Genomic DNA, 57,050 nt, shown 5'->3' with positions numbered 1-57,050 from the left:
TCGGTGGCTGGTTGGGGCGCCGGATCGTTGCGCGGCCCGAGGGGGCGGTGGTCCCGGTGTCCCGGTCCGTGCCGTGGTCCCGCCGGCCGGCTGCCGTGCTGTCACGCGGTGTCAGCCCCGGCCGACCACACCGCGAGCCCTGGGCAGGGCCTGCCGTTGCAGGCGCCGTGCCGTGTCGTACGCCGTGCGGTACTCGCCGTACAGGACGTCCGCGTAGTGGCGGTCGAGGCGCTTCGCGGTCGTCGCGAGTCCGCTCACGCGGCCGCACTCGGCCTCGTCCACGGCCGCCGCGACGTCCTCGGCCTGGGCGTCCCGGCCGGTGTCCTCCATACGGACGGCCCGCAACGCCGGCGGATTGTCGGCCACATGACCGCGCTGCCGCATGCAGGCGCGCCAGGTGGCGAGCGCGGAGCGGAACGCCGGATCCTCGGCGACCCGGCCGACCCGCAGGCCGGGCAGACCGTTCACCACCTGGATCGAGCCGTACCAGGCGCGCACGTCCCCGTAGAGGGTGCGCCACGACTGTGCGGCGCAGCCCTTCTCGCTGTGGCTGAGGGTGCCGCCCATCGGGGGCGTCGCCGTGAGCCGGTCGCCGCCCTCGCCCGGCCCGTAGAGCGCGTCGCCGTAGGCCTCGTACCGCGCCTTCGGAAGCGAGTCGAGGTACCGCTTTCCCTCGCTGTTCCGCCAGTTCCGTTCCAGACGGCGCTCGATGTCCCGGCCGTAGCCGTGGCGGGCCGCCCAGGCGGCGTCGTCGATCCCGTAGGGGAACTCCCGGTAGTCCGGTGCCGACAGCCGGGGGGTGGGCCAGTAGCGGAAGCCCCGTCCGGCCAGGCAGTCCCGGATCAGCAGCTGTTCCGCGCGGTGCAGGAGGTCCAGCTCCGCCGTCGTCGGCTTGCGGGGCGGCTCGTGCCCAGCCGCGGCCACCGTGCCCGCTTTCCCGGTGGGCGGCCGGGCGGCCGGGTCGTCGCCGGTCGCCGCGACGGCCGCCGTGAGCAGGCCCGCGCAGATCGCGGCGGCGAGCAGCCACCGCAGTCCCACCCCAAGACGCACGAGCGCTCCCTCCCTGTGGGGCCGTCCCCGTGATGCCGGTCCCGTGGTGCCGGTCCCGGTCCCCTGTCGCGCCGGTGCCGTCCCGCGTGGTGTCCGTGCGGTCAGTGACCCGACGTCACGAAAGCTAGCCGTGGGGCGGGACGGGAGAACATCCGGAACGTGCGGGAGTCCCTTCCGGGGCCGGATGGGGCACCGTGCCGACGAACAGTCATGTGACGGAAAGGGGTGGAGTTCCTTGCGGCTCCGACGAGCGAGAGGTGCGGGCCGGGCGCCCGCGATACTGGTCGTGCTCATGGCAATGATGACGGTTCTGGAGGCCCTGGCGTCGGTGGCCTCCGCCGTGCCGCGGGCGGCGGGCCCGACGTCCGCGGCGGCGCCGGCCGCTCGGCCCGACTTCAAACTGCCCTTCGCCTGCAACCAGACCTGGCAGTTGCAGACGTACCGGGGCCACACGCCCGAGGACAAGAAGCTCGACATGTACCGGGTCGGCGCGCCCACCCTCGGCTCCACCGTGGCCGCGTCCGCGGCCGGCACGGTCACCGAGTTCTTCCCGCCGGGCGGCCTGGAGATCAACCACGGCAACGGCTGGTTCACGGTCTATCTGCACATGGACCGCATCGACGTGCGCCTCGGCCAGCAGGTCGCGTCCGGGGCCGCGCTCGGGCGGCTGGGCCTGGTCGGTACGACCGCGGCGCACCTGCACTACGAGCAGCTCTACGACAGCAACGGCGACAACGACGGCGAGACCGACGAGATGGTCCACCCGGTGATCCAGGGAACCGAGTACCGGCTCTCACCGGACGGCCCCTTCCCCCAGGTGACCAGCACCAACGCCTGTGGGGGCGGTGAGCCCGCGAAGTACTGGGTGGACACCTTCGCCGACGCGACCGGCTACGCCGCCGTGGACTGCGTCGGCGACTCCAGGCCCGAGTGCGCACCCCAGGGCACGCTGTTGCGGGGCACCAACTACGTCTTCTGCAAGAAGCTGGGCGACGAGGTACGGGTCGGGACCGCCCACAACCACTGGTGGCTGCTCACCGATCTCGACGAGGTGGCGCCCGGCGGGAAGGGCCGTGCCTTTGTGTCGGCGTACTACCTCCAGCGCTGGGGCAACGACGAGGCGAAGGACAACAACGGTGTCGTGATCCGCACCTGCACCGATGCGGACGTCCCCCGCACCGCGTGAGGTGACACCGGCTCAGGAACACTCGGGCACGGCGGGACGGTCCCTGGTCCGCACGGCGGGCAGCCAGCCCGTCCCGCTCGGGTCCGCGTCCGGGAGACGGACGCGGAACCAGCGGGCGGAACCGGTGCCGGTCTCGTCGGTGACCAGCGTCCCGCGGGGGACGTGGCAGTCGACGGGCAGCACGTCGCCGTGCCACACCCGGGTCACCACCACGTTCTCGACGGTGTAGGGACGTGCGGGGTCCACGGCGAGGCCGAGGCTGCACAGCGGGAGGCGGTCCTCGGCCCGGTCGCGGCACAGCTTCTCGACGTTGAACACCGTGACCCAGCCGGCCGGTTCGGTCCCGTCCCGCTCCTCGGGGCCGTCCCGGCCGAGGGCCACCGTCCAGCCGGCGGCGGCCGCTCCGCACAGCGCGGCGGCCACGGCGACACCGAGGAGCGTCCTGCGCCGTCCGCCGGCCCTCGGGACCGGTGCCGACCGCATCCGGGCCAGCAGGCTCTCGGCGGTGTGGGCGGCGCGTTCGGCGTGCGTGGGGGCCAGGCAGTCGGCGGCCAGCTCGCGCCAGAGGGGCGGCACGGCGCTGTCCAGCCGCAGCGGCGCGCGCCCCGCGGCGTACTCCTGCACGGCCGCCGCACGCGCCGTCGGGGTGGCCCCCGGAAACGGGGAGACACCGCCGGTGAACACCTGGTGGATCATGATGCCGAGGGCCCAGACGTCGTTGCTCTGCCGCACCTGGACCCCCCGCTCGCCCAGCGGCGCCCGCCAGCGTTCGGGGGGAAGGTAGTCGGGGGTGCCGAGCGGCGGCATGTAGCCGTGGGTGCCGTGGGTGCCGTCCAGTTCCACGGCGAGACCGAAGTCGGAGAGCCGGACCGAACCGTCGGCCATGATCAGCACGTTGTCGGGCTTGAGGTCGCCGTGCACCCAGCCCAGTCCGTGCAGATGGGCCAGCCCCTCGCAGATCTCGGTCAGGAGCCGCGACCTCTCGGACTCCGGCGCCCCCGGCCCGTCCTGTTCGAGGAGCCGGCGCAGGCTGTGCTCCGCCCGCTCCATGACCAGGACGACGGCCCCGTCGAGGACGTCGTCTCCGGGTTCGCTGAGCACGACCGAGTCGAGCATCCGGATCAGCCGCGGATGGCGGGTCCGGCGCCCCAACTCGCTCTCGCGCCGGGCGCTGTCCGCGAGGGCGCGCGCCTGGCGCGGGGCCAGTCCGGCGGTGGGCAGGAACTTGAGCGCGACGGCTGACGGCCGGTCCGTCACCGGCCCCGGTCCCGACTCCCCGTCGTCGGGAGCCGCGGGCCGCCCCTCGTAGACGGTCCCCCAGCCCCCGCTGGCGATCCGTTCGCCGACCTCCCACTCCCCCACCCGGTAGCCGGGCGGGAGGTGGTCCGGTGGCCCGCTCACGGGGCGGCCGCCCTCGCCCGTACCCCTCCTGCCGTCCGGGGCGGCAGCAGCGCGAGGTGTTCCTCCCGGACCAGTCCGAAGCGGAGCGCGAGTCCGACGACCGCCTCGCGCTTGCCGTTGCGGCGGGCGCCCTGTCCGGGTTCCGCGGCGGCGGGGACGCTCAGCCGGAGTTTCTCCTCGGCGAGGTAGTCGATGTGGGAGCTGACCGCACGGGCGCTGAGTCCGCCGTACTCCGGATGGTTGCCGAGCCGTTCGACGACCTGGGGCGTGGTCGGCACGGCGACCGCCGACTCGTCGCGCAGCCGGGGCTCGCAGAGCGCGACCAGGACCAGGAAGTAGGCGGCGGTCTCGTCCAGGGAGTAGGCGGTGAGGGTCTGCGTCCCCCAACCGCCGCCCGCGTGCTGCACACGGTCCGGATCGAGGTACACGTGGTCCGGCGCGAACACCTGGAAGCTCACCGTCGACCCCCGGGTGGGCAGGACGACCCGGGCGAACTCGAAGGGAATGGGCGCCCCGGCCCGGCGCGGCGGGACCCGCAGGTACTCGCCCGCCCCTTCCGGGTTCTCCACCAGGTAGCTGTGGCCGGTGCTGAAGTTGCTCAACTGCCAGTGGTCCTCGGTCACCCGGATCTCTCCCGCCAGCCGGGAGACCGCCGGATCGCCGAGCCGCAGTTCGACCGGCGTACCGGGCGATCCGCGTCCGAAGCGGGCCACGCCGCCCGGCCCCAGCCGCAGGGTCACCGGCCCCGCACCGTGGTCCGGCCGGCCCGCGGCCGGGTCCGGGAGGTGGATCACGACTCCGCTCATCTCACTGTCCCCCCATCCTCGCCAGCGTCGTCCCATCGGCGCCGTACACGGTGAACGCCGGTGTCCCGCTGTGCATTTCGGTGACGTCCTCGCCCTGCTCCGAGGGGCTGCTGACCGCGTACGTCGTCACGAAGGCGGGCCGTCCGGCGGTGCGCACGATCGGCAGTTCGGTGGTCCGGCCGTGGTCCTCCATGGTGATCCGGGCGGCCGGTGTGCTCCCGGTGTACGCGAGGACGTGGACCACTCCCCCGTCGCGGGGGTACGCGCTCCGGGTCATCGGCACGCCCGGCTGGTAGACGTCCAACGGCCCCACGCAGGTGGGTTCCTCCTCGTCCGGTAAGGCGGTGCAGTACTCGTCGTCCCGCAACTCGTACCAGACGCCGAGCCCCGCTTCGATCCGCTGCCGCACCCGCACCACCCGAACGGGCGAGGTGGAGGAGGGTGCGGAGGCGGAGGGGCCCGCGGATCCGGGCGGGTCGAGGGACTGCACGGCGGGGGCCGCCCCGCTCCCGCCGTCGTCCTCGAGGGGTGTCCGGGCGAGGAAGAACGCCGCGGGGACGAGCACGGCCGCCGCCACCGCCATCCGCACCCGCCGCCGGCGTACGCGCCGGAGCGCCGCGCAGCGCCCCAGCACCTCCTCCCGTGGGAGCACGGTCACCGCACAGCGCTGCGCGGCCTCCTCGAGTTCCCTCCACAGTGCGGGGATCGGCGGCCGGGAGCCGTCGAGGTCCGCCTGCACGTCCGTCCTCTCGGCTCCGCGCCCCTCTCGCCGGTACGCCGGGAGACGCCTCCGGGGCGTAGACGGACAGTTCGGCACTCCTGCGGAGCTTCTTCAGGGCGCGGCTGGTCTGGCTCTTGACGTTGCCGACCGAACAGCCCAGCGCCTGTGCGGTCTCCTGCTCGCTGAGGCACTCCCAGTACCTCAGGACGACGACGGCCCGCTGCCGGGCCGGGAGGGCGGCGAGGGCGGCCAGCAGCACGGACCTGTTGTCGCTGGTGTCGTAGCTGTCGTCCCCCTCACCGGCGGGCGGCCGTTCGGGCAGCGTGGGCGTGAGCAGTTGCACCACCCGGCGCTTGCGCTGCCGGTTGGTGTTGTTGTTCACGAGCGCCCGGCGGACGTACTGATCGGGTACGTCGAGTCCGCGGATGTGGTTCCGGCGGAGGTAGACCTGGGCGAGCGTGGCCTGCACCAGGTCCTCGGCCTCGTGGTGGTCACCGCCGGTGAGCAGGTAGGCGGTGCGGAGCAGTCGTGGCCAGCGGGTGGCCGCGTAGGTCTCGAAGTCGGCGAGGTCGTCGGTCCCGGCCGCCCCCGCGTGCGTGTCGTGCGTGTCCTGCAAGGTCTCTTGCTTGGCGCTCTCGACGGTCCGGGCGTGGTCGGCGCCCCGTCCGAGATGAGCCCCCGGCATCCAGGGGCTGGTCGTTGCACACACCCCGTTTACCCCGTTCCTTCCCTTTCTCGCGCGCGAAGCCGGCGGAGCACGGATCGCTCCTCCTGGTAACACCCCTCCCTTCCGGCTCGAGTTGCACGCGGGGACGTTCCGGTTGCGACACGGCGTGAATCGGTCGGCGTACGATCCCATGGCGAGCGGCCTCCGGGACGAGACACAGGAGCACCGGAGGCGGGCGGATCACCGGAGGCACCGGAGGCGGGCGCATCGCGGACCGGGGCAGCGCCGCACGGGGCGCGCCGGGCGCATCGCGGCACAACAAAAAAGGGAAAGGAGGTCACCCACTCCTTTCCACTCTCAACGTATAGCGCACCGGGGGGCTTGCGGCAAGGCCCCCGTGGTGGCGCAGAATCTCCGGCCGAGGCCGGAATCAACGAAACGGGAGTCGCATGCGTGTGGTGTGGTCGACGTACGGGTCGCGCGGGGACGTCGAACCCCTGGCGGGACTCGCATCGGCGGTACGGGGAGCCGGCGCGCGGGTGCGGGTGTACGCGCCCCCGGACGAGGACTTCGCGCAGCGGCCGGCCGCTGTCGGCGTGCCGCTGACGCCGGCGCGGTTCCGCCGGGTCGCCGCCGTCGTGCACCACGGCGATGCCGGCACCACGACGACGGCCACCCGCGCCGGCACGCCGCAGGGGGTGGCTCGGACGGTGGACCAGCCGTACCGGGCCGGCCGGGTGGCCGAGCCGGGCATCGGCGTGGCACCCGACGGTCCGACGCCGGCCTTCACGTCCCCGTCCGCCGCGCTCACGACGGCCCCGGCCCCCGCGACCCGGGCACGGGCGGCGGCCGGCACGATCCGCACGGACGGAGCGGCGGTCGCCGCGCGGCTGACGTTCGACGGGATCAGCCGGGAACGGCCGCCCGGGCCCGCGTGAACCACGCGCGCACGCCGAGCAGGACTCGGCACACGACAACCGGCTCAGGTCTTCCGGCCGCCGGTCCGCACCCCTCGCCGCACCGCCTCGAACGCCGGCGGCCACACAACGGAGCCCATGCCTTGAACCCCTTGACCACCAGCGCGTTCGACCTTCCCGACCGCCTCTCGCCCAAGGCCGCCCCGGAGCTGATCGCCGGTGACGAGCGGCACTTCGCGGCGATCGCGGAGTGTCTCGCCCGGACGATCGCCGAGCTGACCGACCGTCTCGACGTCGCGCGCAGGGCGCCCGGCGGCATGGGCCAGGAGGCGATGGACCGGGACATCGAGATCCACCGGCTGACCGCCCGTCTGCGCACACTGCGGCGCTTCGGCCTCGACCTGTGCCTCGGGCACATGGTCGGCGCGCACGACACCGAACCCGTGTACGTCGGGCGCCTGGGCCTGACGGACGGCGAGGGCCGTCGGCTGCTGGTCGACTGGCGTTCCCCCGCGGCCGAGCCTTTCTTCGGCGCCACCCACGCCCGTCCGATGGGGCTGGCGAGCCGCCGCAGGTACCGCTGGAAGGACGGCCGGGTCGGCGACTACTGGGACGAGGTGTTCACCGCGGACGCCTTCGCCGGGCACCGCGCCTCGCTCGACGACCAGTCCGCCTTCATCGCCGGCCTGGGCGCCGACCGCTCGCCCCGGATGCGGGACGTGCTCGGCACCATCCAGGCCGACCAGGACGCGATCATCCGCGCCGGATCCCGCGGCACCCTCGTCGTCGACGGGGGTCCGGGCACCGGCAAGACCGTCGTCGCCCTGCACCGCTCGGCGTACCTGCTGCATGCGGACCCCCGCCTCGGTCACCGACGGGGAGGTGTGCTGTTCGTCGGTCCGCACCGGCCCTATCTCGCGTACGTCTCCGACGTCCTGCCCAGCCTCGGCGAGGAGGGCGTGCAGACCTGCGTCCTGCGGGACCTCGTCGCCGAGGGAGCCGGGGCGGCGGTCGAGAGCGACCCGGAGGTGGCCCGCCTGAAGTCGTCCGCGGACCTGGTGAAGGCGATCGAGAAGGCCGTCCGGTTCTACGAGGAGCCGCCCACCGAGGGGATGACGGTCACCACCCACTGGTCCGACATCCGCCTGAGCGCCGCCGACTGGGCGGTGGTGTTCGAGGCGGCCGAACCCGGAACGCCGCACAACGAGGCGCGCGGCCAGATCTGGGAGGAACTGCTCACCCTCCTGGTGGACCGGCACGAGGAGGACGCATCGGCGGACGACGGCGAGGTCTCGCCCGAGCTGCTGCGCAGGTCGCTGGCGCGCAACCGGGAGCTGCTGTCGGCCTTCAACCGGGCGTGGCCGCTGCTCGAGGCGGCGGACCTGGTCTCGGACCTGTGGTCGGTCCCCGCCTATCTGCGCATGTGCGCTCCCTGGCTCGGCCGCGACGAGGTCGAGAAGCTGCAACGCGCGGACGCCCGGGCCTGGACGGTGTCCGACCTTCCGCTCCTGGACGCGGCGCGGCAGCGACTGGGCGATCCGGAGGCGGCACGCCGCAGGCGTCGGCACGAGGCCGACGTCGCCGCCGAACGCGAGCGCATGAGCCAGGTCGTGGACGGCCTGATCGCGGTCGCGGACGACGAGTACGGCACGGGTCTGGTGACGATGCTGCGCGGTGCGGACTTCCATGACGCCCTGGTCGACGGGACCTCACCGGCCGACGCCGACCCGGACCGGCTCGCCGGCCCGTTCGCGCACATCGTCGTCGACGAGGCGCAGGAACTGACCGACGCGGAGTGGCAGATGCTGCTGCTGCGCTGTCCGTCGCGCAGCTTCACCGTCGTCGGGGACCGCGCCCAGGCCCGGCACGGGTTCACGGAGTCGTGGCGGGAGCGGCTGGAGCGGGTCGGGTTCGACCGGATCGACCTGGCCTCCCTGACCGTGAACTACCGGACGCCGGAGGAGATCATGGCGGCGGCCGAACCGGTGATCCGGGCCGTGCTCCCGGACGCCAACGTGCCGGCCTCCATCCGCACCGGCGGGATCCCGGTGGCGTACGGGTCCGCCGCGGACCTGGATTCCGTCCTCGAGACCTGGCTCGCCGCGCACGACGACGGGATCGCCTGCGTCATCGGCGCCCCCGCCTTCCGGACGACGTCCCGCGTCCGGTCGCTGACCCCGGAGCTGTCGAAGGGGCTGGAGTTCGACCTGGTCGTCCTCGTCGACCCGGAGAGGTTCGGCGAGGGCGTCGCGGGAGCGGTCGACCGCTACGTGGCGATGACCCGGGCCACCCAGCAGCTCGTCGTCCTCACCAGCCCCTGACACGGCCGGCGATCCGACGCCCCCCGCGATCCTCCCGCAGGCGGACCCGGTGCGCAGGTGCCGGGCCCGTGCCGAGCACCGAGTCCCGGGGGACCCCCCTGACGGGGTGCGCTGTGCACGGGGCGGCCTCCATGGGGCGGGCGTGCGGGCACGGGGCGGGCGGTGACCTCACGGCCGCCGCGAGCGCGGGCACGGTGGCGTGCGTGCAGGATGGGCGCCGTGCGGACACGGAAGGGCCGTCGGGGGACGCGGGGGCGGCCAGTCCGTGCACGCGGGGCGGCCGTCGGAGAACGCAAGGCGGCCGGCCAGGGGCGCAGGGGCCGGGGGCGCAGGGCGGCCGGGAGCGCACGCAGCCAGAGGCGCACGGCGGCCGGAGGCGCAGGGCGGCCGGAGGCGCACGGCGGCCGGAGGCGCACGGCGGCCGGAGGCGCACGGCGGCCGGAGGCACACGGCAGCCGGAGGCACACGGCAGCCGGAGGCGCAGGGCGCCGCCCGGCCGGGTGCTGGGGACTCAGGTCGATCCGGACTGCCGCCGGGCGTCGTCGGCGACCTGCCTGCCCGCGTCGCGTGCCTGCTCGGTCATCCGGCCGGCCTGGTCGCGCGCCTCGTCCTGAGTGGTGCGGGCGGCGTCCGCGGTGGTGTCCTTGACCTCCTGCGCCGCGCTCTGCGCGGCCTCCTTGGCCCCTTCCTTGAGGTTCTGTGCGGAATCGAGGGCGGCCTGCTTGACCGGCTCCAGCGCCTCGCCGCCGCGCTGCATCAGGTCGGAGGCCTTCTCCTGCTCCGCCTCGGACGCGGGCAGCATCGAGGACACCAGCATGCCGACGCCGAACGCGATCAGCCCCGCGGCCAGCGGACTGCCCTGGGTCTGACGCATCGCCTGGTCGGGCGCCTGGCGAATGGCCTCGCCCGCCTGGCCGGCGGCTTCGCGCGCCGTGTCGGCCGCCTGCTGGGTGCCCTCCTGAAGGGATCCGGCCGCCGACTGCGCGCTGGTCCTCACGTCGTGAGCGGCCTGTGAGGTGGACCCCATCACCCGCTCACGCATGCCGGAGACGGCACCGCGCATCTTCCGGGTGCGGCGGCGAGCCGCGCGTCGAGGGCTGGCCCGGTCCGCGAGCCGGTCGACGTCCGCCGACAGCCGGTCCCGGGTGAGGCCGATCTCGGCCCTCATCTGGTCGGGTGACGTGCCCATTGCGCATTCTCCTTCATCGTTTCGACGGTCCGTTCGGGCTTCGGCTCCACGGTGCGCATCCCCGCGCGACCCCGCTGGTAGAGCACGGCCGCGACGACGGCCCACACCGCGGTGACGATCAGTGCCGCCCAGCCTCCGTCCATCACGTTGGCCAGGCCGAGCACGGCCGCCAGCGACAGGAACAGCAGCACCATGTATCCGGCGAAGCCGGCTCCCCCGTACATGCCCGCGGCCTTGCCCGCCTTGCTCGCCTCCTGCCGGACCTCCGCCTTGGCCAGTTCGATCTCCTGACGGAGGAGGGTCTGCACGTCCGAGGCGATGACGGACAGCAGTTCGCCCACCGAACGGTCCTCGGCGCGCGACTCCACCGGGTGCGACCTGATCGAGGCCATCGCTCACACCTCCGGGAAGGGACGGCCCGGTGCGCCGCCCCGGCCGACGGCCGACGGGAAGGCGACGGCCTCCCGCTCGTCCGCCGCCACCTGTTCGGAGGCGGCCGGTATGCCGGGCTGCCCGGCCGGTGCGCCGTCCTGCCCGTGTCCGTCACCGGAGGAACGGTCGGCCTTCGCCGCCACCTTCACCAGTCGTCCGACGGTCAGCCCCGCCAGCAGGGCGCCGCCCAGGAACGCTCCGGGGCGACGGCGGGCGAAGTCCTGGACGTCGGACAGGACGCCCTCGACTCCCTGCCTCTCCAGGTAGTCGGCCGCCCGGTGCCCGCGGTCGGCCACCTGTCCCGCGAGGTTGCGGGCCGGGGAGTCGCCGCGGGCGTTCTCCGCCAGTCCGGCCAGGTCGTCCGCCCACTGGTGCAGCGTCCCGGCCGCCCGCTTGGTCTGCTCCTCGGCTTCGCCCATCGCGCGGCCGCGCAGGTCGTGGGCGACCGCGCCCGCCTGCTGCCGGACCTCGCCGGCCACCGCCTTGGCCTGGTCCGCGGCGGTGCCGGCCACCTGGCCGGCCGCCTGCTTGGCCTGGTCGGCCGTGGCCGACGCCTGTGTCCCGGCCGTGTCGCCGACCTGCTGCCATCTCTTCGTGTTGCCCTGTGCTGCCTCACTCATCGGCCGGTCCTCCTCGACAGACACATGTACCGATTTGTCCGTTTCACTCCGGGTGACTGCTTTGGCGGCTTCCATGCACGCAGGAGGGGAAAACTTCCCGTGACCGGATCCGTACGCCCGGTGGCGAGCCCTCTTGTCAGGCCGTCAGGTGCCGCTCGAGCCAGTCAGCGGCGGCACGGCGGAACAGGCGCCGGTTGTCGGCACGCTGGAAGTCGTGTCCCTCGTTGAGCAGCGTGAGCAGTTCGGCGGCCCGGCCGCGTTCGCGTGCCGCCCGGACGAACTGTTCCGACTCCCGCGGCGGCACGTTGGTGTCGTGCTCCCCGTGGACGGCGAGGACCGGGACGCGCAGCGCGTCGATGCGGCTCATGGGCGACAGGGAGCGCAGCAGGTCGCGATCGCGTTCCGGGTGGCCGTACTTGTGCGCCGCCGACTGGGCGATCCACGGTTCGGTGCCCTCGAAGAACGTCGCGAAGTCGGACATCCCGCAGACCGCCACCCCGGTGCGGAACAGCTCGGGATGCCAGACCAGGGAGGCGAAGGTGAGGTAGCCGCCGTAGGAGCGGCCCATGACGGCCAGCCGTGACGGGTCGGCCGGGCCGGCCACCACCGCGTGGGCCGCGCAGTCGGCCACGTCGTCGAGCGCGGCGAACCGACCCGCCCCCAGGTCGGCGTCGACGAACGAGCGTCCGTGGCCGGAGGAGCCGCGGACGTCGGGGGCGAACACGTCCAGCCCCCGCCCCAGGATCTCGTGGTAGAGCGGGCTGAGGACCGGGCGTTCCTGTTCCTCCGGTCCGCCGTGCAGATGGATCACACACGGCGCCGGCTCCCCCGGCCCCCTGCCGGGCGCGCGGTAGTACCAGCCGTGCAGCGGCTGCCCGTCCCGTGCGGTCAGGCTCAGCGGGACCGGGCGCACCGGCGGGCGGCCCGGGGGGACGGCGTCCTCGTCCCGGGACGACCACGGGGTACGGAGCAGGGACACGCCCTCGGGGAGCCACCACACGCCCGGGCGGCGCTGCGAGCCGGACAGCGCCAGGGCCAGTCGTCCGGTACCGGCGGGCACGATCCGGGTGACCACCTCGTGGGGCAGGGGGACGGGCCGCGGCGGTCCGGTGAGCGACCCGGCGTCCTCCGGCGGGAGGGTGTCGACGACCTCCAGTTCGCTGGCGCCCCGGACGTTCCACGCCAGGACGGCGGCCCGGCCGTCGAGGGAGAACCCCAGCAGTTCCAGGCCGCAGCCCTCCCGCTCGGCCGCGACGGACCAGCCGCGGGGCCGCCCCTCGGGGTCGAGGTCGGCGGCGAGCAGCGCGGCGAACTCCCGGTCGGCGTCGCTGCGCAGCCACAACACGTCCGCCCGGGGGGAGAACCTGCCGATCCACGGGTCGCCGTCGGCCACCCGCACGACATGGGTTGTGACGAGGTCGGTGGTGCGCACGACCACCGCCTCGCGCCGCCCGCGCGGTCCCCGGCGCAGCAGGGCCAGGCCGCCGTCGCGGCTGAGGTCGCACACGCGCAGCGTCGCGGCGTCCTTCTCGCCGGCGAGGAGAACCGGGGCGGTCAGGCCGTCGGGGTCGACCAGGTAGGCGGACAGCCCGTCGCCGAAGCCGGCCGTCGCGGCGGTCCCCCGGTCCCGGAGACCGTGGGCGGCGTCGGCGGTCGCGGCGGTCCCCCGGTCCCGGGGATCGTGGGCGGCGCCGGCGGTCGCGGAGTACGACACCTCGGCCCGGGTGCCGGTGAGCGGTGCCGCGCCGAGGAGCACGGCGTCGCCGTCCCGGCCCGACCAGCCGGCCGGCAGCCGCCCGACGTACCCGCCGGTCTCGGCCGGGAGGTCGGCCCCGCTGTCCGGGGACACGGGCGGGGCGGTCGGGACGGCGACGGTGACCGCCACGGCCGACCCGTCGTGCGCCCAGCAGCCCAGGTAGGCCGAGGTGTCCGGTTCGGCCCCGGCCAGGATGTGCCGGTCGGTGCCGTCGGGGCGTACGCACAGCACCCGGGTGTGCTCGCCGCCGCCCGGGGCGGTGGTGTAGGCGATCCAGCGGCCGTCGGGCGACCAGGACACCTCGCGGACGGGGTCCGGGTCCGCGTCGAGCAGGCGCGCCTCGCCTCCGCCGAGGGGCCCCGCCCACAGCTGGGGCACTCCGCCCCGGTCGCAGATGAAGGCCACCTGCGCTCCGGCGGGATCGGCCGAGGGGTACCAGCAGCCGTGGGCGATGAGCCGGGTCGCGGGGTCGCGGGGACCGGAGGCGTCCGGCAGCGGCACCCGGGCGGGGGCCGCGTAGGCCGTGGGCCGGTCGTGCCGGCCCGGCGGGGCCTCCCGGTCCGGTGGGGGCCGCGTCGGAGGCGCCTGGTCCGGCGGGGCCCCCTGGTCCGTCGGGGGCCGCTCCGGGCCGTACGTCGGGCGCGGCGCGGGGGGACGTCCGGCGAGGGCCGCGCGCGGGTCGGGCGCGGCCGGGCCGGACGGTGCGGGCAGGTCGGTCATATTCCGTGCGTCTGAAGCCATATCTCCAGCAGGGCCGCTTGCCACAGCGCGTTCGCGCCGCGCCGGGTGCGGTGTTCGTCGGGGGCCGCCAGGAGGTCGGCGAGGTAGGCGTCCTGGAAGAGGCCGCGCCGCCTCGCCTCGGGGGCTCGCAGTGCTTCCCGTACCCGGTCCAGGACGGGACCGGCCATGTGGGTGATCGCCGGTACCGGGAAGTAGCCCTTGGGACGGTCGACCACGGCGTGGGGCAGCAGTTTGCGGCCCGCCTCCTTGAGCACGCCCTTGCCGCCGTCGGCGAGCTTGAGGTCCGGCGGGCAGGCGGCCGCCAGTTCCACCAGCTCGTGGTCCAGGAAGGGCACGCGGGCCTCCAGGCCCCAGTCCATGGTCATGTTGTCGACCCGCTTGACCGGGTCGTCCACCAGCATGACGTGGGTGTCCAGTCGCAGGGCGGCGTCGAGCGCGGTCTCGGCGCCCGGCCGCGCCATGTGGTCGCGGACGAAGCGGCCGGAGACGTCGTCCTCGGGCAGCATGTGCGGTTGCAGCATGCCGGCGAGGTCGGCGTGCGGCCGGTCGAAGTAGGTGTCGGCGTACCGGTCGGCCGCCTCCGCACGGGCGGCCGCGGCCATGCGCGGGTACCAGTGGTAGCCGGCGAACACCTCGTCGGCTCCCTGTCCGCTCTGGACGACCTTCACCTCTTCGGCCACCTGCTCGGCCAGCAGGTGGAACGCGACGACGTCATGGCTGATCATCGGCTCGCTCATCGCCGCGACGGCTCCGTCCAACGCCGTCGACACCCGTTCGGAGGGAACCCTGAGCTGGTGGTGGTCGGTGGCGTACTCCCGGGCGACCAGGTCGGAGTAGGCGAACTCGTCCCCGCTGTCGCCGCCCTCCGCGTCGAAGCCCACGCTGAAGGTCGCCAGGTCCCGCTGCCCCTCGTCGGCCAGCAGCGCCACGATGAGGCTGGAGTCCAGACCGCCGGAGAGCAGCACGCCGACGGGCACGTCGGCGACCATCCGCCGGCGCACCGCGGTGCGCAGCGCCTCCAGCACGGCGTCACGCCACTCGCTCGGGCCCATGTCCGCGTACTCGGGGCGGCGTGTGTACGACGGCTGCCAGTAGTGGTGGTCGTGGTGGGTGCCGTCCGGTTCGACGACCCGCACGGTGGCCGGGGGAAGCTTGCGCACCCCGGTCAGGACGGTGCGGGGGGCCGCCACGGTCGCGTGCCAGCTGAGGTACTGGTGCACGGCGACCGGGTCGAGCGAGGTGTCGACGTCACCGGCCGCGAGCAGCGCCGGGAGCGACGAGGCGAACCGGAGCCGTCCGGGGGTCTGCGCCAGGTAGAGCGGCTTGATGCCGAGCCGGTCGCGGCCCAGCACCAGACGCCCGGTGCGGTGTTCGACGAGGGCGAAGGCGAACATGCCGTAGAAGTGGTCGACGCAGTGGACGCCCCACTGCCGGTACGCCTTGAGGATGACCTCGGTGTCGGAGGTCGAGGTGAAGCGGTGACCGAGGGCCCGCAGTTCCTCGCGGAGCTCCTGGTAGTTGTAGACGCAGCCGTTGAAGACACCGGTGATCCCCTCGCGGGCGTCGGTCATCGGCTGGGCCCCGGACTCGGACAGGTCGATGATCTTCAGCCGCCGGTGGGCCAGGGCCACCGCGCCCCGGGACCAGGTCCCCTCGCCGTCGGGTCCGCGGGCGGCGAGCCGGTCGCTCATCCGTTCCACGGCCGCGAGGTCGGGCCGTCCGCCGTCGAAGCGCATCTCCCCGCTCAGGCCGCACATCACGCACCACCTCCCCGGTGCACGGCAGCGGTCCGGGGAGGTCCGCCGCCGGCGGAGCTTCTCGTCGGAGCCTGGACGGGGCTGGTCGACATGGTGGTACGTCTCCTTCGGGAAAAGGGTGATTCAGGGGAACAGGAAGGGGGCCGGATGCCGCCCGGGCGGACCTGCCCACGGCGTCGGTCGCCTCAGCGGCCGGGGACCCTCGCCGGCCGGGTGCCGAGGGCGTCGTTCAGGCCCAGGTCCCCGCCCGTGGGAACGCCTCCGGTCGGGCCGGGGGCGGGACGGGGACGCCTGCCGCTGTCGCCGCGCGTCTCGGCGATGACCAGGTCGGTGCAGGCCAGCAGGTCCTCCTGCGCGGCCGTGCGGCGCATGCGATGGGCGGCGCTGCCGTCCGCCAGGGCCCGCTCGGTGAGCGCGCGGACGGTCTGCCAGTCGCCCTCGGCCTCCAGCGCCGGGCGCACCCGCTCCAGCAGGCGGCCGACGACCTGTGCCGCCGACGCCTCGTGGCGGGTGACCGGGTCGACCAGGGCGCCTTCGAGACCGGAGCGGGCGGCCCGCCAGGCGGCGGCGCGCAGCCATTCGTGCCGGCCCGAGCAGACGGGCGCCGCGGGGCCCTCCAGCCGTCGGCGGGCGTCGGTGACCAGGGCGCGGAAGAGTGCGGCGACGAGCACGACCGTCTCCGCGCGCGGGCAGGAGTCGCAGATGCGCAGTTCGAGGGTCTGCTGGTGCGCCGAGGGGCGGATGTCGTGGTAGATCATCCCCGCGTCGCTGATCACGCCCGAGTCGATGAGGTCCCGCACGGCCGCGTCGTACGCGGCGGCGTCGGGGAAGCACCCGACCGGCCCGGCGGTGGGCCAGCGCTGCCACACCATGGTCCGCCAGCTCGCGTAACCGGTGTCGGCGCCCAGCCAGAACGGCGAGCTGGCCGACAGGGCGAGGAGGGCGTGCAGCCACGGCGACACCTCGCACATGATCCGTACCGCGGTGTCGCGGTCGGGGACGTCCACGTGGACGTGGGCTCCGCAGATGAGCTGCTCGTCGGCGACCATGCGGTAGTCGTCGACCATGCGGCGGTAGCGGAGACCGCCGGTGGGGTGGATGGCCGCCGTGCGGGCCAGCGGCACCGTGCCCGCGGCCACGACGGCCAGTCCCTGTGCGGACGCGGCGGCGTCCAGCTGCCGACGGGTGCCGACAAGGTCGTGGTACAGGTCGTCCAGGGAGGCGTGCACGCCGCTGTTGGTCTCGACGGCTGCCTGTTGCAACTCGGTCGTGAAGGTTTTCGGGGGCAGGCCTTCCAGCACCGTGTCGGCACGCGGCACCAGCAGGCCGGTCTCCACCTCGACGAGGTGGAACTCCTCCTCCACTCCGATACGAACGGTCACGGCCACTCCTAGAGGGACGGGCGGACGCTTGGGTGCCCCGGTCCGAATCCGGCCCCGCCGGGGGGACGAGGCGACTGAACTGTCCACCTCGGAGTTCCCAGATGACCCGCGACTAAGCGTCGAACGCTCTTCAGAGGCCCGTACACCTCAGGTGAGCGTTGCGCCAGTCGAGCGGCGTCCCACCGGCTGCCTTCCGGGCATACGGGCAGGGCCCGCCCCGACGCGGATGGTGGGCGGGCCCTGTCCGCGCGTCGATTGTCGAGGCCGGCGACGCCGGCGGCCACGAGTGCGCGAGGGGTGCCGGCGGTGCTCCGCGCACACCCCGTGCGCACGGCGCGCACATCCTGCTCGCGGCGCGCACGGCCTGCTCGCGGCGCGCACGGCGTACGAGCGCGCCCGGCGATCCGGACGGCACGGACCACGACACCCGAACCGGGACCCACCCCTACGGGGAGGCTTGGGGCAGAGGCTCCCCGGCCGCCCTCGCCGGCCCGGCACCGGCCCGCAGGCCCCCCGCTCCCCCACGGGGACGCACGGCGGCGCGCGGGCGCCGTACAGGTGCCCCGGTGCGCGCGCGTGACGCCTGCCGCGGATGGGCAGGCGCCCTTCAGTGGGAACCGACGGCGAGCCGTGGGCCCCACGTGATCACCCGCCCGCCGCGACGACGATACTGACAGGCACCCGTCGTCCCCGCCCCTCACGAATGGACCCATGCTCACCTCCCCGACCGTCCCGCCCGCGGCCCCCTCCACCGTGTGGCTGGCGCGCGGCCGTCACACCGGGCCCGCCGCGCCGGACGTCCTGCGCAAGAACCTCCGGTCGCTCAAGGACGAGGCGACCCTCCAGGACTTCATGGAACTGCCCGACCCCGACACCGCCGAGGGCGGGCTGGTCTTCGAGGCGCGCTGGCAGGTGCCCGAGGACGTCACCGTGCGCGCCCGGCTGACGCTCGGACCCTGGTCGGGGCAGGGGCAGGAGTGGACGCTCGCCGCGGAGGCCGAGCGGCCCTGGGACTCCCGGTGGCCGTCGCCCGCCGCGATGTTCTGGCCCTGGGAGGCGGACGCCCCCTGGGGGCACGAGACCGTGACCGGGCTGCGCTACCTCGCCGTCAACCCGCTGCCCGCCGACGACAAGGAGGTGCGCCGCGCCCTGCGCAACGCCCTGCGCGACACCTGGACGATCCATGTCGTGGTGCACGAGGCGATGACGCCCGACGAGCGGGGCCGCCGGTCGCTGGTCCCGCTGCTGCCCGAGGGTCTGCACCACCGGGTGGTGGAGCTCCGGGCCGCTCCCCAGCAGCTGCGCACCGTCAACTGGGCGCTGCGCGAGGTCGGCGTGGAGCTGCCGCGCGGCGGCGCGCTGGTCCTGCCGGGCTCGCCGGCACCGGCCGCGTACGAGCCCGGGGAGTTCTCGGTGCGCAGTGTGTTCCTGGACGGCTCGCACCCCACGGAGCTGCTGGCGGCGGTGCGCCGGTTCGCGGCCCTGCCGAAGCCGCTGCCCGACGGCGGCGAGGCCGCGCTGACGGCGCTGCGCGAGGAGTGGCAGCTGTTGACCCTGGAGGAGGAGCTGGCCCGGGAGCGCCGGCTCGTGGCGATGTACCGCGAGGCGCTCGAGGCGATGACGCAGTCCCGGGACCTGTACCGGGAGGCCGCCGAGCAGGCCCACGAGGCGCTGGCCGCCTACCGGGAGGCGGCCGAGGCGGCCGGTGAGCGTCCGCAGCCGCCGGCCAGGCCGAGCGGCTCGCCGTTCCAGCAGCTGGGCCGCACCCTGGAACGGCTCAGGGAGTCCGCCAAGGCCCTGCGGCCGGCCCCCGCGACCCCGTCGTCCGCGCCCGGGTCCGCCTCGGCGGCGGACGCCGACGCGAGCCCGCGGGACCCCGCGGACGCCGTCACGTTCACACGGGACGCCGCGGGCGCCACCGACGCCGACGCCGACGCGCTCAGGCGGGAGGCCACCGACGCCGACACGCGGAAGGCGGGCGCCGCGGACGGCTCCGGGCCGCCCGGCGACTGAGCGACTGAGCGGCTGAGCGTCCCGGGCGACCTCAGCAGAACAGCGGCAGCCGGTCGGCGTCCGCCCCGAGCGCACGCCGTTCTCCGGCGGTGAGCGGCGTGCGGCCGGTGGCCGCCCGCGCGTAGTGCTCGTCGCTCCACTCCACGGGCACGGGCACGGGCCGGCCCAGCAGTCCGTCGAGGGTCTGCCGTACGGCGGCGAGGCCGGCGGGGGCGGGGCGGGCAGTTCCCGGACCGGGTCGAGGTGGTGCACGGCCGCCTCGACGGCGAGGGTGGCGACCAGGTCGCCGGCGGTCAGCACGTGCCCCTGCGTGGCGACCGGCCGGTCGAGGTCGGCTGCGGCCGCCGCGGTGACGGTGGCCGCGGCCCCTCGTTACACCCCAATGAGCCACACATACGGCCCGTTGCCCCGGAAGGCTCCGGCCCCACGGGTCGGCCTCCTCCCACCCACCGCCGCCGGGTGACCGACGACCGCCGCTCCGTCGCCTGCGCGTTCGGGATACCGCCCTTGGCCGCCCACTGACGGAGCTTGGCGACCTTGTCCCAGTCCTGCGAGCGTGCGGTAGGTCTCGCGCAGCGCGGCCACCTGCTGCGGCTCGTGCGCGGCGTGGGATGCGGTCATGCCGGCAGCTCAGGCAGCCGCGATCCTCCCGCGACGAGAGCCGCCCCGGAGGCGGAAGCCTCCCCTCCCAGGGACGACCGCCTCCAGGGTCGGAAGCCTCCTCGGGCACGGGAGTATCCCGGGGACGGGAGTATCCCGGGGACGGGTTCCCCGGTACAGGTGTCCCGGGGACGGGAGTATTCCGGGGCGGGAGGTGTCGTTCGGTGCGACCTGGATACGCGGTTGCCACGCCGGCACGGATCCTCCCGGAAGGGCTCGACGACATGGCTGACACGGGCAGCGAGCACGTCCACCGCTCCGAGACGACCCTGCGCGTCAACGGCAAGCCGCACACCCTCACCGTCGACCACCGGCGGGTGCTCCTGGACCTGCTGCGGGAGGACCTGGATCTCACCGGCGCCAAGAAGGGCTGCGACCACGGACAGTGCGGGGCCTGCACGGTCCTCGTCGACGGGCGGCGCCTCAACAGCTGTCTGCTGCTCGCGGTCGCCCTCGACGGCTGTGACGTCACCACCGTCGAGGGACTGTCCGGTGACGGCGAGGAGCCGCACCCCCTCCAGCGGGCGTTCATGGAGCACGACGCCTTCCAGTGCGGGTACTGCACACCGGGACAGATCTGCTCGGCGGTCGGGGCGATCGCCGAGGCGGAGGCGGGGCATCCCTCGCACGTCACCGACGCCCGCGCTCCGTCCGGGCCGGTGCCCCTGGACCGGGCGGAGATCCGGGAGCGGCTCAGCGGCAACCTCTGCCGGTGCGGCGCGTATCCCCGCATCGTCGACGCGGTCGAGGACGTGATCCGGTGAAGCCCTTCGCCTACGTACGGCCCGCGAGCCTCGCCGAGGCCGCCGACGCCTACGCCTGCCACCCGGGCGCCCGCTACCTGGGCGGCGGCACCAACCTGGTGGACCTGATGAAGCTGGGCGTCGAACAGCCGGCCGCCCTCATCGACGTCACCCGGCTCCCCCTGGACCGGATCGTCGAACTGCCGGACGGCACCCTGCGGGTCGGGGCCCTGGTGCGCAACAGCGACCTCGCCGCGCACCCGCTCGTGCGCGCGCGTCACCCGGTCCTGTCGCAGGCGGTCCTCGCGGGTGCCTCGGGCCAGTTGCGCAACGCCGCCACCACGGGCGGCAACCTGCTCCAGCGCACCCGCTGCCCCTACTTCCAGGACGTCTCCAAGCCCTGCAACAAACGCGAGCCGGGCAGCGGCTGCGGCGCCCTGGAGGGCGTCCACCGCGACCACGCGGTGCTCGGGCACTCCGCGCACTGCGTCGCCACCCACCCCTCCGACATGGCCGTGGCCCTGGCGGCGCTCGACGCGCAGGTCGAGCTGTACGGGCTCGCCGGGGTGCGCCGGGTGGCCGCCGCCGACTTCCACCGGCTGCCCGGCGACCGTCCGGAGCGCGACACCGTCGTCGAGCCCGGCGAGCTGGTCACCGGTGTGCTGCTGCCCGCCGGCACGGCCGGCCTGCCGTCGGCCTACCGCAAGGCCCGCGACCGGGCGTCGTACGCCTTCGCGCTGGCCTCCGTCGCCGCGGTGCTGGAGGTGACGGACGGTGTCGTCGCGCGGGCCGGGATCGCCTTCGGGGCGCTGGCGCACCGGCCGTGGCGGGCCCGGCGGGCCGAGGAGGCGCTGCGGGGAGCGGCGCCCACGGCGGCGGCGTTCGAGCACGCCGTCGACCTCGAACTGTCGGACGCCCGGCCGCTGCGCGACAACGCCTACAAGGTGCCCCTCGCCCGCAATCTCGCCGTCGACGTCCTGACGGGCCTCGCGCGGCACCGGGAGGTGTCATGACCGCCACCGCCGCGGGCACGCCTGCGGAGCGCCGGGAAGGCCGGGAGAAGGTCACCGGGACCGCCCGCTACGCCGCCGAGTTCCCCTCCCCGGAGCGGCTGTTCGCGCGGCCGGTGCCGGCGACCGTGGCGCGCGGCCGGGTCACCCGCGTCGACGCGACGGAGGCGCTCGCCCTGCCGGGGGTCGTCGCCGTGCTGACCCACGAGAACGCGCCCCGCCTCGCCGCACCGGACGATCCGACCCTGGCCGTCCTCCGGGGACCCGAGGTGCCGCACCGGGGCTGGTTCGTCGCGCTGGTGGTGGCCGACGGCCCGGAGACGGCCCGGGCCGGCGCCGCCGCCGTCCGCGTCGAGTACGCCGCGGAGCCGCACGACGTGACGCTGTCCGCCGGGCACCCGGAGGCGTACGTCCCCGCGGAGGCCAACGCCGGCCAGCCCGCCGTCCGGGAACAGGGCGACCCGGAAGGGGCGTTCGCCTCCGCGGCCGTCCGGGTCGACGTCGGCTACCGGGTTCCGCCGCTGCACAACCACCCCATGGAGCCGCACGCCAGCACCGCGCACTGGGACGGCGAACGGCTGACGGTGCACACCTCCAGCCAGGGCACCGCGGCCGTACGGGACGTGCTCGCCGCGATGTCCGGGCTGGACGAGGAGCGGATCACGGTGGTCGCCGAGCACGTCGGGGGCGGGTTCGGGTCCAAGGGCACACCCCGGCCGGACGTCGTGCTCGCGGTGCTGGCCGCCCGGCACACCGGCCGTCCGGTGACGGTCGTCCTGCCCCGCCGGGTGCTGCCCTCGATCGTCGGCCACCGGGCCCCCACGCTGCACCGGCTGCGGCTGGGCGCGGACGCCGACGGCCGGCTGACGTCCCTCGTCCACGAGGTCACCACGCACACCTCCCGGGTGAAGGAGTTCGTGGAGCAGGCGGCGACCCCGGGGCGCGTGATGTACGCCTGCCGCACCAGCCGCACGCTGCACCGGGTGGTGCCGCTCGACGTGCCCACGCCGTCCTGGATGCGCGCGCCCGGGGAGGCGCCGGGGATGTACGCCCTGGAGTCGGCCATGGACGAACTGGCCAGCGAACTGGGCCTGGACCCCGTCGAGCTGCGGATCCGCAACGAGCCGGAGACCGAGCCGGACAGCGGCCGGCCGTTCAGCAGCCGGCATCTCGTCGAGTGCCTGCGGGAGGGCGCCCGCCGGTTCGGCTGGGACGGCCGCGATCCTCGTCCCCGGTCGCACGCCGAAGGCCCGCTGCTGGTCGGGACGGGGGTGGCCGCCGCGACCTACCCGGTGCTGGTGTCGCCGTCGACGGCGGCGGCGCGCGCCCTGCCCGACGGGACCTTCCTCGTCGAGGTCAACGCGACCGACATCGGCACCGGTGCCCGTACGGTGCTCGCGCAGGTCGCGGCGGACGCGCTGGGCGTCCCGCCCGACCGGGTCCGGATCCGGGTGGGCAGCAGCGACCTGCCGTCGGCCCCGCTGGCCGGCGGCTCCTCCGGCACCGCCTCCTGGGGCTGGGCCGTCCACGAGGCCTGCGGGCGGCTCGCGGACCGCCTGACCGGCTTCCCCGGCCCGGTCCCCGCGGCGGGACTGGTCGCTCACGCCGACACGACCGGCACGGCGGACGCCGAGTCCCCCTACGCGCGGCACGCCTTCGGGGCGCACTTCGCGGAGGTGTCCGTGGACACCGTGACCGGAGAGGTGCGGGCACGACGGCTGATGGGGGTGTACGCGGCGGGCCGCATCCTCAACCCCCGCACCGCGCGCTCGCAGTTCGTCGGCGGCATGACGATGGGCCTGGGCATGGCGCTCACCGAGGGCAGCACCGTGGACCCCGCCTTCGGCGACTTCACCGAGTCCGACCTGGCGTCCTACCACGTGCCCTCGCACGCCGACGTACCGGACGTCGACGCCCACTGGATCGAGGAGGACGACCCCCATCTCAACCCGACGGGCGGCAAGGGGATCGGCGAGATCGGCATCGTCGGCACGGCGGCCGCCCTCGGCAACGCCGTGTTCCACGCGACCGGCGTCCGCCTGCGCGAGCTGCCCCTGACACCGGACCGGGTGCTGACGGCGTTGACGGGGGACGCACGGCGCGGGGACTGAGCCGTTCGGGTGCGGCACCCGTGTGACAACGGCGGCCCCCGGTGCCGTCGGAGGCGGCACGCGGGCGGCCGGTGCGATATTCGTCCCGCCGACGGGGAGTTCGGGAATCGAAAACGGGGAAATCGAGAACCGGGGGAACGACCGGACACCGCGCGACGGACCGCGCACAGGGAGGGCCCGTGGATGCGACCACCACGCTCGTGACCGTCGCGGCGGTACTGGCGGCGGCGCTGTTCGCCGTGGCCGCCTGGGTGCTGGTACGCCTGGTCCGGGCCCGCAGGGGTCTGCGGCAGGCGGGTCTTCCGACCGGGCCGCGCTGGGTGTTCTGGGGCGCTGTCGCGTACTTCGTCCTCCCGACCGACGTGATGCCCGACCCGGTCTACCTCGATGACATCGGTGTCCTGCTGCTCGCCCTGCGCTCCCTGCGCCGCGCTCCCGACCGCGCGGACAGTCTCAACTGATCACCTGAGAAGACGTTTTCACGTCGGTTTCACACCTGTTTCACTGTCGCACGAGGCCCATCGCCCCTGCTCAGCTCCCTGCGCCGCGTTCCACTCCCGTGATGATCACGGAGAGTAAGGAAACCAACCACCCGTTCGATCCGTATAAGTGACTGTAGGTCGCATCAAGCAGCGGGCCCGAGTGACGTCGCACAGCGGCACCGCTTGATCAAAGCAGTACCGACGAGGGAGAGACGATGCAACCGTTCGCGCTCAACTACGCACGCCCCGCGGCGGAGTTGGAGTTCGCCACTCCATACGCCTATGACCCCGGAATGCAGTTGAACGTGCTCTTCGACGGCCGGATCGCCGCCCGTGACCACGCCCTGTTGAGAGAGCTCGGTACGACGACCTCGACCGCGGGCTCCAAGACACACTTCGACGACTGAGCACGGGCCGAGGCAAGATGACCGTGCTCATCCTGACCTGCGAGGAGGACGTCACGGCGGACATGGTGGTCGTCCACCTGCACGCCGCCGGCGTCCCCGTCGTACGGCTCGACCCCGCCGACCTCACCGGCACCGTCGCTCTCTCCGGGGAGTACGTGCACGGTGCCTTCCGGGGCCATCTGTCGTCCGCCGGGCGGCTGGTGAGCCTCGACTCGCTGCGGTCCGTCTGGATCCGCCGGCCGGGCGTGGCGGCGGCCCGGGCGCCCGAACCGAACGCGTGGCTCACGGAGGAGGCCTCGCAGGCGCTGTACGGCATGCTCCGCGGCAGCGAGGCACGCTGGATGAACCACCCGGACGCCGCCCGGCGCGCCCGGCACAAGCCCTGGCAGTTGCGGCTCGCCCAGCGCAGCGGGCTGCCGGTGCCGGCGACGCTCATCACGACGTTCCCTCAGGCGGCGCGGGACTTCGCCGAGCGCTACCCGGACCTGGTGGTCAAGCCGGTGTCCGGGGCGCACCCCCAGGACCCGCCCCGGGCGGTGCCGACGACCCGGGTCCCGCCCGGCACCGACTTCACTGCCGTGGCCTACGGGCCCACCCTGCTCCAGCGCCGGGTGGCCAAGCGGGCCGACATACGGCTGACGGCGGTCGGCGACCGGCTGCTGGCCGCCCGCAAGGCGACCTCGCCGGACGGCGACCCCGACCTGGTGGACGTACGCTTCGCGCCCTCCACCGAGCCGTGGACCGCGGTCGAGGTGCCCCCGCGCCTCGCCGAGGCCGTGCGGACGTATCTGCGCGAGGCCGAACTGGCCTACGGGGCCTTCGACTTCGCGGAGGACGGCGACGGCACCTGGTGGTTCCTGGAGTGCAACCAGTCGGGCCAGTTCGGCTTCGTCGAGGTGGACACCGGCCAGCCGATCGCCCGCGCCATCGCGGAGTGGCTGGCCGGCCCCGCCGCGAACCGGCCGCCCCGGCCCGCCAACCGGTGCGGTTCGGCGGTGTCCTGAGGTCCCGGCAGGCGGGGCGGGCCGGTGCGCGGCGCCCGGCCCAGGGGCCGGGGAGGCGGACCCGGGGAAGCCGCGCACGGACTGCCAGGGACAACCCGTCCCCGTCCTTCTACGCGGCCGGGGCTCCGGCCGCTGCCGGGACCGCCGGAGCCGGCAGCGTCGGGACCGCGGGGCCCGGCGGGGCCGGGATCGCCGGCTGCGTGTGCCCTGCCGGGGGCCGCACCGCCGCCACCAGCAGGTCGTCGGCCGCGGCGATCGCTTCCCGGACGTCGGAGGTGCCCATGAGGACGCACAGCGTGTACGTGACGTCCTCCAACTCTCGAGCCGTCTGTGGCCTCGCGCTCTCCGCCTGAGCGATCTTCAGCGACGCGAACCGGGTCAGCAGCGTCCTGACGGCCTTCGGGTCCGGAACGATCACGGGCGCCCCTCTCTCTGCAGGTGTGTGCGCAGCGTGTGCCCGAACCCGGGCGTTTCATGCACGGACGAGGCACATCTCACCCACCGGGGGCACGGTTTTCGCCACACGGCGCAACGCCACGCCCGGACGGGGCTGAGAGCTCCGCTCAGGAGGGGACGCCCGGCTCGCGGCGTCCCCTCCTGAGCGGAGCTCTCAGGCCGCCTGTCCGCTGTGCGGGGCGGTGAAAGCGCCACCCCGACGCAGGAGTTCCCCGTGCGTCCCGCTCTCCGGGCTCCGGCCCTCCCCCTTCACCGCGATCCGGTCCGCGCCGCGCACGGTGGACAGCCGGTGCGCCGCCCCGAACGTGGCGCGCCCGCGCGGCAGCCGGGCCGGCGCCTGCCGCACGAGCGCCTCGGAGCGGGTGTCGAGCGCCGAGGTGGCGAAGCCCCGTCCGGGAACAGCACCCTCGGGTCCAGGACCAGCGCGGGGCGACGGCGAGCCGCTGCCCCTGGCCGATGGAGATCGGCGAACGCGTTCAGCGGCGCGGGCGCCGAGTGCGGGCCCGGGTCAGGAGCGGCTCGCCAGGTACTCCTCCACGCCCGGTGCCTGGTGTGCGCCCTCGACGCCCACCACGCCGCCGACCGCCTTCGCGTCCGGCTTCAGCACGTAGGTGGACAGCGCCGCCGGGCGGTCGACGTCGGAGAAGTCCTGCGGGCTGCCGAGGCCGGTGTCGACGTCCTTCTGCGAGCGGTGTGCCTTGACGACGTCCTCGCGGGCGAGACTTCCGGCCTCGCACGCCTCCTTCAGGTCGGCGCCCAGCAGCCGGGCCGCGTTGTAGCCGGACAGCGCCCCGGAGTCGACCTGGGAACCGGGGTACTTCTTCTCGTACTCCTTGACCATTCTCGTCACGCCCGGGATGTCCGAGCTGACGGCCGGTGCGGCGCTGACGACGTTCAGCAGGGCCGTCAGGGCGGGTGCGGCGGGGGTCCTCATCAGCTGCGGGGCGAAGCCGGGGGCGCTGCTGACGACGGGAACGCGCAGACCGCGGGAGGCGGCGACGCCGACCAGGGAGGCCGTCTGGGCGGGCCCGGCGCTGATCAGGACGGCCTTGACGCCCGCCTTGCGCAAGGCTGTGACCTGCGCCGACAGATCGGTGTCGGTCGCCTTGATCTTCTGGCCGACGATCTTCAGACCGGCCTTCTTCGCGGCCCAGGTGGAGCCCTCGAGCGCGTTGGCGCCGTAGTCGCCCTCGAAGTGGACGTGCCCGATGGTGTCGCCCTTCGCGATGCCCTTGGCGCGGGTGAGGAAGTCGACGGCCGCGATCATGTCGAGGTCGTAGGTGGTGCCGATGACCTGGACGGAGTCCCGGCCCAGCAGGGAGGCGGCCCAGGCCTGCGGGAAGGTCAGGAGGTGGTCGCGTTCGATGTCGTCGAGGAGCGCGGCGACCACCGGCGACCCGATGACCTGGGGCAGGGCGACCACGTCCGGCGAGATGTCGGCGTAGGCGGTGACGGCCTTCTGCACGTCGTAGCCGTGGTCCTTGACGACGATCTCGACCGTGCGGCCGCAGATGCCGCCCGCGGCGTTGGTCTCGTCGGCCCACATCTGCTGGGCCTGCACGATGCTCTTGCCGAGGGTGGCGTAGGGGCCGGTGAGGTCGGTGAGGGCGCCGAGCCTGATGGTCTTCTCGGTGACGCCCGGTCCGGTCCGGACCCCGTCGGCGCCCTCGGAGGTGCCGCCCCCGTCGGCCTTGGAGCTGCACCCGGTGGCCGCGAGCAACAGGGCGGTGAGGGCCGCGGCGAGGGCGGTGCCGGTGGTGCGGTGTCTTGGCTGGTGCGTGGCGTTCACGAAGTGGGCTCCTTGGCTCGGGTGGCGGGGGCGGGCGGCCGGCGGGTCGTGGGCTCGGGGTCCGCGGCAGGGTTGGGGCGACGGCGGGCGCGCAGGCGGCGGGCGAGGCCGTGCAGGCCGTCGGGGGCGTACAGCAGGACGAGGACGATGGCCGCGCCGTAGAGGTAGCGGGCCGCCTCGGTCGGGCCGACGGCGCCCTCGCCGCCGGTGCCGGGGGCGGCGACCAGGGGCAGGTGGTCGGCGTAACGGGTCATCAGCAGGGGCAGCGCGGTGACGAAGACGGCGCCCGCGGTGGCTCCGGCGACGGAGCCGAGGCCGCCGATGACGATCATGGCCAGGTAGTCGACGGAGAGGGGCAGGCCGAAGTAGTCGGGCACGACCCGGCGGAAGGACAGGGCGAGGAGGACTCCGGCGAGGCCGGCGTACATCGACGACACGACGAAGGCCGCCGAGCGGTAGCGGGCGACGTCCACGCCCATCACGGCCGCCGCGGTCTCGCTGTCGCGGACGGCGGCCAGGGCGCGTCCGGGGCGGCCGCGCAGCAGGCCTCTCGCGGTGAACCAGGTGAGGGCGAACAGGGCCAGGCCGAGGTACCACAGCCGTTCCTCCGCGCCGAACGGCACGCCGAGGACCACGAGTTCGGGGTCGTCGGCGGTGAAGCCGAAGCCGGCCAGGGTCAGCGGCGGCACGGAACGGCCGTTGAAGCCGCCGGTGACCGAGTCGGCGGTCAGCAGCACGTGGTGTCCGAGGAAGACCAGCGCGAGCGTGGCGACGCCCAGGTAGACGCCACGCACGCGCCCGGCGACGGGGCTGAACAGGCCGCCCGCGGCGCCGGCCAGCAGCACGGCGAGGACGGCGGCGAGCGTCGGCGGCAGCGCCGGGCCCGGTTCACCGGCCAGCCAGGTGTAGCCGTAGGCGCCCACGGCGAGGAAGAAGGCGTGGCCGAGGGAGAGTTGGCCGGCCGTGCTGGCGAGCAGGCCGAGGCCGACGGCGCCGATGGCGGCGGCCATCGAGAACAGGCCGATGCGCAGCCAGAAGGCGTCGAGGTAGAAGGGCATGGCGCACAGGAGGAGGACGGTCAGCAGGACTGCGGCCGTCCTGCGGGTGGACTCAGACACGGACCGCTCCCTTCGCGCCGAACAGTCCGGTGGGCCGCACCAGCAGCACGACGACCATCACGGCGTAGGGCGCGACGTCGCCGAACCCTTCGCCGAGGACGTGCAGTTCGGTCTGGTAGCCGGCGGCGAGCGCCTCGGTCAGGCCGATCAGCAGGCTGCCGGCGAGGGCGCCGGGCGGGGAGGCCATGCCGCCGAGGATCGCGGCGGGGAAGGCCTTGAGGGCGATCTGCCCGGTGGTGCGTTCCAGGCCGGGGGCCGGGAACGCGGCGAGGAACACGGCGGCGAGGGCGGCGAGGGCGCCGGCCAGGCACCAGGCGAGCATCCGCACCCGGCTCAGCCGTACGCCCATCAGGGCGGCCGCCTCGACGTCCTCGGCCGCCGCCCGCAGCGACAGGCCCCAGGGCGTCAACCGGAACAGGGCGAAGACGGCCGCGATGGCGACGGCGGAGACCACGATGGCGGCGAGCCTGCTGTCGGCGACGGTCACCGGTCCGAGGCCGGTCACCGCGTCGCCCCAGGGGTCGCCGAGGGTGAGCAGGTCGCCGCCGATGCGCCGGGCCAGGTCGGTGATCAGGACGATGTCGACGCCGATGGTGACGATGGTCTGCACGTGGGCGGCTCGGTGGTCCGGGTCGCCGCGTTGCAGCAGCAGCCGGTCCAGGGCGCCGGCGACGGCCGCGGTCGCCAGGACGGCCACCGCGAGGGCGCCGGCGAAACCGAGGTCGTCGTGGAGGACGGCGACGAGGTAGCCGCCGAGGAGCAGCAGGGAGCCGTGGGCGAAGTTGAGGACTCCGGAGGCCTTGAAGATGACGACGAAGCCGAGGGCGACCAGGGCGTAGACGGCGCCGAGGGCGAGGCCGTTGAGGAGGGTGTCGAGGAGGGTGGTCACGGGGTGTCCTCCCCGGTCGGTGCGGTCCCGTCGTCGGGGGTGTCGCCGCCGAGGTAGGCGCGGAGCACCTCGGGGTGGCGGCGGACCTCGTCGGGGGTGCCGTGGGCGAGCGGGCGGCCGAAGTCGAGGACGGTGACCTCGTCGGCGAGACGCATGACCATCCCCATGTCGTGCTCCACGAGCACCACGGACAGGCCGAGCCGGTCCCGGACCGTCCGCACGACCTCGGCGGTGCGGGCGCGTTCGGCGCCGTTCATGCCGGCGACGGGTTCGTCGAGCAGCAGGACCTGGGGCTCCAGGCAGAGGGCGCGGGCCAGCTCGACGCGTTTGCGGTCGCCGTAGGACAGCAGGGCCACCGGGGTGTCGAAGTGGTGGTCCAGGTCGGTGAGTTCGGCGATCTCGCGGGCCCGGTCGAGGTGCTCGCGTTGTTCGCGCACGGCCCTCGGCAGGCGCAGGGCGCTCGCGGCGAAGCCGGCGCGGCTCAGGGCGTGCCGGCCGAGCATCAGGTTGTCGGCGACCGTGCCCAGTGTGGTGACGATGTTCTGGAACGTGCGGGCCACGCCGAGGGCGGCGATGCGGTGCGGGGCGAGCCCGGTGAGTTCGGTGGCGCCGAGACGGACGTGTCCGGCGGCCGGTCGGCACAGGCCCGACAGGACGTTGAAGCAGGTGGACTTGCCGGCGCCGTTGGGTCCGATGAGCGCGTGCACCGATCCCGGGGCGACGGTGAACGACACCGCGTCCAGGGCGGTGAGGCCGGCGAAGCGGACGGTGACCTCGTCGACGGTCAGCTCCGCCGGTGCGGTGGGGCGGCCGTCGGTGCGGGCGCCCGTCGGGCGGGCGGTGGAGCGGATGTTCACGCGACCCCCTGGTCGCCGGCGGTCTCCTGGGCCGTCTCACCGAGGTAGAGACGGCGTACCGCGTCCGTCCGGGCGAGTTCGTCGGCCGGGCCGGACAGCCGGATCTCACCGACCTCCAGGACATGGGCGTGGTCGGCGAGGGACAGCGCCATGCCGGCGTTCTGCTCGACCAGCAGGACGGCCGTGCCCTGTCCGTTGATCTCGCGGATCACCTCGGCGATCCGGGACACCATGCGCGGGGCCAGACCGAGGGAGGGTTCGTCGAGCAGCAGCAGCCGCGGGGCGGCCATCAGGGCGCGGCCGATGGCGAGCATCTGCTGCTCGCCCCCGGACAGCAGGCCCGCGGCCTGGCGGCTGCGGTCGGCGAGCACGGGGAAGAGCCCGTAGACGCGGTCGCGGGCCTCCCGGACGAGGGCGGGGGCGCGCCGGCCCAGGCCGAGGCCGCCGCTGCGCAGGTTCTCCTCGACGGTGAGCCCGGCGAAGACCCGCCGTCCCTCGGGGACCTGGACGACGCCGGCCCGGACCGCCCTGACGGGGTCGCGTCCGTCGAGGAGGGTGTCGCCGTAGCGGACGCGGCCGGCGGTGACGGTGCCGCGGTGCAGGCGCAGGGTTCCCGACACGGCCCGCAGGAGCGTGGTCTTGCCGGCGCCGTTCGCGCCGAGCAGCGTCACCACCGCCCCGTGCGGGACGGTCAGGGACACCGAGCGCAGGGCCGACAGGGCCCGCCCGTACGTCACGTCGAGGTCCTCGACGTGCAGCGCGGGCGCGTCGGAGGGAGGTGCTTCGGGCATCGCGGCTCCTCGGGTCCGCACCACGGGGGCACGGCACTTCGGGGGAAGGGGAGCTCACGACAGCACGCCGCGCGAGCGGCGGTACAGCGATCACGACGGGCTCGCTGCGCGGGCCCAGCGGGCGGCGGGCGGGGTTGTGCGGGTGCCCAGGTGCGGGCGGGGGACGGGGTTGTGATGGTGCCCAGGTGCGGGCGGGGTCCGCGACAGCGGCGTCACGGGGCGGGTCGGTGCGGGGGTGTGTCATCAGACGGGCGCGCCGCCGGACTGGCGCCGCCAGACGGGCGCCGCCAGACGGGCGCCGCCGGACGGGCGCGTCGCCGTGGAGATGTCCTCGCGGCCAGCGGTCCGTGGTCGGGCCCTGCTCAGTGGAAACGCCCTCGCGGCCAGCGGTCCGTGGTCGGGCCCTGCTCAGTGGAAACGCCCTCGCGGCCAGCGGCCCGCGGTCGGGCCCTGCTCCGGCTGTGCCGCCCGACCCGGCGGGAGCGCGCGGGGACGACACGTGCCCTGCGAGCGGTGTGAGGGCGCGCGTCGCCCCGCGGGCACTTCGCCACGGGGCGGCGCCGCCACGCAGGCGCGTCACCACGGGGCACATCGCCACGCAGGCGCGCCGCCCCGCAGGCACCTCGCCACGCGGCGCGTCACCCACCCGGTACATCGCCACGCGGCGCGTCACCACCCGGTACTCGTCACGCGGCGCGGCACCACGCGGGCGCCTCCCCTCGGGGCACTTCGCCGCGCGGACGCGGAGCGGAGCCGCGCCGAGTGACCCGGGGGGCGGCTCCGCACACCAGAGGGGGTGACGCGGCGTCCCCCTGAGGGGGTTCAGGAATGCGCCCGTGTCGCCAGGGCGAGGGTGATCTCCACCACGTCGGCCGGACGGGACAGGGAGCGGCCGGTGAGCTGTTCGTAGCGGCGCAGGCGGTTGAGGACGGTGTTGCGGTGGCAGTACAGCCGTTCCCCCGCGCGCTGTGCGGAGCCGTCGCAGGCCAGCCAGGTGGCGAGCGTGTCCAGGAGCACGGCCGCGTCGGCAGGTTCCAGGGCGCGCAGGGGGCCGAGGACGCGCTCGGCGAGGGCGGCGCCGAGGTCGGGCGAGGCGACGACCAGGGCGGCGGGCAGGTGATCGGTGAGTCGGACCGTACCGCCGGCCGGCGGGCACATCCGCAGCGCGGTGTCGGCCAGCCGCCGCGCGTCGCCGACGGCGGCCAGCCCGGAGACGGCCGTGCTGACGCCCACGCGGGCGCCCGACGGGGGGCAGCGGGCCGGGTCGTCGGCCGCGCTGCCCGCCCCGCCGTCGGGGGCCGTGCCGCCCTCGCCGAGCAGCACGATGCCGTAGTCCACCTCCACCCCGGTGTGCCAGTGCACCCGTCCGCGGGCTTCCCGCCCGGCGGCGGCCCGTGCCGCTGCGGCCTCCGCCGGGGAGCCGCCGGCCACCGCGACGACCGCGTAGCGGCCCTGTTCGGGCAGGTCCAGTGCCTGGGCGGTCTCGGGCAGGTCGGCGATGCGGCTGGTGCCGTCCAGGAGGGCGGCGGCCAGCAGCCGCAGCCGGTTCTCGCGCCGCCAGGCCAGCTGCCGTTCGACCTGGCGGTAGGCGTCGGCGACGAGGGTGCAGTGCTCGTCGACGAAGTTCCACACGTCGGCGGCGACGTGCACGAGCAGGCGCACGTCCTCGGGCGCGGCCCGGGAGGTCTCCTCGACCAGCCCCTGCCAGACCAGGGATCCGCCGAGCCGGAACGCGTGCAGCAGCGCGTCCAGCGGCAAGCCCTGTTCGGCGCGGGTGGCGCCGATCTTCCAGGAGCAGCGCCGCGCCGCGTCCCGGTTGCCGCGCGGGTCGAGCAGCGAGGACACGCTGTGCCGGAGCGAGCGGTGCACCTCCTGCCAGGTGGCGGCCGGGTCGCTCTCCACGGCCGCGCGGTAGGCGGGTTCCTGGTCCTGGAGCGCGGCGACCAGCCGGTCGGTGAGGTCGGGCAGGTCGTCCAGCAGCACGCGCGCGGCGCGGTGCAGGACGTGCAGGGCGTCGGCGTCGGTCAGCGACCGCACGCGCCGCGGGCGTGGGCGCGGCCGTGGTGCCGTGGCGGCCGGTGCGGGGCGCAGCGCGGTTCGGGGCCGTGGGGCGTGGTGCATCGCGGTCCTCCCCCAGGGTCGGTGTCCCGGCGGCGCTCGCGCGGCGGGGCTCCCGGCGGCTCGGGGTCGGCCGTGGAGTCCGCGCGGTCCCCGCCGGCTGTCTCGTCCTGCCCCGAAGGATGACATACCGTCCGGTCGGTCCCTAGGGGTGTGCACCGGTCTTTTCCGCCTGCTCGACGAGTCGTGCCAGTTCGACACGGGAGCGCACGCCGAGCGTGGCGAAGACCTTCCGCAGGTGGTAGTCGACGGTGCGGGTGCTGACGGACAGGCTCAGGGCCACCTCCCGGTTGGTGGCGCCCTGGGCGACGCACCGCGCGATCCGCAGTTGCTGCGGGGTCAGGACGGACAGCGCCGACGTGCCCCGGGGACCGGACGGCGCCGGGTACCCCGAGGGTCCCGGCCGGCCCGGCAGCCCCGCCGCCCGGGCTCCCCCCGCCGACACCCCGTTCGCCCGCAGCTCGCTGCGCGCCTGGTCCGCCCAGGCGCGGGCCCCGCAGCGTTCGAAGCCCAGCAGCGCGGCCCCGAGCCGGTCGCGGGCCTCGCGCAGCCGGCGCCGGCGGCGCAGCCACTGGCCGTGCAGGAGTTCCGTGCGCGCCCGCTCGAAGTCGCCGCCCGCCCGGTCGTGCAGGTCGACCGCCCGCCGGTAGAGCGCGTCGGCCCGGTCCGGCGGGGCCAGCAGGGCCCGGCAGCGCAGCAGTTGGGCGGGGGCGTGCGGGTCGGCGCCGTGGGCGGCCCACCGGGCGAGGTCGGCGACGGCCGCGCGGGCACCGTCGGGACGGCCGGCGCGGACGGCGGCCTCCACGAAGCAGGGCACCGCGAGCATCCACACCGCGAAGTGCCCCCGGCGCGGACCCGGCCCCACCAGCGGTCCGAGCCGCTCGGCGGCCTCCCGCGGACGGCCGTGCGCCAGGTCGGCGCGGGCGGCCGCCCACTCCGCGAGGGTCGCGGCCTGGATCAGCCCGTGCCGGCGCGCGGTGCTCAGCGCGGCACTCACCTGTGCGGCGACCAGCTCGGGCTCCCCCTCGATCGACGCGGCGAGCGCCAGCACCGCGCGGTGGTGGGCGGCGGTGTTGCGCTGTCCCGCCCGGTACGCCGCGCGCAGCCCCTCCTCGGCGTGGGCCCGGGCGACGGCGTGCCGTCCGGCGCGCAGTTCGGCGTAGGCGAGGTACTCCCGGGCGCGCGGGACCGCCGCGGCGGCGCCGTGGGTGCGGGCGGCGGCCAGGGCGCGGGCACCGGTGCGGCGGGCGGCGTCGAGGTCGCCGAGCATCAGGGCGGCCGCGGCGGCGCGCAGGGCGTCCTCCGGGGCGTCGGCGCCCCCGGCGTGCTCGATCACCCGCCGCAGCGACCGTGCCGCCCGCGCCACCTCCCCCGTGAGCAGGGCGTGGACGCCGATCCGGTAGTCGTCCACCGTCTCCCGGTGTCCGGTCAGGTCCCCGCACCGGTCGAGCGCCCGCAGGCATCCGGCCACGTCCCCGGCCGACCAGGCCGCGTCGAAGGCGCCCAGTGCGGCGGCGCCCGCCGGCCCGGGGGCCCGGTCGGCCAGCAGGGAGGCGGCGAGCAGCAGGGAGGCCTGGGCCTCGTCGACGGGTCCGTCGTGCAGCACCACCGTCCCGCGCAGCAGTTCGGCGCGGCCGCGTACGTCGCCGGGTGCCGCGCCGCCGAGGGCCGCGTCCAGCAGCCGCCGGGCCCGGTGGGCGCGTCCGGCGAGGAGGGCCTGTTCGGCGGCGGCCGTGCGGTGCCGGGCGCGCTCCGCCACGTCGTCGGCGAGTTCGGCGGCCCGGGTGTAGGCCGCGCACCGCCGGGCCGGGCCGCCCGACCCCGTCGCGGCGCGGGCGAGTTCGGCCGCGAGGCCGGGCCCGGGGGCCGTCGTGGACCAGGAGCGGTGCAGCAGGGCGCGCGGGGCGCGGCCCTCGTCCTCCAGGGCCCGGGCCAGCGCGTGGTGGGCCGCCCGGCGCCGCCCGGCCGGTGCCCCGGCGTACACCGCCCTGCGCAGCAGGTCGCTGCGGACGCGGACCGTGCCGTCGGTGGAGGCGAGCAGATCGGGCAGCGGTTCGCCGGGCGGTACGGGTGCGCCGTCGCGGAGCAGCTCCACGGCCCGCAGGACGACGCCCCGGTCGGCCGGCGCGTCCTCGTCGTCCCGCACGGCGGCCGCCACCGTCAGCAGGACGTCGTGCTGTTCGGGGGTGAGCCCTGCGAGGTGTCCGCCCACCAGGTCCGTCAGGATTTCGCTGTCGGGCAGGGGCCGGGGCAGCGGCCGGCCGCCGCGCACCTGGGCGGGCGAGAGCCGCCGCACGAGGGCGAGCAGCAGCGCCGGGTTGCCCTCGGCCGCGTCGACCAGGTCGTCCCGGACGCCGCTGTCGACGGCCCCGTCGGTCACCTCGTCGAGCAGGTCGGCCGCCTCGGCCGGGGACAGCGGGTCCAGCCGGGTCACGGGCAGCCGGGCGAACTCCCGTGCGAGGGGGCGGTGTCCGGGGACGGTGAGCAGCAGGGTCACGTCCGCCGCCCCGGCGAGGTGGGCGGCGGCCCGGCCGAGCGCGGCGCGGGAGGCGGCGTCCCACCGGTGGGCGTCGTCGACGCACACCAGCAACGGCGTGCGGGCGGCGGCGGCCAGCACCGTGTCGAGCAGTCCGACTCGCAGGCCCGCCGCGGGGTCGCCGAGGGCGCGCAGCAGGGTGCGCAGACCGCCGTAGGGGACGGCGGACCCGGTCGCGCCGGCCCGCACGTGGGCGACGGGTCCGGCGGTGAAGGCGCGGGCGGCCCGCTCGAGGAACCGGGTGCGACCGCAGCCGGGTTCCCCGGTCACCACCCGCACCCCGGCACCGGCCCGGCCGGTGACCGGCCACGCCCCAGCACCGGCCCCGTCGGTCGTCGCCCACGCCCCGGCGCCCGCCCGGCCGGTCGCCGCCCGGGGCCGCGGGAGGCTCCGGCGGGGCGGTGGGGGGACGGGACGCGCGGTCGTCTGTCCGGTCATCTCCGCGACGGTACGCACGCGTGAGGAAAGGCGGAAGCCGTGCGTCCACGCCGCGGGGAACGCGGTTTCGGCCCGCCACCTGTGGGTTCACGGGTGACGGGCCGGGTGCGGCTTGTGCCGGTGCCCAAGGTGCGGCGGCTCGCGCCGGGCACCGGCACAACGGCCGGGCGGGTGGGGAGGCCGGGTCAGGAGGTGTGCGGGCAGTTGCCCCGGTACTCCTCGATGGTCAGGCTCGGCCGCGGCAGCGGGCACAGGAACTGCTCGTAGCGGGTGTCGTTGTCGATGAACCGCTTCAGCCAGGAGACGCTGTACTTCGCGATGGTCGTGTCCGAGGTGTTCGGGGTGAAGTGCGTGGCGCCGTTCAGTTCCAGGTAGGCGCGGTCCAGGGAGGACGGCAGGCCGGCGTAGAACGGTTCGGCGTGGCTGGACACGGGGGCGACGGTGTCGCCGTCGGCGCCGATGATCAGGGTGGGGGTGGCGATCTCGGGCCAGGTCTTGTCGAGGTTCCACGGCGTCAGCGGGATCGCGGCCTGGAGGGAGGGCCGGGTCTTCGCGGCCTCGAGGCTTCCGCCGCCGCCCATGGAGTGGCCCATGACGCCGAGCCGGGTGGCGTCCACGCGGGAGCGGACGGAGCTGGTCCGGGTGAGGTAGTCGAGGGCGGCGAGCAACTGGCGTCCGCGCGAGTCGGGTTGGTCCAGGGTGGTGATCGTGTCGATCGTGAAGACGACGAAGCCCTGGGAGGCGAGGCGCGGTCCCAGCCAGGAGATGGACGACTGGGTGCCGGTGAAGCCGGGCGACACGGCGACCGCTCCGAAGGTGCCGTCGGCGGTGCTGGTCGGGTAGTAGATCGTGCCGCCGCCGAAGCCCGTGACGGCCAGGGAGGAGACGCTGGTCTGCGAGACGGCGTAGGGGCCGCGTGCCGCCTCGATGCTGGCGGTGGTCGGCGCCGGGCCGCGCTCGTAGGGGTTGTCCGCGGCGTGCGCCCCGGGTCCGCCGAGGGTGGTGAGGCCGACGACGGCGGCGATCGTCGCCGCCACACCGGCGAGTCGGCCGGGCCTGCGGTGGGGAGTACCGGTGGACCTCCGGCGGATGGCATCGGTACGCGCTTGCTGCTGCACGACGAGTCGTCCTCTCTGTCGCGACGGCCCGCCCGACCGGACGGGCCCCGTGGTGGGGATGCGGTGCCACTGTCGGGGCTCGCCGGGGGCACGGGGACCGGCAATGTCACCGGTCTCTCGTGCGGCGGAAGAGGGGGCTCGCCGGGTGCGGGCGCCGGGGCCCCGAGAACAGCCCCGGCGCCGGGGGGCACGGGCCGACGACCGCGGCGCTCCCACGCCGGACCAGGACACCCACCAGGAGCAGGCGCCCGGAGGGAACCTCACGAAACAGCCCCGGCGCACGGACCCGACGACCGCGGCGACTGCCGCTCCCCCGCCCGGCCCCGGCCCGTCCGGTCCACCTCTCCGCCCGGCCCCGGCCGGCGGTGCGCCGCGGTCAGGGGTGCGGTGGACTGGGTGGGGGACTCCGCGGACGTACCGGCCGGGTAGGGGCGACCCTGGAGTCACGGCCCGGGCCCGGGACCCTCGCCGCACCGCACCGAAGGAGACCCAGGACGTGTCGCTTCCCACCGAGAACCCGGCCGCCGCAGCGCGCGTCGCACCCACCGTCCGCCAGGCCGTCGCCGACGGGCTGCTGGGCGAGGACCGGCCGCTGGCCGGGTTCATCGACGTGCAGGGGGTGCGCGAGAGCGTCGCCGCGCTGCACACCGCCTTCGCCGACCTGCCCGACGTGCTGCACGCCTTCGCCGCCAAGGCCTGCCCGCTCGTCCCCGTGCTGCGGCTGCTGGCCGACGCCGGGATGGGCTGCGAGGTGGCGAGCCCCGGGGAGCTGCGCCTGGCGCTGGACGCCGGGTTCGACCCGGCGCGCATCGTGCTGGACTCGCCGGCCAAGACCCGGCAGGAGATCCGCGAGGCCCTCGCCCTCGGGGTGGCGCTCAACGCCGACAACCTCGCCGAACTCGACCGGATCGACGCCCTGCGTCCGGCCGGCTGCGCGTCCGTCGTCGGACTGCGGGTCAATCCGCAGGTCGGCGCCGGATCGATCGGGGCGATGAGCACCGCGACGGAGTACTCCAAGTTCGGTGTGGCGCTGCGCGACCCCGGCGCCCGCGAGCGGGTCGTGGAGGCCTTCGCACGACGGCCCTGGCTGACCCGGCTGCACGGCCACGTCGGCTCACAGGGCTGTCCGCTCCCCCTGATCGCCGAGGGCCTGGCCGCCCTGCACACGCTGGCCGGGGAGATCGACGCACGGGTGGGCCGCCGCCAGGTCACCAGCCTCGACCTGGGCGGCGGGCTGCCGGTGAACTTCGCCGACGACACGGTCAGCCCGACCTGGGCCGACTACGTCACCGCCCTCACCCGGACCGAACCGGCCCTGCTGGACGGCCGCTACCGGCTGGTCACCGAGTTCGGCCGTTCCCTGCTCGCCAAGAACGGCTTCCTCGCGGCCCGCGTCGAGTACGTCAAGGACGCCGGCGGGCGGCGCGTCGCCGTCACCCACGCCGGCGCGCACGTGGCCACCCGCACGGTGTTCATGCCGGAGTCCTGGCCGCTGCGGGTCAGCGCCCTCGGCCCCGACGGCGCGCCCAAGCGGACGGCGCCGCTGCGGCAGGACGTCGCCGGGCCCTGCTGCTTCGCCGGGGACGTCGTGGCGCACGACCGGGTACTGCCCGAACTCGCCGAAGGCGACTGGGTCGTCGTGCACGACACCGGCGCCTACTACTTCTCGGCGCCCTGGGCGTACAACAGCCTGCCCCGGCCGGCGGTGTACGGCTGGGCGCCGCTCGACGGGCGGGTGGCGTTCGCGACGGTGCGGCCGGAGCAGACGCTGCGTGAGATCTCCGTGGAGAGCGGACTGGACCGCGCGGACGCCCTGCTGACGGGATTCGCGGCGCCGCCGGACCCTGACGGCGTTCGCCGGACATCGCGGCCTTGACGGCGTTCGCCGGGAATCACGGCAGTACGGCGTTCGCCAGGCATCAGGGGCGTGATTCTGAGCACCCGGACCCTGTCGTCTGACAAGGAGAGTTCCGTGCTCTGGGTCGCCGTACTCCTGTTGCCGCTCGTGTCCGCCCTGCTCGTGGTCCTGGACCGCGTGGAGGACTCGCTGTTCGCGCCGCCCGCCCCGGGCAGGCGGCGCCACGCCGCCGAACGCAGGCGGCATCTGCGTCTGGTCCGGGGCGGCGCCGACAGCGGCCGGCCGGTCCCGGACGAGGGCCGGTCGCACGCCCGGGCGGCCTGACCGCCCCCGGGGTCCCCCGGATCGCCGCCCGTGTGCGAGGCTCGCGCACGGGCGGCGCCGCGCACGGTGCCGGCCGTCACCCGACCGGCGGAGGAGAGTCAGCGACATGCGGATCGGTCTGCTCGGCACCGGCCCCTGGGCCCAGATGGTCCACGCGCCCGTGCTGGCCGCGCACGAAGGTCTCGACTTCACGGGTGTGTGGGGTCGTCGTCCCGCCGCCGCGAAGGAACTGGCCGACCGGCACGGCACCCGGCCCTACGAGGACGTCGACGCCCTGCTGGCGGAGGTGGACGCGGTGGCCGTGGCGCTGCCGCCGGACGTCCAGGCGGGCCTCGCGGTACGCGCCGCCCGGGCCGGCCGCCATCTGCTGCTGGACAAGCCGCTCGCCGCGACGCCGGCGGGCGCGCGGGAGGTCGAGCGGGCGGTACGGGAGGCGGGCGTGGCGTCCGTCGTCTTCTTCACCACCCGCTTCCTGCCCGAGCCCGACGCGTGGATCACCGAACAGGCGGCCACGGGTGGGTGGTTCACGGCCCATGCGCAGTGGCTGGGCGCGGTCTTCGCGGACGACACCGACGACCATCCGTTCGCGACGCCGTGGCGGCGGGAGAAGGGCGCCCTGTGGGACGTGGGCCCGCACGCCCTGTCGGTGCTGCTTCCGGTGCTGGGCGACGTGCGCCGGGTCGTGGCCGCGGTCCGCGGACCGGGCGACACCTCGCATCTGGTCCTGGACCATGCCGGCGGAGCGTCCAGCACGCTGACGCTCAGTCTGACGGCCCCCTCGCCTGCGGCCGGCGCCTGCGTCGAGATCCGCGGCGCGGGCGGGGTGGCGCGGCTGCCGGAGAGCGCCTCCGACGCCGCGACGGCCCTCGCCCGGGCCGCGGACGCGTTGCGCACCGCGGCCCGGGACGGTCGTCCGCACGCCTGTGACGCCGCCTTCGGCCGGCGTGTCACCGAGGTGCTCGCCGAGGCCGAGGCCCTGCTGGCCGCCGGCAGCGGCTGAGCCGAACGGCGCACGCGCCGGCTCAGGCGTGCCGGTGCGTGCGGCGGTTGCCGGTGACGGCCCGGTAGAGGACGAGCAGGATGAGCGAGCCGATGATCGCGGCGATCCAGGTGGACAGGTCGAAGAAACCGTCGATCGAGTCCACTCCGAAGATCACCTTGCCCAGCCAACCGCCGAGCAGACCCCCGACGATACCGATGAGCATGGTGACGATGATGCCGCCCGGGTCCTTCCCGGGCAGCAGGAGCTTGGCGATGGCACCGGCGAGCAGACCAATCAGAATCCAGGCGATGATGCCCACGATTCCTCCCATCTCCGTCGGAATACATGTACGTCTTCCGAATGCACGGACACGGGATCGGCAAACCTGTCCTCTCGTCACGATCTGCGACCCGGTCGCGGGATCGACCCGGACGTGGGGTCCCCCGACCGGTGACGGTCGACTCGCCGGTGCCGTGCGCCGGTCACTCGGTCTCGAAGTGCACCCGCTCCCTCACCACCGGGTAGCCCGCCTTCGCGAAGTGTGCGGCCATGGGCGTGTTCGCCCGGTCGGTGGCGCCGGCGATGAACTGCGCGCCGCGCTCGGCGAGGAAGTGGGTGCACTCGGAGAGGAGGTCGTAGGCGTAGCCGTGGCCCCGGTGTTCGGGCAGCACACCGATGAAACCGACGCACGGGCCGGAGGGGTTGTGGGCCGGGATGTGGATGCCGGCGAGGTCGCCGTCGGGGGTGCGGGCGACCTGCCACCACTCCCGCGGGGACGGGCACCAGTGGAAGAAGTCCAGTTCCTCCTGGGCGGCCAGGTCGAGGCCGCCCTTCTCGATGGCCTTGCGGGCGTGCGCGTCGAGGGTGGCGGAGTGGATGCGGCGCAGCGCGTCGAAGAAGACCGCGTCGTCCGGTTCGGGCGCGAAGGTGAGGCGTCCGGGCCGGTCGGGCAGACCGCACTGCGGGGTCCAGCGGTAGACGTAGCGCTCCACGAACAGCCGTTGGCCGGCGGCGCGGGCGGCGGCGAAGCGGGCCTCTGCGGCGGCCCGCTGGGCGGGGTCGTCGCGCCAGCCGCCGGGCAGGACCACCTGGAGGCCGATCTTCCAGGGTGCGCTGCGCAGGAGTTCGGCACCCGCCTCCTCCTCGCCGTCGGCGAAGTCGAACCACTCGGCGGACAGGGGTTCGGTGTCGTCGGGTCCGCCCCACCAGGCGGCGCGGGCGACGACCTTGCCGTCGCGCAGGGCGACCCGCTTCCACTCGGGGCGGTAGGTGGCCCTCCCGAACGCCTCGGCGGCGCGCAGCGGGTCGGGCAGGGTGTCGAACAGGTGGACGTCGCTCTCGTCGAGCGCGCGGATGACCAGATCGGTCACGGATTCCTCCGGGATGCGAAGCGTGATGCGCTCCCGGGCGTCGGACGAGGGTCAGACGCGGCACGCCGGGGTCACGGAGAGGGAGCGCGGGATGTCGGTGAACGTCATGGCGCTCGCCTCCTTCCGTGGGTCTCCGGGCGTGCGGTCACACCTTAGGAGTGCCGTTCCCGCGCCGTCCACCGGTTTTCGAGGTCCCGGCACCCTCGCCCTCGGTGTCGATGTGCGGCAGCAGCCGGTCCAGCCGGCGGGGCGTCCACCAGGCGCGCGCCCCCAGCAGGGTCATCACCGCGGGCACCATGAGCAGCCGGACGACGGTGGCGTCGATCAGCACGCTGACGGCGAGGCCGAGCCCGAGCATCTTGACGACGATGTTGTCGCTGACGATGAACGCCGCGAAGACGCTCACCATGATCAGGGCCGCACAGGTGATGACCCGGGCGGTGATCTCCAGGGCGTGGGCGACGGAGTCCTTGGCGTCGCCGGTGCGCAGCCACGCCTCGTGGACGCGGGAGAGCAGGAAGATCTCGTAGTCCATGCTCAGGCCGAAGATGATCGCGAACATCATCATCGGCACATAGCTCTCGATGGGCACCGTGCCGTGGACGCCCAGCGCGGGCCCGCCCCAGCCCCACTGGAAGACGGCGACGACGACGCCGTAGGACGCCGTGATGGACAGGACGTTGAGGACGGCGGCCTTGACCGCGACGAGGAGGCCGCGGAAGACGGCGAGGATGATCAGGAAGGCGAGCAGGACGACGACGCCGATGATCAGCGGCAGCCGGTCGGCGACGATGTCCCGGAAGTCGACCTGGGCTGCGGTGGTGCCGGTGACGTACCCCTCGGCGTCGTAGCCGGACAGCGCCTCGGGCAGGGTGTCGTGGATCAGGCGGTTGGTGAGGTCGGTGGTGGTGGCGCTCTGCGGGGATCGGGTGGAGTAGACGGTGGCGAGCAGGACGTCGCCGTCCTGGGTGGGGGTCAGCGGGGTGACGGTGGCCGCGTCCGGGACGGCGTTCAGGGTCTGCTGCGCCTTCGAGGAGAGGGCGTCTCGCTGGTCGGCGGGGACGTCGCTCTGGTCGACGACGACGGTGAGGGGCCCGTTGGAGCCGGGGCCGAAGGCGTCGGTCATCAGGTCGTAGGCGCGTCGGTCGGTGAAGGACGTCGGGTCGGCGCCGTCGCCGATGTGGCCGAGCTGGAGGGAGAAGACGGGCAGGGCGAGGACCGCGACGACGGCGACGCCCGCGCCGAGGAACTGCCAGGGTCTGCGCTCCACCCGCTGCGCGTAGCGGTGCCACGTGCCCTGCGGGGCGGCGCCGCCTTCGGCATCGGTCTCGGCGACCGGTCTGCGCACGTGGTAGCGGTCGATGTGGCGGCCGATGAGCCCGAGCAGGGCGGGCACGAGGGTGAGGGCGCCGACCACGGCGGTGACCACCGCGCAGGCGGCGGCGAGGCCGAGTTTGCCGATGAACGACACCCCGGAGGCGTAGAGGCCGCCGAGGGCGATGATCACGGTGGTGCCGGAGACCAGGACGGCGCGACCGCTGGTGGTGGCGGCGTGCCCGGCCGCCTCGACGGGGTCGGCGCCGTCCATGAGGCTCTGCCGGTGACGGGTGATCAGGAACAGGGCGTAGTCGATGCCGACGCCCAGGCCGATCATGGTGGCGAGGGTCGGTGAGACGGTGGCGAAGGTGAAGGCGGCGGCGAGCAGCCCCAGCAGGCCGAGCCCGCAGACGACGCTGATCAGCGCGGTGACCAGGGGCAGTCCTGCGGCGATGACGCTGCCGAAGCCGATGAGCAGGACGACGACGGCGACGGCGAAGCCGATCAGTTCGCTGATCCGGTCGTCCGCCGCGGGGCGGGCCAGTTCGCCGAGCGATCCGCCGTACTCGACCTCGGCGCCGGCGGCCCGCAGCGGCTGGACGGCGTCGTCGACGCCGTCCAGGTAGCCGGCGCCGAGGGTGGAGGGCTGGACGTCGAAGCGGATGGTGATGTAGCCGGTGCCGCCGTCGCCCGAAACCGGGCCGACCTTGGTCGGGCTCTGGCTCAGCGGGTTCTGCACTGCGCGGACATGGGGAAGTCTTTGCAGGTCACCGACGGCGGTGGCCATCTGCGAGTCCAGTGCGTCCAGGTTCTGCCGGTCGTCGTGCAGCACGATCTGGCTGCTGTATCCGGCGGCCTGGGGGTCGTGCTCCTGGAGCACGTCCAGGCCCTTGTGGGACTGCACGTCCGACAGCTGGAAGTCGTCCTCGTAGTCGCCGCCGACCACGCGGTCGAGCGCCTGGACGGCGACCAGCGCCACCAGCCAGGCGAAGATGACGACGACGAAGTGACGTGCGCACCAGGCGCCGAGGCGCCGTAGTCCCCCGCGTCGCGGTTCCCCGGCACCGGTGGATTCCATAGACCTGGGCCTTCTGTGCCGCGCGTCGTCCGCGCAAGTGGTTCGCACGCTCAGAACAGAGCCCATTAGAAGCCCCGCCGATCACCACGGCATCTCGGACCGCACGGGTCGCCGGGCCGCTCGGGATGCAGGCCGGGCCGTCAGGATGAATGGTGTTAGTGGACCCGATGACAGTGAGCACCGGGCCGAAGCAGCCCTTCGGACGCGAGGAGCAGTCACCATGCCGACGTCACAGCCCGACGCCTCCCGGCCCTCCCCCGACCGCGTCACCCCGGACAGCCTGCTCCACACCCGCACCGGCACCGACGTGTCGCCCGAGGACATGGTCCTCGCCGCGGGCCGGGACCTCACCGAGCGCAACCTCGAGTGGGCGCGGCGCAAGCTCGAGAAGGAGGGCCCGGAGGCGATCGAGAAGCTGCTGCCGTGATCCGGTGACGGGCCGGCTCGGGTCCACCCTTCCGGAGGGAGTGCCGGGGCTGTCAGACTCCGGAGGGTGCCCGACTTCGACATGCTCGTCCTCGGATCCGGTCCCGGCGGTCAGAAGGCCGCCATCGCCGCGGCCAAACTGGGCCGCCGCGTCGCCGTCGTCGACCGCCCCGACATGGTCGGCGGGGTCTCCCTCCACACCGGCACCATCCCCTCCAAGACCCTGCGCGAGGCGGTGCTCTACCTCACCGGCCTCACCCAACGCGACCTCTACGGGCAGAGCTACCGCCTGAAGGAGGACATCACCGTCGCCGACCTGACCGCGCGCACGCAGCACGTGCTGGGACGTGAGGTCGACGTGGTCCGCAGCCAGCTGTCCCGCAACCACGTGTCCCTGTTCGCCGGCACCGGCCGGTTCGTCGACGACCGGACCGTCGCCCTGCGCGAGGCGGGCGGACGGGAGCGGCTGCTGAGCGCCGGCCACATCGTGATCGCCACCGGCACCCGGCCCGCGCGGCCGTCGAGCGTGGAGTTCGACGGCCGGACCATCCTCGACTCCGACAACGTCCTGACGATCGAGCGGGTGCCGCGGTCGATGGTGATCGTGGGTGCCGGGGTGATCGGGATGGAGTACGCGTCCATGTTCGCCGCGCTCGGCAGCAAGGTGACGGTGGTGGAGAAGCGGGCCGGGATGCTCGACATGTGCGACGTCGAGGTCGTCGAGTCGCTCAGGTACCACCTGCGGGACCTGGCGGTGACCTTCCGGTTCGGGGAGACCGTCGCGGCCGTCGAGCGGCATCCGCGCGGTGCGCTCACCGTGCTGGAGAGCGGCAAGAGGATCCCCGCCGACGTGGTGATGTACTCGGCCGGCCGGCAGGGCCTGACCGACGGACTCGACCTGGACCGCGCGGGGCTGGCGGCGGACGCGCGCGGGCGGATCGCCGTCGACGAGCACTACCGCACGCAGGTGCCGCACATCTACGCCGTCGGCGACGTGATCGGCTATCCGGCGCTGGCCGCGACGGCGATGGAGCAGGGGCGGGCGGCCGCCTACCACGCCTGCGGCGAGCCCGTCGGGCGGATGCACCACCTCCAGCCGATCGGCATCTACACCATCCCGGAGATCAGCTTCGTCGGCCGGACCGAGGACCGGCTCACCGAGGAGCGGGTGCCGTTCGAGGTGGGCGTCGCCCGGTACCGGGAACTGGCGCGCGGGCAGATCGTCGGCGACGCGCACGGCATGCTGAAGCTGCTCGTCTCCCCCGAGGACCGGACCCTGCTCGGCGTGCACTGCTTCGGCAGCGGCGCGACCGAGCTGATCCACATCGGGCAGTCCGTGATGGGCCTGGGCGGCACGGTCGACTACCTCGTCGACGCCGTGTTCAACTACCCGACGCTCGCCGAGTCCTACAAGGTCGCGGCCCTCGACGCCACCAACCGGCTGCGGCAGTTGGACCGGATCGGGGACTGAGAGGGGTCCTTCCGCCATGCCCGCCCGGGCCACGCGGCGTGATCAGGCGCTCATGGCGCAAGGACCCCTGAGACGCCTTCCGGCTAGGGGGTGTTTCGAAAGTCCTGTGCGGTGCCCGCGGTGTCCGGTGCGTGCTCTCGGCGTGCCGGACGAAAGCGCTCGTACTGGATGTACTCGGGCTTTCGGCCGGTGCGGCGAGAGGGCGTGCCGGGCGCCGTGGGTGCTGTGCGGGACTTTCGAAACACCCCCTAGGGCAGGTCGTTCTCGTCCACCACGTGCACGGCGGCCTCCTCGGCGCCCGCGGCGCCGCCGTCGATGCCGACGTCCTCGGCGATCTCCTCCTTGGTGGCGTCGGGGTGGGCGCCCTCGTCGGGGGCGACCAGCCGGCCGGCCCGGGTGGTGCCCGCCTCGGGGTCGACCGGCTCGCCCTCTCCGTCCGGGAGGTCGCCGATCCCGTCGCCGGCGGGGCCGCTGACGTCCGGGACCTCCTGGGCGAGACGCTGGTCGAGGGTCTCGCCCTCGTGCTGTTCGGCCGCGGTGGTGCCGTGCTTGGTGACGCCGAGGGGCTTCTCCGGCGGGGAGTAGCCCTCGTCCAGGGTCTCGTCGTAGGTGCGTTCGTCGAGCGCGTCCTGGAGGTCGAGCGGCGCCGCGTCCTCCTGCTCCTCGTTGGTGCCGGTGGGCTGGTAGGCGTCGTCGGCGGTCGTCTCGGGCTCCGTGCCCATCGAGGCCTCCCTGGGCTGCTGTTCTCGGTGCGTTGTCCCCGTCCGCGTATCCCGTCACGCCCGCCCCAACCCCGGCACATGCCAGGTGCACGGGCACCGCGGACATTACCGGTCCGTCAATCTTGAAAGCTCAACGGCCTTGGCTATCATCACTCGCACACTCGGTGTGACCGACCCCCCACACAGGGTGGGACGGCGCCCACCGCGCTCCTCCCGCCCGCGTCCCCGAGGTCATCCCTCGTCCGGCGCGCGGCGGTGCACCACCCCCCACCCCTTGCTCCGTCGGGCCGTTCCCCCTCTCCGGCGGTGTGCACGACGGAAAGCGGCGCGACATGGGCAACAACGGCAGAGGGCTCCGGGCGAATGCCCTCGGCACGTTCGACACGGTGGTGATGGCGGTCGCGGGCAGCGCCCCCGCGTACTCGATCGCTGCGACCACGGCGGTCCTCGCCGGCGCGGTGGGCCTGGCCGGCCCGGCGGCGCTGCTGTACTGCGCCCTGCCGATGACGGGCATCGCGCTGGCCTTCAGCCGGCTCAGCCGGATCGACGTCAACGCGGGCGCCAGTTACTCGTGGGTGGGGCGCACGCTGCACCCCTTCTTGGGGTTCGTCAGCGGCTGGGCGCTGGTGGTGTCGGCGACGATCTTCATGGTGGCGGGGTCACTGCCGGCCGGTTCGATGACGCTGGCCCTGTTCGACGAGGGCCTCGCCGCGGACACGGCCCTGTCGACCGTGGTGGGCGCCGCCTGGTTCCTGGTGATGCTGGGTGTGGTGCTGGGCGGCGCCCGGCTCACCGTGCGGGCGCAGTGGGTGATGACGGGCGTGGAGCTGGCCCTCCTGGCGCTGTTCGCGGTGCTGGCGTTCCTGCACTCCGACCACGCCCGGGTCTTCGACTGGTCGTGGTTCGCCCCCGGCCGGTTCGACGGGCCGGCCGGGTTCGCGTCCGGGGCGCTGGTCGCGGCGTTCTACTACTGGGGCTGGGACGTCACCAGCAACCTCAGTGAGGAGACCCGCGACAGCCGTCGTACGGCGGGACTCGCGGGCTTGATCGGCCTCGGGATCGTCTTCGTGCTCTTCGAGGTCTTCACCGTCGCGGTGAACGTCGTGCTCAGCGGCCGGCAGATCGAGGAGAACGGAGCGAACGTGCTGGCCGCGCTCGGCGAGGAGGTGTGGCCCGGCTGGGGCGGCAGGCTGCTGGTCGTCGCCGTGATGCTGTCCACGGTCGCCACGCTGGAGACGACCCTCATCCAGGTCACCCGCTCGCTGTTCGCGATGGGCCGCGACCGCACGATGCCGTCCGCGCTGGGCCGGGTGCACCGCACGTGGAACACGCCGTACGTCGCCGTCGGCGTGGTCGGGGCGGTGGCGCTGGCGCTGTTCGTCGCCGCGAACGCGCTGGGTTCGGTGGGTGAGATCCTCTCCGACGCCATCGCGGCGATCGGCCTGCAGATCGCCGTCTACTACGGGCTCGCCGGGCTGGCCGCGGTCGTCGCCTACCGCAGGATGCTGCTGCGGTCGCCGGCGCACTTCCTGCTGGGCGGGGTGTGGCCGCTGGGCGGTGCCCTGTTCATGTTCTGGGTCTTCGCCGAGTCGTTGGGCCGGATCGGCTCCGCGGCCGTCGCGATCGGTCTCGGCGGACTCGCGGTGGGGCTGGTGCCGATGCTGTGGTACTGGCGGCGGGGCAGCGACTACTACCGGCCGGCCCGGCTCGACGCGTCGCGGACCGTCACCGCCGACTACGTGCCCGAGGGGCACGCGCCGGCACACTCCCCCGCCCACGAGGGTCTCCCCACCGACTTCTAGGGGGAACCCGATGCCGCGAGACCGTTTCGCTCCCGACTTCGACCCCGACTGCGGGGACGCCCTCCTGTCCCGCGCCCGCCAGGACATCGTCATCGGCCGCTGGCAGGGACTGCGTGAGCTGCTGCGGACGACCGGGCCCGACTGGCCGGTCCGCGGGCACCGGGTACGGCTGCTCGCCCAGGACTGCGCGGGCAGTTCGGCGGCGGAGAGCTGGCTGGCGGCCGAACCGCACAGCGCCGACGCGCTGGTGCTGCGGGCGGCCACGGAGACCACCCGGGCCTTCCATCTGGCGATCAGCGCGGGCCGGGGTGTGCCGATCGACGGGCACCGCGTCGACCGCGCGGTGCTGGCCTGCCTCACGGCGGCGGAGGCCTGTCCGGAGGACCCGACGCCGTGGATCTCGCTGGTCTCGGTCGCCCGGCTGTACCCGTCCGGGGTGCGCCGGCAGGAACTGGCGCGCTGGTGGGACGAGTTGCACCGCCGGGACCCGTACAGCATGGAGGGCCACCTCCAGGTGCTGCACTACTACTCGGCACGCTGGCACGGCACGCACGGCCTGATGTACGACTTCGCACGCGACGCGGCCGGCGCGGCCCCGTCGGGCTGCCCCCTGCCGGTGCTGGTGCAGTACGCCCGCGTCGAGGAGTACCGCGCCGCACTCGACACGGCCCCCGGCCGCACCACCGCGGTGTGCCTCGGCCAGCACTGGACCAACGACGGCGCCGTCGGCGACGTCCGCCGCACCTGGGACCGCTGGATCATGGGCCGCACCGCCGACGAGATCGCCCCCGCCGAGCTCCGCGACCTCAACTACCTGACGCACGCCGCCTGTTCGGCGAACGCGCCACACATCGCGGCCCCCCTCCTCACCCTGCTCGGCCCCCGCGCCACCCGCACGCCCTGGTCCTACACGGGAGATCCGACCCAACAGATCACCCGCTGGCGAAGGGAGTGGTCGGTACGGACGTGAGGGCGTGCGGGACGGTCGCCGTACGTCGGGATCACGGTGTAGTGGTCGGGCCGTCCGGGTGGGTGTGGCGTCGGGTGATCATCTGGTGGGTCGGGGCCTCGGTTTCGCGTTCCGGCAGGCGTTCGAAGCCGTCCTCGGTGATGACGGACACGAGGGGGAGGATGCGGCGGCCGATGTCCGGGCCGCCCGTCGCGCAGTCGTCGTCCACCGCGTCGTACAGCGCGTGGAGGGCCGCGAGCGCGGCCTGCCGCCGGTCCATGCCCCTGCGGAACAGTTTCTTCAACGCGCCCCGGGCGTACGGCGATCCGGATCCCTCCGCGTGGAAGTCCCTCTTCTCGTACAGGCCACCGGCCACGTCGAAGCTGAAGATGCGGCCGCGTTCGCCCTCGGGGGCGGACGGGGCGTAGCCGGTGAGGAGGGGGACGACGCCGAGGCCCTGCATGAAGAACTCCTCCCCCAACCGCCCGCCGTTCTCCTTCCACGTCATGGCACTCCCCCTTGTCTCCCGTCCGGCCACCGGACTCCTACCGGACGCGGGCCGCCGGGAAACACGGCCCGCGCTCACAGCGCGCCGCGCCGGACGAGGATCCCGAGCACCAGCAGGCCGGGCAGCAGCGGCAGCCACACCGTCAGCAGGCGGTAGCCGAGCACGGCGGAGGCGGCAGCGGCGGCGGGTGCGCCGGCGGCGGCCAGGGCGAGTCCGAGAGCGGCGTCCAGCGAGCCGAGCCCGCCGGGTGTGGGCAACAGGGCGGCGGCACCGCTCGCGACGAGGTAGAGCAGCGCCACCTTGGCCGGCGGCAACGGCAGGGCGACGGCCCGGGTGACAGCGATCAGCACCAGCGCGTGCAGCAGGGCGAACGCCGCCGAGCCGCCCCACAGGGCCGCCGCGCGACGGGGCCGCGCGTGGACGGCCCGCACGTCCGCCGCGGCGGCTGCGGCCGCCCGCCGGCAGCGCGACCCCGGCCGGCCGCCCACCACGACGATCGCTCCGACGGCCACGACCGCCACGCCGGCCCACACCCCGGCGCCGGACGGCATCGTCCACGGCAGCCCCGGCCCGGCGACGGCGAGAACGGCGATCAGGGTGCCCCGCGCCACACCGCCCGCCGTGGCCTTGACCGCGACGGCGGTCGCCGCCCGGCCGGCGGTCAGTCCGCGGCGCATGAGGAACCGCAGGTTCACGGCGCCCGCACCGAGCCCGGCGGGCAGGAGGTGGCCCGCCGCGCAGGCGGCGAACTGTGCCGCCACGAGCCGCCCGGGCGGCAGCCGCCGCACCACGGCGCCCTGTTGGGCGAGGGCCGCGCACAGCCAGGTCCCCGCCGCTGCCGCCGCCCCCGCCAGCAGCCAGCCCCGGTGGGCCACGGCCAGCCGCAGCACGCCGCTCTCCAGCACGTCCCAGTGCCGGCGGGCCAGGAGAACCGCGGCCACCAGGACGGCGAGCGTGAGCGCGGACTGCCAGTAGAGGCCCTTGCGGGTGACCGGGACGGCCACCTGCCCGGACGTCACGGGCGTCCGTCCCCGCCCGCCGGCGGAGCGAGGTGCAGGTCGACGGCGTCGGACGGCACGGTCCGCCAGTCGCGCGCGTACGGGGGAGGCGGGCTTCCCGGCCGGGACAGGGCGGCGGTCGGGATCCGACGGGCCGTGTGCAGGACCTCCGCCTCGGTGCTGTTGGTGTTGGGTCCGCTCGTGTCGGCCGAGGAGCAGCCGGCGTGGAAGGCGACCGGGATGGCCTCGTGCCCGGTGAGCAGACAGGGTGGGCGGACGCCCAGCCGGTGCAGTCGGGCGACGGTGCGGTCCCGGTCGCGGCGGTCGGCGGCGGTGCGGTCCACGAGACGGTCCAGGACCACGTACTGCACCGCGAGATGGCCGGCGAGGGCGAGCGCGACGACGGTGGCGGCCGCCGGCCGCCACCGGCCTGCGGGCGCCCTGACCAGGTGGCGCAGCGCGTCGGCGGCGGGGAGGGCGAGCAGCGCGTAGGCGGGCAGGAGGAAGCGGGGTGCGGCGTAGCCGATGAGGAACAGGTAGGGCAGGGCGGCCGTGGCGGCGCAGGCCAGCGGCAGCAGGGTGGGCAGGGTGCGGCGGGCCCGGACCGCGACCGTCAGGCCGGCGGCGGCGAGCAGCGGCAGGGCCCACCACCAGGCCGTGATCACCGGGTGGGGCAGGGAGCCGGTGCACGGCCGGCACAGGGTGCGGCCGACGAGGCCGCGCATCTGGTCGTCGACGGCGAGGTTCCAGCCCAGTCCGCCCTGGATGCGGGAGCCCTCGGCGAGGCGGTGCGCGAGGCCGCCGTGGTGGAGGTACGCCTCGACGACCCACTGGCCGATGCCGGTCGAGAACCCCGCGAGCAGGGCGAGTCCGAGCCGTGTCCGTCGGCCCGCGACCACCAGGACGAGCAGCGGGGCCGCGATCCACACGGCGTCGGTGGGACGCATCCACGCCATGAGGGCGGCGCCGGCCACCGCTCCTGCCAGGGCGGCCCGGTCGCGGGGGTCGGCGCGGACCCGCAGCGCGCACCCGACGCAGGCCAGGGCACCGAACGCGACCCACAGGTTGGGCATGGCCGCCGGACCGTAGAACAGCGTCACCCACAGGGAGGCGAAGAGCGCGCCCGCGGCCGCGAGGACTCCGGCGGGGAACAGTCCACGCCACACCCACAGGGCGAGGTACAGGCCGAGGCCGGACAGCAGCGAGAGGTAGACCCGCAGGAGTTCCGTGGAGGTCGACCAGGAGGTGACCGGTGCGACCAGCAGGGAGACGCCCCGGGCGCGCGGCGCGCTGAAGAAGGCCGCCGGCGCCCGGGCGGAGATCTGGCTGACGTACACCGTCTCGTCCCAGCCCAGGCCCAGGCCGGGGCCGACGAGGAGCAGTTGGGCCGCGGTGAAGGCACCGGCGACGGCGGCCAGCGGCCACGCGCCGCGCGGGCGCCAGGGCGTCCCGGGCACGGCCGCCGGCCTGCCGCCTCGCACGCCGGCGAGCAGGGCGTCCGTGCCGTGCGCCATCCCTGCCACCCCTCACCCGGGACCGGAAAAACATGCCCAAACTAACCCGGGTCGCCCGGGTCCGCAGGGTGGGATACCGCCAACTGCGCGCGGTCGCGGGTGAGGGGCCTTCAGGGGTCCTTGCACCCTGCCCGCCCAGGGTCCTTTTGATGGATCTCCGCGGCGTCGCGACGCCGTGGAGATCCATCAGAAGGGCCCTTAAGCCTCCCGGCCTGATCAGGCGCTCATGGTGCAAGGACTCCTCAGCGGGCGTGAGGTGCGCGGTGCTCGGGCTGCTGCGGGGTCGGGCGGTCGGGGGCCGGCGGCACGGGGCCCACCGCCGGGCCGTCGCCGTTCAGGGTCATCGGGGTGCCGTGGTGGCCGATGGTCAGGGGCGGGCCGGACAGCAGGGTGTAGGTGGCCTTGTCGGGGCCGACCTCGACACGCAGACGGCGGCCGAGGAACTGGAGCGAGAAGGCGAGACGGCTGAACCGCTCCGGGAGGCGGGGCGCGAAGCGCAGGCTGTCGCCGTCGCGGCGCAGTCCGCCGAAGCCGGCGACCAGGGCCGTCCAGGTGCCGGCCAGGGACGCGATGTGCAGCCCGTCACGGGTGTTGTGCTCCAGGTCCGCGAGGTCCATCAGCGCGGCCTCACCCGTGTAGGCACAGGCCAGTTCCAGATGCCCCGCCCGGGCGGCGACGACGGCCTGCACGCACGCCGACAGGGAGGAGTCGCGGACGGTCAGCGGCTCGTAGTAGGCGAAGTTGCGGGCGACCTGCTCCTCGTCGAAGAAACCGCCGCAGGTGTACATCGCCAGCACCAGGTCCGCCTGCTTGACGACCTGCTTGCGGTAGAGGTCGAAGTAGGGGAAGTGCAGCATCAGCGGGTACTGGTCGGGGCGGGTGGCGGCGAAGTCCCAGCGCTGGTAGCGGGTGAAGCCCGCGTGCTGCTCGTGCACGCCCAGTTCGTCGTTGTACGGGATGTGCACGGCGTGGGCGGCGTCCCGCCAGGAGGCGCTCTCCTCCGCGTCGACGCCGAGCGCGGCGGCCTCCTCGGGGTGCCGTTCGACGACGTCGGCGGCGGCGAGCAGGTTCGTCCGGGCCATGAGGTTGGTGTAGGTGTTGTCGTCGGCGATCGCGCTGTACTCGTCGGGGCCGGTGACGCCGTCGATGTGGAAGACGCCGTGCGCGTCGTGGTGTCCGAGCGAGCGCCACAGCCGGGCGGTCTCCACCAGCAGTTCCACGCCGGTGTCCCGTTCGAAGAGGGTGTCGCCCGTCGCCTCGACGTAGCGCACCACGGCGTCGGCTATGTCGGCGTTGACGTGGAAGGCGGCGGTGCCGGCCGGCCAGTAGGCGGAGCCCTCCGAGCCCTCGATGGTGCGCCAGGGGAACGCGGCGCCGCTCAGGCCGAGTTGAGCGGCGCGCTCGCGGGCGGCGGGCAGCGTGTTCTGCCGCCAGCGCAGCGCCTCGCAGACGGCCTCGGGCGCGGTGTACGTGAGCAGCGGCAGCACGAAGGTCTCGGTGTCCCAGAACGCGTGGCCGTCGTAGCCGGAGCCGGTCAGTCCCTTGGCGGGGATGGCCCGGCCCTCCGCGCGGGCACCGGCCTGCAGTACGTGGAACAGGGCGAAGCGGACGGCCTGCTGGATCTCCTCGTCGCCGTCCACCTCGACGTCGGCACGCGCCCAGAAGTCGTCGAGGTAGGCCTGCTGCTCGTCCAGGAGGCCCTGCCAGCCGCTGTGGCCGGCCGCCGCGAGGGCCGCCTCCACCTGGTCGCTCATCGCGGGCCGGGAGCGCACGCCGGACCAGCCGTGGGCGACGAGCTTCTCCACGCGCAGCGTCTCGCCGGGTTCCAGCACCGAGGTGACGGTCAGCCGGGCCACGTCGACGTTGCTCTCGCTGTCGACGGTGGTGCGTTCGGGGCCGGTGACGTCGTGGTCGGCGGCGACGGCGACGCGCAGTCCGCTGCGCTTCGTGCGGTGCACCAGGCGCAGCCGCCGGCCGACGGCGACGTCCTCCTCCGGCTCCAACGGCGACTTCAGGGCGCGGGCTGCGCGCGGGTCGCCGTCGGGCTCGGGCAGGCTCTCGTTGGCGACCAGTTCCGACTGGATGACGACACGGGAACGGCTGCCGACGGCCTCGACCTCGTAGGCGACGGCGGCGACGGCGCGCTGGGTGAGGGAGACCAGCCGGGTCGAGCGCACCCGGACCGTGGAGCCGGCCGGCGAGGTCCACTCGCAGGTGCGTTCCAGAACGCCCCGGCGCAGGTCGAGGACGCGTTCGTGCGTGACGAGCCGCCCGTAGCGCAGGTCGAAGGGCTCGTCGTCGACCAGCAGCCGCAGGATCTTGCCGTTGGTGACGTTGATGACGGTCTGTCCGGACTCGGGGTAGCCGTAGCCGGCCTCCGCGTACGGCAGGGGGTGCAGCTCGTGGACGCCGTTGAGGTAGGAGCCGGGCAGGCCGTGCGGCTCGCCCTCGTCGAGGTTGCCGCGCCAGCCGACGTGCCCGTTGGACAGCGCGAACACGGACTCGCTCTGGGCGAGGACGTCGAGGTCGAGGCTGGTCTCGCGCACGCACCAGGGCTCGACGGCGTAGGACCGCTCGGTGATCACGCACTCCCTCCGAGTTCGGCGAGGTCCGCCACGACGACGTCCGCGCCGTGCGCGTACAGGGCGTCGCGCTGTCCCACCCGGTCGACGCCGACGACGTATCCGAAGTGCCCGGAGCGGCCCGCGTCCATGCCGGCCAGCGCGTCCTCGAAGACGGCGGCCCGGGACGGTTCGACGCCGAGTTCGCGGGCGGCGGCGAGGAAGGTGTCCGGGCGCGGCTTGCCCGGCAGGTTCCGTTCGGCGGCGACCACGCCGTCGACGCGCACCTCGAAGAGGTCCTCGGCGTGGATCGAGCGCAGCACGTCGCGGGTGTTGGCGCTGGAGGAGACGATCGCCGTGCGCAGGCCCCGCGCACGGACCGCCGCGAGGTAGCGCAATGTTCCGTCGTAGGCCTCGACGCCCTGGGTGCGGATCTTCTCCAGCAGCAGCTCGTTCTTGCGGTTGCCGAGGCCGTGCACGGTCGGCGCGTCCGGCGGGTCGTCGGGATCGCCCTCGGGCAACCGGATGCCGCGGGAGGCGAGGAAGGTGCGGACGCCGTCGGCGCGCGGGCGGCCGTCCACGTACTCGTCGTAGTCGCCGGCCGAGTCGAAGGGCCGGTATCCCTCGCCGTCGCGCTCGCGCAGGAACGCGTCGAACGTCTCCTTCCATGCCGCCGCGTGCACCACGGCCGTCCGGGTGACGACCCCGTCGAGGTCGAAGAGACAGGCCTGGATGGTGTCCGGGAGTCCGAGCGTCGTCGTCATACAGGTCCGGTTCCCCGTCCCGGGGGTGCCCACCGAGTGGCGCACGCCACACTCCGGCCGCCGGGTCGGCCGGAAAGAGCCGGGTCAGTCGTGCGGGAACGAGTGGTGCTCGTGCGCGATCACCCAGCGGCCGGCCTCCTTGCGCAGGCCGAACGTCAACCGCAGCCGTTCGGCGGGACGCTCGGCCAGCTCCCCGGGCGTGGCGCAGCGCAACAGGGCATGGGCGTAGGCGACGTCGGGGCCTGCGGTGACGTCGAGGGAGTCGATCTCGAACAGCGCGCCCTGCGCCTGCCACGCGAAGAACGGCGGCCAGATCGCCCGGTAGGCGGCCAGGCCCCGGATGCCCGCGTGGGGCGGCGGCACGTTGTACATCACCAGGTCCTCGGCGTGCTCGGCCAGCACGGCGGCGAGGTCCCCGCGGTGGACGGCGTCGGCCCAGCGGGTGATCAGGGCGCGGATCCGCCTCTCGTCCTCGGACACGTTCTCCTCCTCTCCGCCTCCCGGGTGCCCCTCCAGACTGCGACACTCTGCTGTGTGCACACTTTCGACGATCTTCTGCTGCGTGCGCGTTCCCTCGTCCGCGACGGGCGGCGGGCGCTGCTCGGCATCGCCGGTGGCCCCGGCGCCGGCAAGACGACCCTCGCCGAGCGTCTGGTGGAGGAGTTGAACGGCGGCGGCCTGCCGTGGGTCGCGCACGTCCCGATGGACGGCTTCCACCTGGCCGACGTCGAGCTCGACCGGCTGGGCCGCCGCGACCGCAAGGGGGCGCCGGACACGTTCGACGCGGCCGGGTACGCGGCGCTGCTGCGACGGCTGCGGGAGGAGACGGACGGCGACGACGTCGTGTACGCGCCCGGCTTCGAACGGGTGCTGGAGCAGCCGCTCGCGGGCGCGGTGCCGGTGCCGCCCGAAGCCCGGCT

General features: G+C 74.7%; 46 protein-coding genes and 4 pseudogenes (1 of these 50 cut by a window edge). 18 read left to right on the top strand and 32 right to left on the bottom strand.

Features of this window, described 5'->3' with window-relative positions:
* Window positions 1–111 precede the first annotated feature (111 nt).
* Window positions 112–1,050: a hypothetical protein gene (locus ACZ4YY_RS12585; RefSeq protein WP_468287672.1), complete on the bottom strand. Its 939-nt coding sequence runs from the start codon at window positions 1,048–1,050 to the stop codon at window positions 112–114.
* A gap of 292 nt (window positions 1,051–1,342) precedes the next feature.
* On the opposite strand from ACZ4YY_RS12585, the gene ACZ4YY_RS12580 reads away from it, so the two are divergent.
* Complete coding sequence (locus tag ACZ4YY_RS12580) at window positions 1,343–2,236, top strand: M23 family metallopeptidase (RefSeq protein ID WP_468287669.1); 894 nt, start codon at window positions 1,343–1,345, stop codon at window positions 2,234–2,236.
* Window positions 2,237–2,248: 12 nt separating this feature from the next.
* Here ACZ4YY_RS12580 and ACZ4YY_RS12575 read toward each other — a convergent pair whose 3' ends face one another.
* The 4 genes and pseudogenes from ACZ4YY_RS12575 to ACZ4YY_RS12560 form a co-directional block, all read right to left on the bottom strand.
* A complete protein-coding gene (locus tag ACZ4YY_RS12575; RefSeq protein WP_468287667.1) occupies window positions 2,249–3,637 on the bottom strand; it encodes a serine/threonine-protein kinase in 1,389 nt (462 codons plus the stop codon).
* Entirely contained in the window at window positions 3,634–4,443 is an 810-nt protein-coding gene (locus ACZ4YY_RS12570; protein ID WP_468287664.1) for a serine/threonine protein kinase, read from the bottom strand. Before ACZ4YY_RS12570 ends, ACZ4YY_RS12575 begins: the two co-directional genes overlap by 4 nt.
* A 1-nt stretch (window position 4,444) precedes the next feature.
* Window positions 4,445–5,182: a hypothetical protein gene (locus ACZ4YY_RS12565; protein WP_468287737.1), complete on the bottom strand. Its 738-nt coding sequence runs from the start codon at window positions 5,180–5,182 to the stop codon at window positions 4,445–4,447.
* A gap of 79 nt (window positions 5,183–5,261) precedes the next feature.
* A pseudogene (locus tag ACZ4YY_RS12560) lies at window positions 5,262–5,849 on the bottom strand (SigE family RNA polymerase sigma factor); the annotation flags it as partial.
* Between the two features lie 593 nt (window positions 5,850–6,442).
* Between ACZ4YY_RS12560 and ACZ4YY_RS12555 the strand changes: the two are divergent.
* Both ACZ4YY_RS12555 and helR read left to right on the top strand, forming a co-directional pair.
* Window positions 6,443–6,769: pseudogene (locus ACZ4YY_RS12555) on the top strand (nucleotide disphospho-sugar-binding domain-containing protein); the annotation flags it as partial.
* A gap of 122 nt (window positions 6,770–6,891) precedes the next feature.
* Window positions 6,892–9,069: an RNA polymerase recycling motor ATPase HelR gene (helR, locus tag ACZ4YY_RS12550; RefSeq protein ID WP_468287661.1), complete on the top strand. Its 2,178-nt coding sequence runs from the start codon at window positions 6,892–6,894 to the stop codon at window positions 9,067–9,069.
* 511 nt (window positions 9,070–9,580) lie between these two features.
* On the opposite strand, the gene ACZ4YY_RS12545 is transcribed toward helR, so the two are convergent.
* From ACZ4YY_RS12545 to ACZ4YY_RS12520, 6 genes are all read right to left on the bottom strand, one after another.
* Entirely contained in the window at window positions 9,581–10,258 is a 678-nt protein-coding gene (locus ACZ4YY_RS12545) for a DUF3618 domain-containing protein (RefSeq protein ID WP_468287658.1), read from the bottom strand.
* On the bottom strand, window positions 10,234–10,650 hold the full coding sequence (locus ACZ4YY_RS12540) for a phage holin family protein (RefSeq protein WP_468287654.1): 417 nt from the start codon (window positions 10,648–10,650) through the stop codon (window positions 10,234–10,236). The genes ACZ4YY_RS12545 and ACZ4YY_RS12540 overlap by 25 nt, the downstream gene beginning before the upstream one ends.
* Before the next feature lie 3 nt (window positions 10,651–10,653).
* Window positions 10,654–11,310 carry a hypothetical protein gene (locus tag ACZ4YY_RS12535; protein ID WP_468287651.1) on the bottom strand — a complete coding sequence of 219 codons (657 nt, stop codon included), beginning with the start codon at window positions 11,308–11,310 and terminating at the stop codon, window positions 10,654–10,656.
* Window positions 11,311–11,446: 136 nt separating this feature from the next.
* Window positions 11,447–13,786 carry a S9 family peptidase gene (locus ACZ4YY_RS12530; RefSeq protein ID WP_468287648.1) on the bottom strand — a complete coding sequence of 780 codons (2,340 nt, stop codon included), beginning with the start codon at window positions 13,784–13,786 and terminating at the stop codon, window positions 11,447–11,449.
* Window positions 13,783–15,564: an N-acetylglutaminylglutamine amidotransferase gene (locus ACZ4YY_RS12525; RefSeq protein ID WP_468287646.1), complete on the bottom strand. Its 1,782-nt coding sequence runs from the start codon at window positions 15,562–15,564 to the stop codon at window positions 13,783–13,785. Before ACZ4YY_RS12525 ends, ACZ4YY_RS12530 begins: the two co-directional genes overlap by 4 nt.
* Window positions 15,565–15,749: 185 nt before the next feature.
* The gene (locus ACZ4YY_RS12520) at window positions 15,750–16,946 is read right to left on the bottom strand and encodes a carboxylate-amine ligase (RefSeq protein ID WP_468287643.1); all 1,197 of its coding nucleotides are present in this window, start codon (window positions 16,944–16,946) and stop codon (window positions 15,750–15,752) included.
* A gap of 711 nt (window positions 16,947–17,657) precedes the next feature.
* Here ACZ4YY_RS12520 and ACZ4YY_RS12515 point away from each other — a divergent pair.
* Window positions 17,658–18,959, top strand: coding sequence for a hypothetical protein (locus tag ACZ4YY_RS12515; protein ID WP_468287640.1), 1,302 nt, complete (start codon window positions 17,658–17,660; stop codon window positions 18,957–18,959).
* Between the two features lie 31 nt (window positions 18,960–18,990).
* Here the strand turns inward: ACZ4YY_RS12515 and ACZ4YY_RS12510 are convergent, their stop codons facing one another.
* Window positions 18,991–19,116 carry a hypothetical protein gene (locus tag ACZ4YY_RS12510; protein WP_468287637.1) on the bottom strand — a complete coding sequence of 42 codons (126 nt, stop codon included), beginning with the start codon at window positions 19,114–19,116 and terminating at the stop codon, window positions 18,991–18,993.
* 727 nt (window positions 19,117–19,843) lie between these two features.
* Here ACZ4YY_RS12510 and ACZ4YY_RS12505 point away from each other — a divergent pair.
* The 6 genes from ACZ4YY_RS12505 (at window position 19,844) to tgmB (ending at window position 25,376) form a co-directional block, all read left to right on the top strand.
* On the top strand, window positions 19,844–20,383 hold the full coding sequence (locus ACZ4YY_RS12505; protein WP_468287634.1) for a (2Fe-2S)-binding protein: 540 nt from the start codon (window positions 19,844–19,846) through the stop codon (window positions 20,381–20,383).
* On the top strand, window positions 20,380–21,375 hold the full coding sequence (locus tag ACZ4YY_RS12500) for an FAD binding domain-containing protein (RefSeq protein ID WP_468287631.1): 996 nt from the start codon (window positions 20,380–20,382) through the stop codon (window positions 21,373–21,375). Before ACZ4YY_RS12505 ends, ACZ4YY_RS12500 begins: the two co-directional genes overlap by 4 nt.
* Window positions 21,372–23,483: a xanthine dehydrogenase family protein molybdopterin-binding subunit gene (locus ACZ4YY_RS12495; RefSeq protein ID WP_468287628.1), complete on the top strand. Its 2,112-nt coding sequence runs from the start codon at window positions 21,372–21,374 to the stop codon at window positions 23,481–23,483. The genes ACZ4YY_RS12500 and ACZ4YY_RS12495 overlap by 4 nt, the downstream gene beginning before the upstream one ends.
* Before the next feature lie 179 nt (window positions 23,484–23,662).
* Entirely contained in the window at window positions 23,663–23,944 is a 282-nt protein-coding gene (locus ACZ4YY_RS12490) for a DUF1232 domain-containing protein (RefSeq protein WP_468287625.1), read from the top strand.
* A 236-nt stretch (window positions 23,945–24,180) separates the two neighbouring features.
* Window positions 24,181–24,372, top strand: coding sequence for a putative ATP-grasp-modified RiPP (tgmA, locus tag ACZ4YY_RS12485; protein WP_468287622.1), 192 nt, complete (start codon window positions 24,181–24,183; stop codon window positions 24,370–24,372).
* 17 nt (window positions 24,373–24,389) lie between these two features.
* The gene (tgmB, locus tag ACZ4YY_RS12480) at window positions 24,390–25,376 is read left to right on the top strand and encodes an ATP-grasp ribosomal peptide maturase (RefSeq protein WP_468287619.1); all 987 of its coding nucleotides are present in this window, start codon (window positions 24,390–24,392) and stop codon (window positions 25,374–25,376) included.
* A gap of 109 nt (window positions 25,377–25,485) precedes the next feature.
* On the opposite strand, the gene ACZ4YY_RS12475 is transcribed toward tgmB, so the two are convergent.
* The 10 genes and pseudogenes from ACZ4YY_RS12475 to bdeA form a co-directional block, all read right to left on the bottom strand.
* Window positions 25,486–25,794: a DUF5133 domain-containing protein gene (locus tag ACZ4YY_RS12475; protein ID WP_468287616.1), complete on the bottom strand. Its 309-nt coding sequence runs from the start codon at window positions 25,792–25,794 to the stop codon at window positions 25,486–25,488.
* A gap of 192 nt (window positions 25,795–25,986) precedes the next feature.
* Window positions 25,987–26,296: pseudogene (locus ACZ4YY_RS12470) on the bottom strand (P-loop NTPase family protein); the annotation flags it as partial.
* A 44-nt stretch (window positions 26,297–26,340) separates the two neighbouring features.
* On the bottom strand, window positions 26,341–27,621 hold the full coding sequence (locus ACZ4YY_RS12465; RefSeq protein ID WP_468287612.1) for an ABC transporter substrate-binding protein: 1,281 nt from the start codon (window positions 27,619–27,621) through the stop codon (window positions 26,341–26,343).
* Window positions 27,618–28,679: a branched-chain amino acid ABC transporter permease gene (locus ACZ4YY_RS12460; RefSeq protein WP_468287734.1), complete on the bottom strand. Its 1,062-nt coding sequence runs from the start codon at window positions 28,677–28,679 to the stop codon at window positions 27,618–27,620. The genes ACZ4YY_RS12465 and ACZ4YY_RS12460 overlap by 4 nt, the downstream gene beginning before the upstream one ends.
* A 52-nt stretch (window positions 28,680–28,731) precedes the next feature.
* Entirely contained in the window at window positions 28,732–29,628 is an 897-nt protein-coding gene (locus ACZ4YY_RS12455) for a branched-chain amino acid ABC transporter permease (RefSeq protein WP_468287608.1), read from the bottom strand.
* On the bottom strand, window positions 29,625–30,485 hold the full coding sequence (locus tag ACZ4YY_RS12450) for an ABC transporter ATP-binding protein (protein ID WP_468287605.1): 861 nt from the start codon (window positions 30,483–30,485) through the stop codon (window positions 29,625–29,627). The genes ACZ4YY_RS12455 and ACZ4YY_RS12450 overlap by 4 nt, the downstream gene beginning before the upstream one ends.
* A complete protein-coding gene (locus ACZ4YY_RS12445; RefSeq protein WP_468287602.1) occupies window positions 30,482–31,276 on the bottom strand; it encodes an ABC transporter ATP-binding protein in 795 nt (264 codons plus the stop codon). Before ACZ4YY_RS12445 ends, ACZ4YY_RS12450 begins: the two co-directional genes overlap by 4 nt.
* 822 nt (window positions 31,277–32,098) lie before the next feature.
* On the bottom strand, window positions 32,099–33,397 hold the full coding sequence (locus ACZ4YY_RS12440) for a PucR family transcriptional regulator (protein WP_468287599.1): 1,299 nt from the start codon (window positions 33,395–33,397) through the stop codon (window positions 32,099–32,101).
* 142 nt (window positions 33,398–33,539) lie between these two features.
* Window positions 33,540–36,368: a LuxR C-terminal-related transcriptional regulator gene (locus tag ACZ4YY_RS12435; protein ID WP_468287596.1), complete on the bottom strand. Its 2,829-nt coding sequence runs from the start codon at window positions 36,366–36,368 to the stop codon at window positions 33,540–33,542.
* A gap of 185 nt (window positions 36,369–36,553) precedes the next feature.
* The gene (bdeA, locus tag ACZ4YY_RS12430) at window positions 36,554–37,459 is read right to left on the bottom strand and encodes a bis(hydroxyethyl) terephthalate hydrolase (RefSeq protein WP_468287732.1); all 906 of its coding nucleotides are present in this window, start codon (window positions 37,457–37,459) and stop codon (window positions 36,554–36,556) included.
* Between the two features lie 523 nt (window positions 37,460–37,982).
* Here bdeA and ACZ4YY_RS12425 point away from each other — a divergent pair.
* The 3 genes from ACZ4YY_RS12425 to ACZ4YY_RS12415 all read left to right on the top strand — a co-directional run bounded on the left by ACZ4YY_RS12425 (window position 37,983) and on the right by ACZ4YY_RS12415 (window position 40,668).
* Window positions 37,983–39,362 (top strand): type III PLP-dependent enzyme domain-containing protein, encoded by a 1,380-nt coding sequence (locus tag ACZ4YY_RS12425; protein ID WP_468287593.1) that lies wholly within the window; start codon window positions 37,983–37,985, stop codon window positions 39,360–39,362.
* A 96-nt stretch (window positions 39,363–39,458) separates the two neighbouring features.
* Window positions 39,459–39,668, top strand: a complete 210-nt coding sequence (locus tag ACZ4YY_RS12420; RefSeq protein WP_468287590.1) for a hypothetical protein — start codon at window positions 39,459–39,461, stop codon at window positions 39,666–39,668.
* A 106-nt stretch (window positions 39,669–39,774) separates the two neighbouring features.
* Window positions 39,775–40,668 (top strand): Gfo/Idh/MocA family protein, encoded by an 894-nt coding sequence (locus tag ACZ4YY_RS12415; RefSeq protein ID WP_468287587.1) that lies wholly within the window; start codon window positions 39,775–39,777, stop codon window positions 40,666–40,668.
* 22 nt (window positions 40,669–40,690) lie between these two features.
* Here the strand turns inward: ACZ4YY_RS12415 and ACZ4YY_RS12410 are convergent, their stop codons facing one another.
* From ACZ4YY_RS12410 to ACZ4YY_RS12400, 3 genes are all read right to left on the bottom strand, one after another.
* The gene (locus ACZ4YY_RS12410) at window positions 40,691–40,969 is read right to left on the bottom strand and encodes a GlsB/YeaQ/YmgE family stress response membrane protein (RefSeq protein ID WP_399419372.1); all 279 of its coding nucleotides are present in this window, start codon (window positions 40,967–40,969) and stop codon (window positions 40,691–40,693) included.
* 163 nt (window positions 40,970–41,132) lie between these two features.
* Window positions 41,133–42,020, bottom strand: a complete 888-nt coding sequence (locus ACZ4YY_RS12405) for a GNAT family N-acetyltransferase (RefSeq protein ID WP_468287584.1) — start codon at window positions 42,018–42,020, stop codon at window positions 41,133–41,135.
* 145 nt (window positions 42,021–42,165) lie between these two features.
* On the bottom strand, window positions 42,166–44,415 hold the full coding sequence (locus ACZ4YY_RS12400) for an MMPL family transporter (RefSeq protein ID WP_468287581.1): 2,250 nt from the start codon (window positions 44,413–44,415) through the stop codon (window positions 42,166–42,168).
* A 220-nt stretch (window positions 44,416–44,635) separates the two neighbouring features.
* Between ACZ4YY_RS12400 and ACZ4YY_RS12395 the strand changes: the two genes are divergently transcribed.
* A complete protein-coding gene (locus ACZ4YY_RS12395) occupies window positions 44,636–44,842 on the top strand; it encodes a hypothetical protein (RefSeq protein WP_468287578.1) in 207 nt (68 codons plus the stop codon).
* Window positions 44,843–44,908: 66 nt separating this feature from the next.
* A complete protein-coding gene (sthA, locus tag ACZ4YY_RS12390; RefSeq protein WP_468287575.1) occupies window positions 44,909–46,312 on the top strand; it encodes a Si-specific NAD(P)(+) transhydrogenase in 1,404 nt (467 codons plus the stop codon).
* Window positions 46,313–46,560: 248 nt separating this feature from the next.
* Here sthA and ACZ4YY_RS12385 read toward each other — a convergent pair whose 3' ends face one another.
* On the bottom strand, window positions 46,561–47,034 hold the full coding sequence (locus tag ACZ4YY_RS12385) for a DUF5709 domain-containing protein (protein WP_468287572.1): 474 nt from the start codon (window positions 47,032–47,034) through the stop codon (window positions 46,561–46,563).
* 332 nt (window positions 47,035–47,366) lie between these two features.
* On the opposite strand from ACZ4YY_RS12385, the gene ACZ4YY_RS12380 reads away from it, so the two are divergent.
* Window positions 47,367–48,836, top strand: coding sequence for an APC family permease (locus ACZ4YY_RS12380; RefSeq protein ID WP_468287730.1), 1,470 nt, complete (start codon window positions 47,367–47,369; stop codon window positions 48,834–48,836).
* A gap of 10 nt (window positions 48,837–48,846) precedes the next feature.
* Window positions 48,847–49,806 carry a hypothetical protein gene (locus ACZ4YY_RS12375; protein ID WP_468287569.1) on the top strand — a complete coding sequence of 320 codons (960 nt, stop codon included), beginning with the start codon at window positions 48,847–48,849 and terminating at the stop codon, window positions 49,804–49,806.
* A 31-nt stretch (window positions 49,807–49,837) separates the two neighbouring features.
* Here ACZ4YY_RS12375 and ACZ4YY_RS12370 read toward each other — a convergent pair.
* From ACZ4YY_RS12370 to ACZ4YY_RS12345, 6 genes and pseudogenes are all read right to left on the bottom strand, one after another.
* Window positions 49,838–50,248 (bottom strand): annotated as a pseudogene (locus tag ACZ4YY_RS12370) (proteasome subunit beta); the annotation flags it as partial.
* 119 nt (window positions 50,249–50,367) lie between these two features.
* Window positions 50,368–51,312 (bottom strand): lysylphosphatidylglycerol synthase domain-containing protein, encoded by a 945-nt coding sequence (locus ACZ4YY_RS12365; protein WP_468287567.1) that lies wholly within the window; start codon window positions 51,310–51,312, stop codon window positions 50,368–50,370.
* Window positions 51,309–52,805 (bottom strand): hypothetical protein, encoded by a 1,497-nt coding sequence (locus ACZ4YY_RS12360; RefSeq protein WP_468287565.1) that lies wholly within the window; start codon window positions 52,803–52,805, stop codon window positions 51,309–51,311. Before ACZ4YY_RS12360 ends, ACZ4YY_RS12365 begins: the two co-directional genes overlap by 4 nt.
* A gap of 242 nt (window positions 52,806–53,047) precedes the next feature.
* Entirely contained in the window at window positions 53,048–55,390 is a 2,343-nt protein-coding gene (locus ACZ4YY_RS12355) for a glycoside hydrolase family 65 protein (RefSeq protein WP_468287563.1), read from the bottom strand.
* Window positions 55,387–56,130, bottom strand: coding sequence for a beta-phosphoglucomutase family hydrolase (locus tag ACZ4YY_RS12350; RefSeq protein WP_468287561.1), 744 nt, complete (start codon window positions 56,128–56,130; stop codon window positions 55,387–55,389). Before ACZ4YY_RS12350 ends, ACZ4YY_RS12355 begins: the two co-directional genes overlap by 4 nt.
* 84 nt (window positions 56,131–56,214) lie before the next feature.
* A complete protein-coding gene (locus ACZ4YY_RS12345) occupies window positions 56,215–56,610 on the bottom strand; it encodes a YybH family protein (protein WP_468287558.1) in 396 nt (131 codons plus the stop codon).
* 54 nt (window positions 56,611–56,664) lie between these two features.
* Between ACZ4YY_RS12345 and ACZ4YY_RS12340 the strand changes: the two genes are divergently transcribed.
* Window positions 56,665–57,050 carry the 5' portion of a nucleoside/nucleotide kinase family protein gene (locus ACZ4YY_RS12340; protein ID WP_468287555.1) on the top strand. 325 nt of this gene lie beyond the right edge of the window, so the window shows 386 of its 711 coding nt (coding positions 1–386); its start codon is at window positions 56,665–56,667; its stop codon lies beyond the right edge, outside the window.

The sequence above is a fragment of the Streptomyces sp. NPDC030143 genome (genome assembly GCF_055573695.1).
The sequence above is the reverse complement of the archived record's forward strand: the minus strand, read 5'-3'. Positions and strand labels throughout refer to the sequence as shown.

Excerpts from the sequence above, each read along its gene's own strand:
- ACZ4YY_RS12445 (WP_468287602.1), bottom strand. The coding sequence starts at position 31,276 with ATGCCCGAAGCACCTCCCTCCGACGCGCCCGCGCTGCACGTCGAGGAC.
- ACZ4YY_RS12540 (WP_468287654.1), bottom strand. The coding sequence starts at position 10,650 with ATGGCCTCGATCAGGTCGCACCCGGTGGAGTCGCGCGCCGAGGACCGT.
- ACZ4YY_RS12570 (WP_468287664.1), bottom strand. The coding sequence starts at position 4,443 with ATGAGCGGAGTCGTGATCCACCTCCCGGACCCGGCCGCGGGCCGGCCG.
- ACZ4YY_RS12440 (WP_468287599.1), bottom strand. The coding sequence starts at position 33,397 with ATGCACCACGCCCCACGGCCCCGAACCGCGCTGCGCCCCGCACCGGCC.
- ACZ4YY_RS12545 (WP_468287658.1), bottom strand. The coding sequence starts at position 10,258 with ATGGGCACGTCACCCGACCAGATGAGGGCCGAGATCGGCCTCACCCGG.
- ACZ4YY_RS12495 (WP_468287628.1), top strand. The coding sequence starts at position 21,372 with ATGACCGCCACCGCCGCGGGCACGCCTGCGGAGCGCCGGGAAGGCCGG.
- ACZ4YY_RS12385 (WP_468287572.1), bottom strand. The coding sequence starts at position 47,034 with ATGGGCACGGAGCCCGAGACGACCGCCGACGACGCCTACCAGCCCACC.
- ACZ4YY_RS12380 (WP_468287730.1), top strand. The coding sequence starts at position 47,367 with ATGGGCAACAACGGCAGAGGGCTCCGGGCGAATGCCCTCGGCACGTTC.
- ACZ4YY_RS12505 (WP_468287634.1), top strand. The coding sequence starts at position 19,844 with ATGGCTGACACGGGCAGCGAGCACGTCCACCGCTCCGAGACGACCCTG.
- ACZ4YY_RS12535 (WP_468287651.1), bottom strand. The coding sequence starts at position 11,310 with ATGAGTGAGGCAGCACAGGGCAACACGAAGAGATGGCAGCAGGTCGGC.
- ACZ4YY_RS12360 (WP_468287565.1), bottom strand. The coding sequence starts at position 52,805 with ATGGCGCACGGCACGGACGCCCTGCTCGCCGGCGTGCGAGGCGGCAGG.
- ACZ4YY_RS12395 (WP_468287578.1), top strand. The coding sequence starts at position 44,636 with ATGCCGACGTCACAGCCCGACGCCTCCCGGCCCTCCCCCGACCGCGTC.
- ACZ4YY_RS12515 (WP_468287640.1), top strand. The coding sequence starts at position 17,658 with ATGCTCACCTCCCCGACCGTCCCGCCCGCGGCCCCCTCCACCGTGTGG.
- ACZ4YY_RS12525 (WP_468287646.1), bottom strand. The coding sequence starts at position 15,564 with ATGTGCGGCCTGAGCGGGGAGATGCGCTTCGACGGCGGACGGCCCGAC.
- ACZ4YY_RS12375 (WP_468287569.1), top strand. The coding sequence starts at position 48,847 with ATGCCGCGAGACCGTTTCGCTCCCGACTTCGACCCCGACTGCGGGGAC.
- ACZ4YY_RS12580 (WP_468287669.1), top strand. The coding sequence starts at position 1,343 with ATGGCAATGATGACGGTTCTGGAGGCCCTGGCGTCGGTGGCCTCCGCC.
- ACZ4YY_RS12460 (WP_468287734.1), bottom strand. The coding sequence starts at position 28,679 with ATGCCCTTCTACCTCGACGCCTTCTGGCTGCGCATCGGCCTGTTCTCG.
- ACZ4YY_RS12530 (WP_468287648.1), bottom strand. The coding sequence starts at position 13,786 with ATGACCGACCTGCCCGCACCGTCCGGCCCGGCCGCGCCCGACCCGCGC.
- ACZ4YY_RS12415 (WP_468287587.1), top strand. The coding sequence starts at position 39,775 with ATGCGGATCGGTCTGCTCGGCACCGGCCCCTGGGCCCAGATGGTCCAC.
- tgmA (WP_468287622.1), top strand. The coding sequence starts at position 24,181 with ATGCAACCGTTCGCGCTCAACTACGCACGCCCCGCGGCGGAGTTGGAG.
- ACZ4YY_RS12435 (WP_468287596.1), bottom strand. The coding sequence starts at position 36,368 with ATGACCGGACAGACGACCGCGCGTCCCGTCCCCCCACCGCCCCGCCGG.
- tgmB (WP_468287619.1), top strand. The coding sequence starts at position 24,390 with ATGACCGTGCTCATCCTGACCTGCGAGGAGGACGTCACGGCGGACATG.
- ACZ4YY_RS12350 (WP_468287561.1), bottom strand. The coding sequence starts at position 56,130 with ATGACGACGACGCTCGGACTCCCGGACACCATCCAGGCCTGTCTCTTC.
- ACZ4YY_RS12400 (WP_468287581.1), bottom strand. The coding sequence starts at position 44,415 with ATGGAATCCACCGGTGCCGGGGAACCGCGACGCGGGGGACTACGGCGC.